This window comes from Acinetobacter ursingii DSM 16037 = CIP 107286 (assembly GCF_000368825.1).
Classification (GTDB): Bacteria; Pseudomonadota; Gammaproteobacteria; order Pseudomonadales; family Moraxellaceae; genus Acinetobacter; species Acinetobacter ursingii.
In genome coordinates this window covers 416,069-473,739 of sequence record NZ_KB849717.1, presented here as the reverse complement: position 1 = coordinate 473,739, position 57,671 = coordinate 416,069, and the positions used below count along the sequence as shown (strand labels likewise).

Sequence of the window (57,671 nt, the reverse complement as noted above, 5' to 3'; positions counted from 1 at the left end):
AGAATTTTGATTATGTAGTTATCGTCAAAAAAGACGAAAACCTAAAAGGTGGTCGCCCAACAACTGAATATATCATTTCAGTTGATATGACTAAGCATTTAGGAATGATGGAGCGGAATGATAAAGGACATGAGATTCGTAAGTATTACATCGAGCAAGAGGAATTAGCTAGACAGCTCAAAGATGGATTGCAGGTTCGCATTGGTGAACTCTCAGCACAGATTGATGTAATCACCCAATCATTATCGGGTGCCGCAAGCTTCTTATCAATTCATGGTAAACAAACCAAGCCTGCAATGCTCAAAGAATTGGACGATCTAATTAAAGAAGCTCAACCATCTTTGGATTTTAAAGACGAAAACGACTAAACAAACCAAAACCCCGCGCCACCGAAAGGTGGTTTTTTTATGCCTAAAAATAGGAGATTGCCATGTCGAGTGGTATCAAGCAACTTGTGCAATACGCACCTGAAACAGTAGTGGGTACTACTCCAAGCCCATTCGCTCGTACAACATTACCTTTCACAACAACCTCACTGGATGCCGCTCCGACCACAACAGAATCCAATACGATCAAAGATAGCCGTATTGCTTCTGGTACGTACGTCACTGGTATTGATTACACAGGGGACATTGAGACTGAGCTGCAATATGGTGCATACGACGCTTTATTTGAAGCAGCGGCATACAATGCTTTTACCGGGAATGTACTCACTTTCGGTGGTACAGCACGAAAAACATTCTCTATTCTGCGTGGTTTCACAGACGTAGCGGATTATCATGTATTCAAAGGTTGTCATGTCAATCAATTGCAGCTATCCATTCCAGAGAGTGGCTTAATTACCGCAACATTCTCCTTGATTGGCATGGGCCGAACTAAATTCACAAGCGTACCAGCAGGAACAATTACCGCAGCCTCAGATAATCCTAAAATGTCAAGCGTATCTATTGGTGACATACTTATCGATGGGTCGTTGGTTAGTGGTGCATGCATTACCCAGCTAGACTTTACTTGGAATAACAATGCACAAACACAGCGCTGCCTAGGTAAAGGTTTAGAAATTGGTGCAATTCTTGAAACTCTTGCTCAGGGCACTGGATCATTTACTGTAGCTTGGTCGCAAAATACATCAGCCATATATGAAAAACAGTTCGCCAATACTCCAATTTCTCTATCTATTCCAATGACAGATAGTGCTGGCAATAAATACACGCTTGATCTTCCTAAAGTGCTGGTATCTGCACCACTTCCAAGCGGCGGCAACAGCGACATTCTAAATACACAGTTCTCTTATACTGTTGCTGATGTTGCCCCAACACTTACTCGAGCACCGGTTGTGGTTGGTGGAGGTTCATAATGCTGATTGAAATCAAAGAGCAACCGAAAGCCGAATATGGTCAGAAGTGGTTTGATTATAAAGAAGGTGTAAAGCTTCTTATTGCAAGCTCTGGTAAGCCATCATTTAACCGTACGCTTGAATTGAACAACTTGCAGGCTGAGCAAGAACTGCGGGGCTATCGTGAAGTGACGGATGAGACAGCGCAGCAATCCGGTCTTGGCTTTAACCGGGCAGTATCACATTTGTTGCTTGGATGGACAGGCATTGAGGTGGAACAGGGTAAGCCGCTTGAATACACTCAAAAGAATGCTGAGCTGATCTGTACAAGCTCTACTGAAAGTAACCCGATAGTGTCATTCATTGTGGCCAAAGCCTTCCAGCTTGAGAAAGAGCGTGCAAGTGAGGTAAAAGATGCAGTGGGAAAGCCCTTGAACACTACGACTACCGAAACCACAAGTGGGACCAAAAAAAAACGAGCCAAATCTACAAACGGCTAGGTCTTTCAACCCCCAAACTTCCTGAAAAAAGCTTCATTGGTCAATACATCAATGAGGCTTTTTCTTTGATCAGTCGGGGGCGTGACTATATCTGCACAGCACATTCGATTATGCCTAAAAGTTTAGGCCTGCATGATATTAACGCTTACTTTGATGTTTACGGCTGTGATTTGGATAAAGGACTTTTTGTTGAGTGCATATTTGCGCTCGACAAAAAATTCATGGAAAGCTCTGCTAATAACACCTAGCTAACAGTGATGTACCAACACCGAATCCCGTCCTTGATCGGAATGTACTTGATCACTCTGTACTGAGGATTCTCGATAAAGTATTCAGACATATCTACGATAGGATCTGAGTATTGAGGGCGGGTGAAGTCTATAGTATGTTCGTTCAAAGCTTGTAATGCCATAAGATGTCCATCGCGCCGCAATTCCTTTGAATTGCATTGATTAAATTAAAGTTTAAATTAAAAGAGAATTGCTATTTAATATGGTTAACTAAATTTATGAAAAATTTTTATGATTTCTTTTTCATTTTTGACTTCATTAGATGTTGATGAATGTGCTGAACTATATATATTGACTTACAAAGAAAAGCCGTGGTTAGAAGAGTGGGATTCTAGCCAACCAATAAAAAACTTTATTCGAGTGCACCTTCAAAATAATTTTTTCAAAGGTTTTATTCTGAAAAATAATGAACAAATAATAGGTGTTTGTATTGGTTTCCAAAAGCCTTGGCCAAGGGGGATGGAATATTATATTGATGAATTTTTTATCCATCCTGATTTTCAAGGGAAAGGTTTTGGCAAGCAATTCATGCTGGAAATCGAAAAATCTTGTCTAAGTGATGGATTAAATGCAATATTACTTAACACACAAAAAGGTTATCAATCAGAGAGTTTTTATAAAAATAATGGCTTTAGTGAACATAATGGGCTGATAATATTATCGAAAGATTTATGAGCTAAAGATGCTTTGGTGCTCTATGATTTATAAGTTCAATACGACATACGTGGCTTAGAGATTTGGATAGCATTTAACCTTTCTTTTAATAAACTTTTAAGCTAACCTCATTAAGTCTACTTAATGGGGTTTTGATGTGAAAAGAATAATATTAGGTTTGTTTGACAATACAGCAGAATAATACAACTACTTCATTGATCAAGTATTTGGACTGAGTATCTTTAAGCTACTCAGTGATTCTTTAGGGTGACTTGTTAACAGAAAAGCCCCGAAGGGCTTTTTTTATTTAGAAAGATACCACTCCATTGTGTGCAATGGCTGTCCGCCTAGCTCATCGTAATTGGTTACTCCCCAGCCCCATGCTTGTCTATTTAGTGCATTGGCTGATGTAGCCATTTCTTGAGCCATACCAACAACTTGAGCAGCAAACTCGCTTCTTAGAAGCTTTAATGCAGGATATAAATCATCCCGAACAAATTTTCCGAACTTTGGAGCATAGTACATAAGCATTTGAACGTCACGATTCCTCCAGTATTCGATGCGTGTTTGTTTATCTGCATTACTATAAAGCGCAATCAGATGATGAACATACTCAACTGCTACTGGTATCTGGTCATAAGGAATTTCTTCTATATGGTTTGTACCAAACCGCTGATTGATGATTTTCCATGCATCACTTGAGTTAAGATGCTTGGTTTTGGCAACAAGTAAAGCATGAGCATCGTGCAATGGAGTGCGTTCAGATTTGTGGGTTTTGGCTAACATTTCTTGACGATGGAAGTAGCAGTCTTCAAGTTGTTCGAAAACATCCCAAGCTTGATCGGTGTCTAGAATTTTAGCGTGACGAGCCGCACCGCGTTCTGTCCAAAGAATAAGGGACCGAGTTTTGTTTGAAATGGTTGGGAAATTTGCGAGTATCTTTAAGCTACTCACAAAATCTTTCAGTTCTTGGCCAACAATTTTGAAAAAATGCTTACCTTCAATGAATCGTGATTTATTTCTGTCGTGACCTTGGCGTATGCGCACTTCCTCAGTGCCATAAAACTGAGCAAGCATAGCTGTGGTAACAACTGGAATAGATTTGAAATTAACGATTGATACTTGTGTATCATTAATTTGTGTTAAAGTGGTCATGTTGATTTCCTTTGTGTGGGATGAGACATAACCCTGTAATCTTGGCGGAGAGCAGGGTTTATTTTTGTCTTAAGAGTTGGCTTCTGATGTTTTTTTTAGCTGCTTAATTGCGTGGTTAATAACGTAGTTAGCGGGGCGTTCAAATTTTTTGCCCTCATTCCTAACCCATTCAAGAAGCTCTGGATCAAGACGTAGGTTGAACTGAACTTTGTTGTGGGAATTGGATTTTGGTTTAGTAAGTGCTTCCAACATGCACCTCCTTTATAGTAGCCATTGGGTATGAATAAAGAATAGTATCCACTGGCTATTATTGTCAATATGTACTGGCTACTATTATTATGTTTTTTATTTGTAGTGCGGCTAATGAGTAGTGGACACTTAAATGCGCAATATAACTTGCGTTGGCCTGAGGGTTTAAAGGAAAAAGTTGCTCAATCTGCTAAAGATCATAACCGCTCAATGAATGCGGATATAGTCGCGCGTCTTGAGCAAAGCTTTGAACCTAAAAAAAACGACAAATCCGATCTAACCACCGAAGAGCTTATTGAGGAGTTAGCGAAAAGGTTTGGTGGGTTGCAGGTAAACATTAGTCCAAATCAAGAATAATAAAATGAGCAAAAATATAGATGGCTAAGCAAAGAAGGCTTCTAAAAACACCTCCTGAAAAATTGAACGAATTGCTACAAATGCAAAAGTTTATCAATGATGAAATTATCATGGAGCTAAGTGCTGATCGTACAACTGCAACTTACAGAACGCGGCTGGTAATGGACGAGTTAATGACAACTATTCCTGGACTAGAGTTGAAACTAATATCCAACAGAAGCCCTAATGGATTTATCTATCACAGCTTTGCCTTAATACTTAATGTTATCAACCATTCAGATGTTTTTGCTCAACTTGAGATAGAACCAAGCGACAAATTAAGTCACCGTAATGAAGATGGGTCGGAAATTTACGGTGCTCACTGGTATATAATCGGAGAAACAACCAAAGTCAAAGATGATGAATCTTTTGATTGGTATAATTGGTTTAAAGAATTTAAAGACAAGACCAATTTAACAATATTTGGTCAATGCCACCAACCATTTGAAGGAGAGCTTATATGAGTAATGTTGCAAGCATTATCCAGTCATTGGGCTCTGAATGCTTTGATAAAGGCAAGGAGTGGTTAGGTGTTACAACACCGCATTTCTTTGCTGACGGTAGACCTTCAACTTATTACATTAGAACTTCAGAAGATCGTGTTTGGATTCGCGATGTTGGGTTAAATGTGAGAATGTTTGCTGACAATCTACCCATGCCAGAAAAAGCAAAAGAGATTATTAGACGCCAGATTAATCAAACTTCTGACAGTATTGTGTTTAACGGAACTGAATTGCAGATTGAGGCTTCGATAAATGAGCTTAAGCCAGCAATCAGTGCAATGCTTGGGCTGCTTTCGAGAATCACTTCATATTGTCCAAGTTCTTCTGAAGAACAGTCTTTTGATGAGGTTGTGACCAAAATTAAAGGCTTTTTGTTTATGCAGTATGGAAGTGATCTTGAGCAAAATATAGATGTGCATGGTGCGTCTGGTGCGAAGCATCATTTTGACTTTAAAGTTGGCTCAAAGTTCATCGATGTTTGTGAGCCAACTTCAGACAATACAGGCAGGCTGTTGAGAAAGGGTTTGGACTTGTCAAATTTTGTGGATAATCTTTCGTTGCAAGTTTTTATGGACGATAGGGATAAAGATAAAGCCTATAAAAGAGAAGCTGAGATATTGTCAAACCTTTATGCAGTAACGCCGATCAGTAGAGTTTTAAACCTAACCTCCTAACAAACCGAAACCTATGCAAAATTACCCCTATATTTAGGGGTATTTTCATGAAAAATAATTTAACAATTAAAATAAAATTATCTTTCATTATAAGTGTAAAATATTGATTATTATATTTTATTTTTTAGATTATGGCTAAATATTCTAGAGAAAAGGTTATTGAACAATTTAAAAATGTGCATGGCGATACTTATGATTACTCTTTGATGGAGTATTTAGGAGATACCACCAAAGTAAAAATAATCTGTAGAAAACATGGTTTATTTGAACAATGGGTTCAAACACATAAAAAAGGAAGTGGCTGTAAACAGTGTGCTCTTAGTTCTTTGAAACCAAAATATACAACAGAGCAAATTATTGAACAGTTTAAAAAAAAGCATGGAGATAGATTCGACTATTCCAAAGTTAATTACAGGCATGCTTTGGACAAGGTAATAATTATATGTCGTATTCATGGGGAGTTTGAACAGTTAGCTGCAATGCATAGAAAAGGGCAGGGATGTGCTAAATGCATGTATGATAATAAAAGACATTTGGCGCAAAAGGTAATTAGCAAATTTAAGGAAAAACACGGCAATAGATATGACTACTCATTGGTTGAATACGTTAATACAGATTCAAAGGTAAAAATTATATGCCCAGATCACGGGGAATTTGAGCAAGCACCTGAGAAGCACATCATTGGCAATGGATGCCCTAAATGTATAGGCAGACACAAGACTCCTCAAGAAGTCTTGAGTGATTTTGGCAATGCTCATGGGGATAAATATGATTATTCAAAAGTTATATTCTCTTTGCTTGGTAAAAAAGTTGAAATAGTTTGCCCAGAACATGGATCATTCTTTCAAGCCCCTCAAAAACATATCGCAGGGCAAGCCTGCCCTAAATGTGGAGGTTCAAAAAAACTCACCCTTTTAGAATATATAGCCGAATGCACAAGAATTCATGAAAATAAATATGACTATAGTCAAGTAATTTATAAAAATGGAAAAAGTAAGATAAAAATTATTTGCCCGATTCATGGAGAGTTTACACAAAACGCGTTTAGTCATAAATCGGGGTGTGGGTGTCCTTATTGTGCAGGAAATTATACTTTAGAAACAGAAGAAGTGATTTATCAGTTCGGTAAAGTGCATGGTGAAAGATATGATTATTCAAAGGTTAACTACACTGGTGCTTTCAATGAAGTTGTAATCATATGTAAGGAGCATGGTGAATTTACCCAAACTCCAAAATCTCATAAGAAAGGGAGTGGTTGCCCTGAGTGCGCAGTTACCATTGGGCATACTAAAGAAAGCTATCTTGAATATTGCGGCAAGTATGAGGGAAAAACACATTTGTATTTGATTAAATGTACTAATGAGAATGAAGAGTTTTATAAAGTAGGTATAAGTCGATTAGGGGCGAAAATTAGGTTTGATTCAAAAATCAAGCTACCCTATTATTTTGAAGTAATAGCTGAAGTTTTTGGTGATGCAAGTCTTATATGGGATTTAGAAAAATCCATTCACACATTAATGCATAAGCAGAAATATAAGCCTAAATTGGAATTTCACGGGAAAACTGAATGTTTTTCAAAAATACCAAAAGAGATATTTGAGATTTTCAACAACTTAAAAAACAGTCCAGAGATAGGTTTTACTTTATAACTTCCTATAAATCCATTATTTTTACTAAAGTTAAGAGACTAAAATCAATAGGTGGAAGAGTGGCTATAAAACCTTGCAAAGAATGTGGAAATCCCGTAAGCGATAAAGCTGATGCATGTCCTAAATGTGGAGCTAAAAATAATAAGCATTTGCCTAAGTGGGTGGTGTGGTTAGTTTTTATTGTTTTGTTTGTTGTTTTATTTAAAGCTTGTCAGGTTGGTTCCAGTGATCCAGATCCAAAACTAAATCAAAACTCACAACTTGAAAGCAACTTTGAAATACCAGCTCCTCAGGAGAATTGGCAAAATCAAGAATCCTCAGATGAAATGAGGGGAACAAAATCAAAAACAACAGTAAATATTAGTACAAACGAAGTAGATTTTGGATTTCCTTATAATGGCGGCTCAAAACTGGGGTTAATGGTTAGGAATAACTCTAAAGAAAAAGACATAATGATTAAGATTGATAAGGGGCAATTTATTTGCGGCATTGTGGATGGATGTGAAGTTAACTTTAAGTTTGATAATGGAAGTGTTCAGTCTATTTCAATGATCGGTTCAGATAGTCATGATTCAGACTTGCTATTTGTGGCGCACGCTAAAACAGTTAATTCACTAATCCAAAAGTTAAAAACAGCCAAAAAATTAACGATTGAGCCTAAATTTTATCAAGAAGGTGCAAGGCAGTTTAATTTTAATGTTCAGGGTTTTATTGAACCTTAAAACCAATATTGATAACCAAGACCCGCTAAATGCGGGTTTTTTATTGCAGGTGATAAAATGGCAGAAGCAAAAAGCAGTCTCTTGATTACTATTAGCACTGAGCAGGCTAAAAAGAATTCTGAAGAACTAAGAAAAGCATTAAATGAGGTAACTCTTAGTGGTGATAAAGCATCAAATTCTACTGAAAAAGTAGGAAGGACATCTAGCAAGTCGGCTCAAGAAATCGCAATTATGTCTCGTGCTTTATTGGGATTGGCTGCTGCTGGAGCATCTGTATTACTCCCTCTACTCTCTATTGATAAGATTATTTCAACGCAAAGAACATTTGATAAGTTAAATGCTGGACTAATCACAGCAACAAAATCAGCAGAAAATGCAAAGTTAGCTTTTAATGCGTTACAGAAATTCGCAACTGAAACACCTTACGGATTGGAGCAGGCTGTTGATGGGTTTACTAAACTAGTAAATTTAGGTTTAACCCCGTCTGAGCGAGCTATGAAGTCTTATGGAAATACAGCTAGTGCAATGGGTAAAGACTTAAGCCAAATGATTGAGGCTGTTGCTGATGCAACAACGAGTGAGTTTGAACGCCTTAAAGAGTTTGGTATTAAAGCAAAACAACAAGGAGATAAAGTCACATTAACTTTCCAAGGTATGTCAAAAACAATAGGCAATAATGCCAAGGAGATTGAGGAATACCTCATAAAGCTTGGAGAGAATCAGTTTGCTGGAGCAATGGCGGAGCGAATGAATACGCTTGACGGGTCAATAGCAAACTTAAATGATTCTTGGGAGGCTTTATACTTGGCAATATCTCAAGCGGGTGTTGGTGATCTTGTAAGAAGTGGTGTGGATTTAGCTAGCGAGTCAGTTCAAAGTTTAACAACCATTGTATCTTCGGGTGCTATTGAAACAGCATTGGCGGGAATGACTAACGCTTTCAGCATATTTGGCTCTAGTGCAGAAGATGACCTAAGCTCTCTTAGGGGGGCATTTGACATCACTGGAGATTTCATGGTTGAGAAATGGAGGGCTACGATTAATGAGTTAAATACCATTGGAAACGCGTGGGTAACTATTCAAGCTCTAACAAAAAAGGCTGGAGTTTCAATTGCTGCTGGTGTTGATATCGTATCAGATCCTTTTAATAGGAGAACTTCCAATGCCTCTAAAAATGAAATCTATAAACAATCTATGCAGGGTATTGATGATTGGGCCTTATCAAAATGGGATTCAATTAGCAAGGCCACAAATAGTGCAGAAAAAAAACTGGAAGTGTATAAGGTTAAGCTTAATGAATCTTCAAAATCTACTAAAGATGTTTTGGAGCAATTTAAGGTAAAAGGTGATGGTTCAAAAGCACCTTCAAGCGATTCAGAAAAGAAAAAAGCTTTAACAGAAGCGCGCAAGCATGCAAACGAATTAGCTCGGATTGATCAGGAAAGGTTTAGAATTCAGTATGCATATTCAAGTGAATCGGCGCAGATAGACATGGATTTGCAAAAAGAAATTGCTCGTCTGCAAAAATATGGAATGACACAGTATATTGCGGAAGCCCAAAAACGAGCAGAGCAGACCAAGTCAATTAATGAAGCTCAACTTGCCTATGATCTTTATTCTTTTAAAATGACAGAAGAGGAAAAGCTTACAGCACAAACTCGAATCAATGAAAAAAGAATATTGGCTAATAAAGAACTAACTAATGAAGAAAAGAAGTCGAGTATCAAGGCCTTAAAGGAGCGCTATGATTATGAGATTGAGCAGTTCAGATATACCCAGCAAGTTAAGGCTGCTGAGATGCGAGCTTCGATTAATGGTGTATATGATCAATCCAGCAATTACTTAATGGAGCGCCAAAATCCCGAGGCTTACGCTAAAACACAGCTTGATATAGGGGTTTCATCTGAACAAAACTCATTGGCAAAAAACTATAGCACTGAGCGTGATGCTATTTTTGGTCAGGGTTTAAGTGCTGAAGATCAAAATGCTGCGCTTTTAGAAGCTCAGGATCGTTATTTGCAAGCCAGACAAGCACTAAATGAAATGTACGCCAAGAAGGAGAGTGACTTAAACACCCAACTCTATTCAAGCAATTTGTCAGCTATGGGTTCTGCATTTGGAGCAATGGGCGATTTGGTGAAAGGGTACGCTGGGGAAAATTCATCAGCATACAAAACCATGATTGCAGCTCAAAAAGCAGCAAACTTAGCCAGTGTAATTATGAGTGGTTATACAACCATTGCAGCAGCATGGTCATCTGCTCCATTCCCTGCAAATATTCCAGCCGTAGCAATGGCAACAGCTAAAACAGGGGTGCTACAGGCTGCACTACAGGCATTTACACCGAAAGGCTTCTCAACTGGTGGCCACGTTCGAGGATCTGGAACAGAAACTAGCGACTCAATTCCTGCAATGCTTTCCGACAACGAGTATGTCATTAAAGCCAAGTCTGTTCGTAGTCTTGGAGTTGATACCTTGGACTACATAAACAGAATGGGTGAACTTCCGGTTAAGCGCGCTTCTGGTGGGCATATGGGTGATACGACAAGTTATATTGTGGACCGTTATTCCAATATGCCAGCATTATCACAAGGTGACATCATTATCAATAACAACACATCTAGCAGTGTTAGTGCTACTCGTGGCGCTGACGGCAAGACTTACGTGACGATTGATGAGGTTGAAAAAATGGTCACTGGCCAATTGGCAAGCCCTAACAGTCGAATTTCTAAAGCAATGCAACAAAATCTCAATGTGGCACGGAGAAGATAATGAACCGTCTTAAATACTGCGTGACGCAATCCGGTTACTCTGCAAAGCTTGGAAATGGCGTAATTTCTCAAAAGCTCGACGGTGGCGCAAGTCGCTACCGCCGGTCACTCAAAAACCCGTCACACTCAGTCAGCGTGCAGTGGGTAGTCGGCGAGGCAGGCTATCAATACTTGATGGCCTTCTATCGTGTATGGCGAAGAAAGCCTAATCAGGCATTTTTAGCCAAGCTTGTTGTCGATGACGCGCCAGCACAAGACTACCAGTGTTATTTCGCTGATAGTCCAGCACTTTCAAGCAAACAAGGCTTAATCTTCACAGTATCAGCTCAGCTTGAAGTAAAACCACTAACAGAAAGCACAGACATGGACGACTTGATTGTTCAATACGGCAATGAATCTGATGACGACTTGAGCAGTTTGGCTAATCCACTTGAAAAACTGGTCAATGTAGATTTGCCTGATGCTTTGGAGAATCTCGATGCCTGATTACACGTCATTCTTTCTGGACTCAAGTGAAGTTTTACCGCTTGAGTGTGTCGAAATATCTCACCCAGATTTTGATCAGCCTTTTCGCTATGTCAAAAACGATGCTAACGGTGTGACAGTAAAGCATGCAGCTGGTGGACAAGATGTTGAATATGTTTATCAACCTATGTCGATTCAACGTTCAACTGTCACAAACGATCTTGATCAAAAGCTAGCACTCACAATTGGTGATGTTGATGATGAGCTGATTGAAGCTGTAATCGGTGCTCGCCTGGGTAATAACTGGGACCAGCGGCCACAAGTAAAATGGCGCTTATATCGGGATGATGATTTGTCATCACCCATGGTGGAGCTGCAAACACTCGAAGTTGCTTCTTTATCAAAGGACGGAACTGGAAACTGTACATTTGATGCTAAAGCGCCTGAATTGAACTCAGTTAAAACAGGTGAAACCTATAGTCTAGAGCGGTTTCCGTTACTTCGGGGTATGATATGAGTATTGATCAATTACTCGATCGAATTTGGTCGCCAGAGTACACATGCAATGAGTTTCTGTGCGAAGCGTGGCAGCAAATCACAGGTGAAAACCTGACTAAGCGATTGAGTCAATTTTTAAATGGATCTGGCGATTTTCAGCGCATTAATGAACCGATTTCACCCTGTATTGTATTTTTTAGTAATGGATCTCGAAGCTCAACACACGTTGGGCTTTTTTATTGCGACAAACTTTTACATTTGTCTGGCCGCGGTGTGCAATTTCTACCGCTTGAATTAATTTCTGTAAATTTTCGGGAAACGAGGTTTTATCTATGAGCTTGAAAAAAGTCATTATCGTACCCGATATTTATGATCGTTCTACTTGGGCCGAGGCAGATGTTGAAGATGTGCTGCAATATTTACATGAGCAGTTCGCACCGAGCTTCCCAAAAAATGCCCGTATTTATCATAATGATATTGCTCAATCAAAGGATGTGACGCCAAAAAATCTTGGCGATATTGAAAATTTAAAACAGCTTGATGGGCAGTTTTATGTTGTGGTTTATCCAGCATATGATCCATTTACGATTGTGTATTTGATTGTCGTTGCAATCATGGCAGCGTATAGCGTTTATACGATCATGACAATGCCAAAGCCCGCAGCCGCGGCAGCAGGCTCATCAAACAATGAATTGGCTAACCGTACAAACCAAGCACGGCTAAATGGACGTATTCCGGACATCTTTGGTCGCGTGCGTGCTTATCCTGATCTGATCGCTCAAGCTTATTCGATCTATGTCGACGGCATTGAAATTGAAGAATGTTTGATGTGTATAGGGCGTGGTTATTATCAAATTCTAGACATGCGCGACGGTGAAACAGATGTTGCAAATATTCCCGGTACGTCTGTCTCTGTTTACAATCCAAATGTTCAAATTGTTGGTGCTAATCAAGCGTTTTATCAAGTGGGTGAAACATTCACTGAGTTGCCAATAGAGGTAAAAAAATCAGTTGCGATCAACGGTCAAACGTTAAAGCGACCAAATGACACGCAAATAGAATCAAATCAGATATGGTTTGAAAGTCCAAATTACATCAAAAGTAACTCTATAGATTTCTCACAGTATTTTAGTTCAGGAGAAAATGTTGCTGTTTATAATGCTGAATACGGTGTCTTAAATGTTGCTTTTTCAGGATCTATTTTAGTTACAGAAGACTTTCATGTAATCATTGAATCAACGATTAACGTTGATAATCCCAATGCATTTAAAGCTTTACAGCTAACAGGAGCACAGGTTGATATCGTAACAAACACTGGAACACCGCCAGTCTTAGAAACTACATCACGAGATTTGTCAGGCCAATACATCGTATCTGGTATCACCAAAACTACGATATCAACAGGCTTTCATTATGACATTGTGTTATCAAATCCAAGTTCAATAAACCCGAACTGGTCGCTTTTGAATGACGACTACACAATAAGTGCAGGCGCTGTTTTAAATCAAAATGAAAACGGAATCAATTTAGGTGGTACTTACACAATTTCAAGCATGACAGCGAACAGCATTGCACTTATCAACCCAAGTGCGATCAACCCTGAATGGGATAAACTCGCAACATTGCCAAACCAGAGTACACAAGGGCAGAATATCACACCACGTCTCGATTCAGTCAACAATAAATGGGTGGGCTGGTTCAATCTTGATATGCAAAATGCTGAGGGTATGTACGTCAATTTGGTTTGGCCGCAAGGTTTGTTTTGGCAGTCAAGATCTGGAAGACAAGATCCCACTGAAACACGAGTCAGAATTCAATATCAAATGTTGGATGAAGATGGCGATCAATTTGGAGATATTCTTGAAAGTGTTCTATTTTTTAGAGAATATCATACGTCACAATTTGGGAGAACCATGACGATTAATTTTGGTCAATCTGGATCATTTAGGTTTCGTGCTTGCATGGATTGGCCGACAGATTCCAACTATCGTGGTGAAGTGAAGATTAAAGATGTTTATGCTTTTGCACAATCGGATAAAGATAGTTACGGTAATGTGACTGTATTGCGTTCTCGAACAGTTGCTACCGATGGCGCCCTAAGCATCAAAGAACGCAAGCTGAACTGTTTAGTGAATCGCAAACTTCCGGTTGATGGCACAGGGCCTTTACAGGTCACACGTTCAGCAGGTCAGGCACTGATTTACAATGCACTTGATGACCATGTTGGACGTCGATCTGAGAGTGAAATCGACATTGCACAGATCAATGCTGAAATTGACAAAGTAAATACATACTTTGATTCAAGCATCATGAGTGAATTTAACTACACGATTGATGATAACAATCTTAGCTTTGAAGAAATTGCTGGAATGATTGCAAGCTCTGCTTTTTGTGAGCCGTATCGATTTGGAAGTTTGTTGCGCTTGAAGTTTGAGCAGCCACAAGAAAACTCAGTACTTTTATTCAATCATCGGAACAAGGTGCCAACCACTGAAAAACGGACTTATACATTCGGTGTGCAGAAAGACTATGACGGGGTAGAGCTTGAATACACTTCTGATGTAGACGATGCACGTGTTAAGTACATCATTCCTGAAGACATCACACCTAAGAATCCGTTGAAGATCACCACTACAGGAATCCGCAATGAAGCTCAAGCGAAAGTTAGAGCGTGGCGGGAATGGAATAAGCTGAAATACAAGTATGTATCGTGTGAGTTCGAAGCGCTCGACGAGTCTGAGTTACTGATTAGAAATGATCGTATTCTTGTCGCAGACAACACACTGGTAAGCACACAGGACGGGGAAGTTGATGCAGTCGATGGTTTGGTTGTGTATACATCTCAGCCTTGTATCTTCGAAGCAGGCTTTGTGTATTACGCATACTTCCAATTGCCAGATGCCAGTGTCGATATGATCCAGTGCAGTACGGGGCCAGATGACTATTCTATGGCGCTTGCTCGCGCACCACTGCTGCCGCTAGTTGTTGATCCTGATCGCTATGTCAAAACCATGTATTCATTGCTCAAAGCGGATGAGCGTGAGAAACAAGCATTTATGCTTGAAGAGTTAACACCGCAAACTCAAATGACGAACACATTGAAAGCATCAAACTATGACGCACGTTTTTATGAACGTGATCATGACTTTATTTAACTGAATTTTAGAAATCCAAAGCACTCAAAAGGGTGCTTTTTTTATGTCTGGAGAAAGCCGATGGCTAACAAACCGATTTCATATGAAAAGCTTGTTAATGCTGATAAAAATGCTGACACGTTAGAAGATTTCATTGAATCTGATGAAAATACAACTGTCATTAGTCGTTTGGGTCGTACATTTCCGTCGCTAGCAAAAGCAATTAAGCTGATGATTGAAGCCGGTGATGTTGTACCATTTCCCACAACTGAACTTTTGCAAGCGTGGACACCAGATACCGCTCCTCGTGCAGCCAAAGCGCTTGACACCAACAAGATTTACTTTTGGGGTAAGTTGACTGAATCGGAAACAGTTGATACTTGGCATGATGTGGGTTGGGGTGATTTTGAGCGAGCAAAACGTTTCACTTTTATAACAAACAGTCAAATTAATAACATCTATCTATCATTACTAAAGTTTTTCATTCAATACGAAACAGATTTTTCAATTCTTTCTTCACAAAGAAGTCAGTTTAATCAGCATTCATTTAATCAAAAAGTGATTGATTTTTTTATGAATATTGACAGTATTCATAAAAACTCAAGAAGTGGCAATCAAGACATTACAGCATTCTATGCGCTGTTTTCTGAATTAAATAAGCTCGATGGAATAGATTTATCTAATTTAAATAGCAATGCAGTTGCAACGAGTTTTGCATCAGATATGCACGTTCCGACTGATAAATTTGGAGTAAACAAAGGTGAGCTAAAAGGTCTTGTTCTGAAGCCATCGACTACGCAATCAGACTTTGACTCTTTAGAAATTGAAAGCCCATACATTATTTACGATGATAATCTTAAAAAATATGTGATGGTTTATACAGCTTATGGTCAGGGTCATAGCTCAGGGATTGGCTGGGCAACATCTGATGATTTATTAGTGTGGACAAAACAAGGCAAGTTATTTAGTCCGAGCGGAATTGAATTGAATGGAGACAGATATGGTACAACAGGGCCTTGCATATACTATTATAAAGGTCTGTATTACTTATATTATTTAGGTCTAAATGGGCAGGGATATGAGGGTGAGCCGATTAGTATGTGCTTGGCTACAACTCCAAGTCTTACAAATCCAGATTGGACCTATCACGGTATAAAAATTCCAATTCAATCGCAAATTAATTGGGCTAATGAAGCTATCTATCACCCTAATTTATTTACGTTTAACAACAAATGGTATATGTTCTTTAATGCGCGGGGAAATATCGATGGAGTTGTTGCAGAGCGATTTGGCTATGCAACTTCTGATGCAATTGATGGCAAATGGGCTGTATCAGAGCAACGCGTATCAGAACCACTTGAAATAAATCAGACATTTATTCGCGCTGGAGATCCTGCTATTTTTGAGCATGGCGGATTGATTTATGTCTTCTACTTTTCAGTTTTGGACAGTGGAAAAGCGATTGATCACTGGGGGTGGACAACGCCTGCTGAATTTCCAAACAACTGGCGTTTTGGTGGTGATCTGCTAGATAACATACCATCTTACCAATCAACGTATGCTCACAAGCCTTTTGTCGTCAAAAAAGACAATATTCTTTATCACTATTACACAGCAGTAGGCGATCAGGGTCGCTGTATCGCTTTAAAAACTTACGATTTATCTTAAGAGGAGATACATTATGTCAACGATCAATATGCGACTTCAGACTCGTCAACTTGTAGAAACGATGAGTAACAATGCACAAGTAATCATTCAAACACCAGCTGGCAATGATACGTTTATGAATAAAATACCAAAGTTCACCCTCGCACAGTATTTACAAACAGTAATTGGAGGGGGTGGTAATGGTGAAGCCCATTACGCATTTATTGCTAGAGATAACAGTGTAAAAGATAATCTACTTATTACAACTTATGCAGTAAGAGATAGCGATGTGGGTGAGTATGTCTCAAAACCATTGCAATGGGCAAATGGAACATACCTCACTCCATTGAATGCTGATTGTATAAAAAAAGGCGGCCATTGGCATGTGCTTTCAATTCATGAGTATGCTGCACTCAAATACCATCATTACAAGCTAACAGGTAAAGCTTATTCGGGTTCTAATTTTGAATACGCGATTTTATCTGGCAAAAATGTTTTAGAAGCACCAACTGGTTATTCAGATGTTGAGCTAAATATCGGAAACGTATATAACGGCATCCATTTGCATGAATTTCCGCAATTACCTGTCGCAGGTATTCGAGTTGTAAACGGTATCTTTCAAGTAAAAGAAGCTGGGGCTTCAGATAAGATACCTGAGCTATGGAATACAGCAGAGACTGAGTGGTTATGGTTCAATTGTGTTGACGGTATTTTTGTGAAAGTTTCGGATGGGATTGCCCAAAGTAAAGCATTATTTTTATCTGATGCAACAACGTCTCCCAAAACCTATCAGATGTCATCAGCTTTAAAGAGCGTCGGTACTGCCACGATCCCCCAATCTGCAATTGATCAACTAAAAATTCTTCAACTATACCCAAACAAGCTAAATCCTTATTTAATTAAAGTTGGCACGCGTTCAGATGTAGGCACTTACTATCCAATTTTCAAATATGACTGCAAAGAAGTCATGTTTTGGGGTGCTGAAGACTGGTCGGGCGATGAAAATACAGGCGCACTGCTGTGTAATTTTGAATGAAAAATATTAAGCATAGCACCCAAACGGGTGCTTTTTTATTGCCTTGAAAAAGGAAAAACCTATGGATAAAAACATTATGCATGATCCAATTTCTTTAAAAAGCTTGCCTTGGCTTTTCAAAATCATGGCGGCAGTTATAGGGGCTGTATTTGCCTTAACCTTGTCTGGTGATATTGATTCGGAAGGACGTATCAAAATTACACCTGGTGTAATTATGAAATTTGTCTTTAGTGTTGCCATTAGTCTTTATGGTGGGTCTGCATTTATTGAATATTACAAGCTTGGGGTTTATTCACATATGGCTCAAGGTTTCGTCATGTTGATCTTTGCAATTTTTGGCATGTTATGCATTGGTATTGCATACCAATCAATTCAATTGCTCAAGGGTAAAACACTTTCAGAAATCGTACTCGAAATACGAGAAACATTTAGAGCCATATTTAAATAATCTGTTTTTGATTTCCATGCCCACTTATGTGGGTTTTTTAATGTCTGGAGTAAAGTGAAAATGAATATTGATCAATATTTAAAAGAACTCATCGACCGTGAAGGCGGCTATGTAAATAATCCGGCGGATCGCGGCGGTCCAACAAAATATGGCATTACTGAATCTGTTGCCAGAGCAAACGGATTCAAGGGAAATATGAAAGATTTACCATTGGATCTGGCCAAAGCTATTTATAAAAAACAATACTGGACTGCGCCATGCTTTGACCAGGTCAATTCTATTTCATCCACTATTGCTGAAGAACTTTTAGATACGGGTGTAAATTGCGGAACAGGATTTGCAAAACCACTTTTACAACGCGCTTTGAATCTGCTGAATAATCAAGGGAAGGGTGGTTGGTCTGATCTCACAGTAGATGGTATTTATGGACCAGTCACATTAAATGCTCTTAAAGTTTATTTAGTAAAACGTGGCAAAGAAGGCGAGAAAGTCCTTGTTAGAATTCTTAACATCTTGCAGGGTCAGCGCTACATTGAAATAGCTGAGCGTAACCCCACTCAAGAGCAATTTTTTTACGGCTGGATCAGCAATCGAGTGGTGGTGTAATGACTTATCTCTATCTAGCAGCAAAATACTGGCGAGAATGCATCATTGTAGTTCTCGCTTTTTTATTACTCATTTGCATGTTTGTTCAGAATCATCAAGCAGGCCAAATCAAAACCCTTGAACAACAACGTGCAGACTACATCATTCAACAAAAACTAGCTGCTGAAAAATCCAAAACTCAAGCAGCTCAACAAGAACAAAAGTGGGCAGAACAAATCACTCAAGCGGAGCAAAACTACAATGCAAAAATTAAGCAAATTAACGCTGATGCTATTGCTGCTCAGTCTAGTGCTAACAGCTTGTCAAAGCAACTTGCCAGCGCAAAGCAACGTCTGTCCACAGCTTCCCGCGAAACCGTCATTGAATACGCAGATTCCTCAAGTGACATACTCGAAAGTTGCATCACAGAATATCGAAACGTGGCACAAAAAGCTGATGAACACGCAGCTGATGCAGAGCGATTGAGCAATGCTTGGCCGTAAAAGCACTCTAATGAGTGCTATTTTTCCATCAATTATTTTCAAAACTTTTCTTGGACAATCTGAATATCTTTCAATACATGTCTAAAGCGATAAACATAGTCTGATGCTTCATTGTGAGTGTAAAACTTCTTTGCGTACTCAGTGTCTAAAGTCCAGTTGAAGCCTGTTGTGTAACTTTCATTCACGATATTGTATTCATCATCGTAATGCTCGTTTGTGATGTTTTCGAGGGTGAGATATCTATTATTCTTTTTGATGTAGTAGGGCATTATTGACTCCAGCTATCGACTATATCAGCCCAATCTTGCAGCATCTTTCTACGCTCATCTAAATACTGTGAGTGATTGTAAGTGCCGCGGATAGTATTTTTATCGACATGTGCAAGCTGTAGTTCAATATGATCACTGTCATACTTTTTACTGTGTAGAATGGTAGATGCTGTGGCGCGGAAGTCGTGGCATGTCAATTCTTTAAGCCCCATTGAATCTAGCGCTGAATTAATTGTTGATTTGTTCATTAGCTTTGACTTATCAAAGACGCTTGAAAATACCAAGTCACCATTTTTTGTTTGCTCGTACTGGCTCTTTAATACGTCACAAACTTGTTGAGATAGGGGAACCATGTGAGTTCGGTTCATCTTAATGTTGCGCTGACCTTTTTTTAATTGCTCAACAGATGCGGGTGGAATGGTTATCAGCATCTTATCAAAATCAATCCAATCCCAGCGTAGTCGCACAACTTCAATCGAACGCATCATCGTATAGATCGCTATCTTGATTGCATTCTTAGTTGTAGCAGCACCTTTATAATTATTGAGAGATTCATGAAACATGGACATCTCTTCATTTGTCATTGGGCGCGCACCATCTTTGGGTGGCTTCTCAATAGTCCCTTTTAAAGATGAAATAGGATTGCTATCACGTCTAAGCGTTGCTACCGCGTAGTCAAAAACTTGGCCAACGATCTGCCTATTTCGGATTGCTGTAGACTCACCAGTGCCATGGTTTTTTTGCTTCTTTACTCGTTTAAGCGTCGAGTCCTGCATTGTCAGAACATCCGCTGCGTTTACTTTCTTAATGTCTTTGTTTCCGAAAGCCGGGAAGATATCTAAGCGAAACGATTTCTCTACATCCAAGCGATAACCTTCCGATCTGCTGTCTTTACGTTTATCAAACCATTCGTTTGCAATTTCTTTGAAAGAGATCGGCTTTTGAGCTTTGGCTCGTTCGACAGCTTCTTTTTTGTATTCTGATGGATCAATATTCTGATCAAGCAAGGCTTTCTGTTCAAGTGCTTTTTGGCGTGCGGTTGCCAAAGTGACAATAGGGTACTCACCCAATGTGACCATTTTTGCAGAGCCAAGAAAGCGATATCTGAACCGCCAGAATTTCAAGCCGCTTACTCGAACTTCAATGCAAAGCCCACCCTGATCAGCTACACGATATGGTTTATCTTTTGGCTTAAGTTGTTTGATCTTAGTGTCGTTAAGCATTGTGTGAGTAACCAGAAAATCATCAAAAAAGTGTTACGCACAATGTTACTCACAAATTTGCTTAATGTCATTTAATGAAGATGAATGTTATTTAATAATGGAAATTATATTTCTAATTTAATTTGTTGTTTTCTTAATGTCGTTGAATGCCAATTAAGATATGATCTTCTTTTCGATCATGAGCAACATTGTAATTGCAACCTATTGAAAATTAATTAGATATTAAATTATTGGCTTAAGGTTGACCGTTTGGTAACCCATTTGAGTAACTCTATCCAAAATTAAGCCGCTAAATTAAGCGGTTACTTTATCAGAATTTGTATTATTTGTGATGATCTTATTCATGTATCAATCAAGCTTGTATGGTGTTTGACTGGATTTAAGCGTCAATCATTTCATCAAAACTAACTCTTAGACTTGCTAAAGAATGGAGAATATTTAGCCATAGAAAAGCACCCTCCAAGTTAGACTGAATGTGTCCAACTTTCGGGGTGCAATTCAAACCTCAGGCGGTTTTCTTAGAAAAAATAAAAAATTATTTTTCTACGCCTGCTGGTTGGCCTGCAAGTTTTGCATTTGCATAATCCCAGTTTACAAGGCTTTCAAGGAAAGTAGAGATGTATTTTGGACGTGCATTGCGGTAGTCGATATAGTAAGCATGTTCCCAAACGTCAATCGTCAACACAGCAACTTGACCATGTGCAAGTGGAGTATCAGCATTTGAAGTTTTAGTAATCGAAAGTTTACCATTCACTTCATCAGCCACTAACCATGCCCAACCAGAACCGAATTGAGTCGTTGCTGCATTAGCAAATTCTTCAGCAAATTTTTCGTAAGAACCAAATGCTTCATCAATTTTAGCTGCGATTGCGCCAGTTGGTTTACCGCCGCCATTTGGCGCAATTGAGTTCCAGTAAAAAGTATGGTTCCAAACTTGAGCAGCGTTATTAAAGATACCTGCTTTAGATGCATCACCCGCAGCAGCTTGGATGATTTCTTCTAAAGTTTTACCTTCAAGATCAGTACCTTTGATCAAGTTATTTAAATTAGTCACATAAGTTTGATGATGCTTATCATGGTGAAATTCTAAAGTTTCTTTAGAAATATGTGGCTCAAGTGCATCGTAAGCATAAGGTAATGCAGGTAAAGTAATGGTTGTCATGTTCCAATTCCTTGCGTTAGCTGGGTAATAGAATTAAGTGGCTTCATTGTAAATGATTATTTATGCAAAAGGTGATTGTTTTAAATAACAATACACAATAAAGCCTTAATTAATACGTATATATAAATACCTGTAATAAATACGTCTTAAATCGGATTATTCAACTCAATATAATGGTGTTCGAGTAAAAATTGGTCGGATAACGCTTTTGCCAAACGTTGTACCCCATACCGCTCAGTTGCATGGTGCCCACAAGCAAAATAATGCACATTCAGTTCTTGAGCTTCATAAAAAGTCCTTTCGCTGACTTCTCCAGAGATATAGGCATCACAGTCCTGTAGCGCCGCCTTATTAATAAAGTCTTGTGCACCACCTGTACAAAAACCAACTTTTTGAATATTGGATTTTCGTGCAGCTAAATGAACGATATTGAAATCAAAGATCTGTTGTAATTTATTTTTAAATTCTTCAGGGGTGAGGACTTTTGTTAAGTAACCAATATTTCCAATAGGATGCCGTTCGTTACTGTCTAATGCTTCTATTTCATGTAATCCTAAAAGCTCAGCAATTGCAGCGTTATTACCCAAAGCAGGATGAGCATCTAAAGGAAGGTGATAAGCCACTAAAGAAATATCATTTTGAATCAGTTTTTTAATTCGATTGCCACGCATTCCTGTAATCGGGTAGGGTTCGCCTTTCCAGAAATAGCCATGATGAACTAAGAGTAAATCTGCACCAAGCTCAATAGCCGCATCAATTGCGGTTTCTGAAGCAGTCACCGCAGAAACAATCCGTTTGACCTCTTGTTTTCCCTCGATTTGCAAGCCGTTGGGTGCATAATCTTTAAACTCCGCACTTTGTAGGGTTTGGTCGCACCACTTTATAATGTCATCTAAATTTGCCATGAATCACTTGACTCTGAATCTATTTAACCAAGTTCATCAAAACATATTTTTAATAGTAACTAAAGCTAGACAAATCTTTTTTATGTTTTTCAGTTATCCATAAACTTATGCTTTACAATGAGTAAACTCTTTTTTCTTCAATAAATTAAATCAAACTTAGAGGGTGTAAACGTGCGTCGTGCTTTTACATGGTTACCGTGGGTACTTCTCATCATTGTCATTATTAGTTTTCTTTCATGGCAAAAGCTTAATCAGCCGAAAGCGCCTATTGCTGCTGATGGGGTCAAAATGCCTGCTGAAAATGTCAAACCTTTAATTGATACTTCACGTGCAGGTGGCGTCGTTTCTTATAGTGCGGCTGTGAAAGTCGCTGCCCCAGCAGTGGTCAATATTTTTACGACCCAAAAAATAAAGCAAGCGGCAAATCCTTTATTGAATGATCCAGTTTTTCGTGAGTTTTTTGGCAATCAATTGCCACAGCAACCGAATCAGGAAAATGAAAATAGTTTAGGGTCTGGTGTGATTGTCCGCCCTGATGGTTATATTTTAACGAATAATCATGTGATTGCGCAGGCGGATCAAATTGTCGTTGGATTGAATGATGGTCGTCGTGCAGTTGCCAAAGTGATTGGAACTGATCCAGATACAGATTTAGCCGTAATCAAAATTGATCTGGATAAACTTCCTGTTTTACCGTTTAAACTCAGTGGTAATGAAGTCGGTGATGTGGTTCTCGCCATTGGTAATCCATTTGGAGTCGGACAAACAGTGACTCAAGGTATTATTTCTGCGACAGGTCGTTCAGATTTGGGCATTAATACTTATGAAGATTTTATTCAAACTGATGCAGCGATCAATCCAGGTAACTCTGGCGGGGCATTGATTGATGTCGCAGGCAATTTGATTGGGGTCAATACCGCAATTTTTTCTCAATCTGGTGGCTCTCTCGGAATTGGATTTGCGATTCCTGCACAGGTATGTCAGCAAGTACTCAACTCGATTTTAAAAGATGGTCGTGTGATTCGGGGTTGGTTGGGTATTAGTCTGGTTGCACCCAATCAGGATCAGGATGATGTTTTAGCCCAACGTCAAACAGGTGTGGTGGTTGCTGATGTATTGCGCGGTGGGCCTTCGGATCAGGCAGGCGTGAAAGTAGGTGATAAAATTTTAAAAGTGAATGACGAAGTGATTAATTCGGCATCGCATTTAATTAATTATGTGGCTTTACAAGCGCCAAATACGACCGTGAAACTTGAAGTAGAACGTAACGGTCAAACTGCAACTCTTGATGTTACAGTGGGCGAGCGTAAAAACCAAAATCAAAGTTCACAGTATATTCCACTACCAAAACGATAAATTTTTCAGCAGATAAAAAAACAAGCCTCATGATGAGGCTTGTTTTTTTATAAATCATTTTATTTTTTTCGACGTCTAAATACAGGATGTAAAACAGCAGCTTCTTCTATCGTAGCTTCATTTTCTAGATCCTCATTTTTTGCTTTTTTCTTCTTTTTTTTCTTTTTCTTGGGTTCGTCCTCGACCTCGTCACCATCTTCAATAGCTTGCCAGTATTCGAGTTGTTCCATGACTGCCGCGTAAATAGAGCCTTTGCTATAGTGACCTTTTTTATCCAATACGCCTACAGGTCGTGCCATCAATATTTCTAAAGCCTGATCAATGGTTTCAATGGCATGAACATGGAACTGGCCAGCTTCAACAGCTTCAATCACATCCTGACGTAACATCAAATGCTGCATGTTTTGACGTGGGATGATGACACCTTGTTTGCCAGTCAAACCTTGTAATTTACAGGCATCATAGAAGCCTTCAATTTTGGCATTGACGCCACCAATCGGTTGAACCTGACCCAATTGATTCATCGAACCTGTAATCGCCCATGATTGATCAATTGGAATCTGGCTAATGGCAGAAATTAAGGCCGAAAGTTCTGCAACTGTTGCACTGTCACCATCGACTTGTCCATAGCTTTGTTCAAACGCCAGTGCCGCAGAAAAATGTAAAATTTGCGAACGACCAAAATGCGCTTTTAGAAAACTCGACATTAGCAGGACACCTTTGGCATGCAATGATCCACCTAATTCGACACTACGTTCAATATCTAAAATATCACCGCCGCCTTGATAAACTGAGGCAGTTAATCTTGAAGGTAGGCCAAACTCGACATCTGCATAATGAATGACAGACAGCGCATTAATCTGACCCAGACGATGACCTTGTGTTTCAATCAATTGGGTGCCACGCGATAAATCTTGCCAGTATAGTTCACGTAAATAACCTAGACGGTATTGACGATGATGCAAGGCTTGATTGACATGTTTGTCCGAAACAGTCTTGTCACCAGCGGTATAGGCATGATGATGAGCTTCACGAATCAAATCGCCTAATGTCGACGCATGTAAAGACAATGAGCTTTGGTCTTCAGCCTGACGACTTGAATCGGTTAAGAGTGCAGATAATGCTGATCGATCAAAAGGTAATAGCTTATCCACTTGTACATAATCGGCAATGAGTTGCATATAAGCCTGCTCATTACTGTCATTACGTTGTAATGTATCAGTGAAGTCAGCTCGAATTTTGAATACACTTCCGAGTTCAGGTTCAACTTCTAAAATTTCATAATAAATTTCAGGTTCTGCCAACAATACCACCTTTATTTCTAAAGGAATTGCCGCAGGTTCAATGGAAATGCTTCCCGTTAAGGTTAGCATGTGTTCAAGTGAAGAAAGCTTGAGCTGTCCAGACTTCAGTGCTCGTTTCAGCCCTTGCCATGCATAGGGTTGTTCAAGTAACTGTTCAGCTTCCAGCATCAAAAAACCACCAATGGCTTTGTGCAGTGAGCCAGGGCGGATCAAGGTGAAATCTGTGGTAATCGTGCCGTTTTGAGTGAGTTGTTCGACATGTCCAAGCAAGTTATAGTGTGTTGGAAAATCCTCAAAAATCACAGGTGCGCCAGCGTTTGGCTTATTGCTAACAATCGCATTTGCCTGATAGCGCGCAGGAACTCGATTAAATAGTGCAGGGGAAAAGTCATCTTCTTCCTGCGCCAAAATCGTTTCAACATTTTGAATAATATCTTCGGCATAACGCTGTAAAAAATCATCTAGACCTGCAACGCTCTGATTTTTTTTGATCAATAAATCAATTCGAGGTAGAACCACTTGTTTGGCAATATCACGATTGAGCTCAGATACCTGATCTCGTGCATCGTCTTCCAGATCGCCCAAATGCAATCCTAGACGTTCCAGCTTTTTATCCATATAACGCATATTGGATGCAATTTCAGCGCGCTGCTTGGTCGTGAGGGCATTGATTTCATTCTGAGTCATTTCCTGAACTTGATCATCCTTGACATGTACAGGTACAAAGCAATGTTCTTCATTGCGTGAAATCAGTTTTAGATCCAGCGTTTCGCCTTCTTTGGTCAATTCAACCAACGCTTCTTGCTGTTCATCACCTGTTTCCTGACGAATCTGTTCAATACGATTGTGATAGGTTTCAGCGGTGAAACGTCGTTCAAGTTGTTTTAAAATGGTTTGCCAAGCTTGATGCAAGGCATTTTGAAATTTTGGCCCTTGACCTGCTGGAAATCTTAAAGCAAGTGGTTGACGTGGGTTTTTAAAGTTATTCACATACACCCAGTCATCTGGTGTTGGCATATTTTTGGCGTGTTGTTGCAGCAAACGCTTGATCATGGTGCGTTTACCTAAACCTGCGGTTCCAACGGCAAAAATATTATAGCCTGAGTATGGTAGCGAGATACCTGCCTCTACAGAGGCACGGGCACGATCTTGGCCCAGAAAATTATTCAGCGGTTTAATCCGTCGTGTAGACGATGGAATCTTGTCCAGATTGGTAATATGAGTCAGTTGTTCAGCTTTTAATGTAGTCTTTTCTAATGTCGTTTGAATCTCTGCTCGTTCAAATGCCGATGGTAGATTATTGCTTTTTAGAGTTGTCGCTGTGGTTGAAGTTGAAGATAATGTTGAAGCCATTTGATCGTGTCTTTGGGTCACAGGTGAAATCCAAAAAATAAACTAGAGGTAAGATTTAAAGGTATACAGGTTTAGGGCAAAATATCAAGCTTCACAGCATTTTTTCTCAATTTAAATGACAAGCTTTTCACAAACAATATTGAAAGCTTGGACATAACACGATTGAATAGGCTGTTTTATAAAATCTTTGGAAAATAATAACCGAATGACCACACAAACTACTGGATGGAAAGCTGCTTTTACAGCCTTTCTTGATCGCCGTGCTCTGATTATGTTGTTTTTGGGATTTTCTGCGGGTATTCCAATTCTGCTGATTTTCTCAAGCTTATCCTTATGGTTAGGGGAGGCAGGAATTGATAAAAGTGCCGTGACTTTTTTTAGTTGGGCTGCACTAGGTTACTCTTTTAAGTTTGTGTGGGCCCCCTTGATTGATGAACTGCCAGTCCCATTTTTAACTAAAATATTAGGTCGCCGTCGTGCATGGTTGCTGATTGCACAGCTACTCATTATCGTGGCGATTTGTATCATGGCTTTTTCTGATCCATCGCTCGGTCAAAGTTATTTGATTCAGATGGCGGTAGGAGCGGTGTTGCTTGGTTTTTCCGCAGCGACACAGGATATCGTGATTGATGCATATCGGATTGAGCTTGCTGAAACGCAAATGCAGACAGTTTTAGCATCGACCTATAACGCAGGTTATCGCATTGGCATGATCGTGGCAGGTGCAGGGGCTTTGTTTTTAGCTGCTTATCTTGGAACATCCAAAGGTAACTATATCTATGAAGCCTGGAAATATACCTATTTAACCATGGCAGCCGTGATGCTGGTGGGTATCATTACCACGCTTGTGGTGCGCGAACCACAGGTCAATCGCGTATATAAAACCTATAAACGTAGTGATTATTATCGTTTGGTGTTTGTATTTTTTGTGGCAGTGGCAACTTTTGTTGTGACTTATATTTATTCAGGCAAAGTTACCGATCTACTCGCAAGTGCTGCCAATGTTACGGATACCGCTGCTTTATTTGGTTTGGAAGCTTTACGCTTTTTAACGGCTGCTGCCTGTGCTTTATTGATTGGTTATTTACTGGTGCATGCTGGTGTGGTGAACAAGCAAATGGCCTTGGAAACATGGGTCGCGCCCGTACTGGATTTCTTTAAACGTTATGGGGTCAAACTGGCATTAGTGCTGTTACTTTTAATTGGTTTTTATCGAATTTCGGACATTATTGCGGGTGTCATTTCCAATGTTTTTTATCAGGACTTGAATTTTAGTAAAGAACAAATTGCGGAAGCCGTGAAAGTTTATGGCGTTATTTTTAGTCTGATTGGTGGTTTTCTAGGCGGTTTACTTGCCCAGCGCATGAATATTATGAAGCTGATGTTCGTCGGTGCGGTACTCGCTAGTTCGACCAATCTGATTTTTATTGGTTTGGTGAAATCGGGTCAGCCTTTGGCAGATGTCCAGATTCAGGTTGGATCGCATCAGTACACGGCACATCCTGATGAAGTCGGTTACTTTAAGCTTTCGATTCCAAATCAAGCTTTATTAGAGAGTCAGCATATCGCTGTTCAAAGTCAGTTTGCACAGGGTCAGTCAGATTCAGCGTCTGTCGATTTACCTTATTTAACGGCTAAGGTGGGTCAGCCACAAATTCAGATTTTACCGATCACCAGTGATAATCAATTATCAGCAGAAGAACTTAAACAAAGTGTGGTGGTCAAAGGTCAAGTTTCTGGACTCAATGCCAGTCAGTTAAGTACAGATCAACCGATTGTGTTCAAGCTAGATGGAAAAAGCTTTAAGGCAAAACTTGATTCCACAGGTACTTTTAGTGGGATTATCGATCAGCAAGCCTTAAAAAACTCAGCAACTAAACTGATTTCTGTAGAAGCAATTTCACCTCAAGGTCAGGCTTTGATTCATAGTCAACGTCATTATTCTTTACTTGATTCAAGTCAGTCACGCACTTTGGATATTGATCTCGATCCAATCGCGCCAGTTCAGTTGGATTCAAAAGCAAGTACAGAACTAAAAGGCAAGGTCATTAAGCCATATAGCTCGCAGTGGCTTTATTTTGCGATTATTGTGGATAATATGGCTTCAGGACTTGCAGGTGCAGCATTCATTGCATTTTTATCTAGTTTGACCAGTGTTTCGTTTACTGCTGTTCAATATGCAATTTTTAGCTCGTTGATGACTTTAACCCCTAAATTATTAGGAGGTTATTCGGGGACGATTGTGACCCATATCGGTTATCCAAAATTTTTCCTCATGACCACGTTGATTGGAATTCCGATTTTAATTTTAGTGGTATGGGTAGCCAAGCTGTTGAGAGAGCACCAAACGCTTGAATCAGAAAAGATAAGCCCATAAGGCTCAGGGTTTTTATGTGAGTTAATTTAAATCTAAAGGAATAGATGTCTTTCATCATTGTTTAACCCTCTTTATTTTTCTCCCATAGGCAGAAATAAAAGGAACTGATGGAAGAAGTCTGATGGATTAACTTAAAGTTTAAAGTGTCCAATTAGATTGAAAATGCATATAATTACCCATTGTATATCTTTGATTTAAAAGTTAAGTTTTTAAATAAATACTGAACATTTCATTTGAAAACTGGTTTTATCAAGTTAGCTCGGTAACATGAATATTTACTTACTGGTAAATTTCATTTATCGGGCTTTGTTATAAATGACTTAGGGATGTCATGCGATGTTGAAATTACTGGCGTTTGATCGTTTTACCATTTTATTGATTCTGATGGTGATTCTGGCAAGTATTATTCCTGTATCGGGACATGCCGCCAGTATTTTTGAAATGGTGACCAATGTTGCGATTGCCATTTTATTTTTTTTACATGGCGCGAAACTGTCAAGAGAAGCCATAGTCGAAGGGGTCATGCACTGGCGACTGCATTTACTGGTTTTTGCTTTTACCTTTGTGCTATTTCCAATTCTGGGCTTGATGGCTAAACCGTTTTTACTGCCGATATTGGGACAAGAGCTTTACTGGGGCTTTTTGTTTATGTGTTTTTTACCATCGACGGTTCAGTCTTCGATTGCATTTACTTCAGTCGCTAAAGGCAATGTTGCAGCCGCAGTATGCAGTGCTTCATTTTCAAATTTGATCGGTATGTTCATCACTCCTGTATTGGTCAGTTTTTTTATTTTTGGTCAGTCGAAACATAACTACGATCCAACTACATCGATCATACAGATCACGTTGTTATTATTGGTTCCCTTTATTTTGGGGCAAGTGCTTCGCTCGTGGATCTTTCCATACATGAAAAAAGTGCCGGGCCTTGTAAAGGCGTTTGATCAGGGCACCATTTTGATGGTGGTGTATGGCGCTTTTAGTAGTGCTGTGGTCGCGGGTTTATGGCATCAGGTGAACTTACTTACCTTGTTCTATTTGGTATTGGCGTGTTCAATTTTACTCACCATTATTATGCTTTTAGGATTATTTGTACCTGTTTGGCTGGGTTTTAATCGAGCAGATCAAATTACGATTTTCTTCTGTGGATCGAAAAAAACATTGGCCAGTGGCGTACCGATGGCACAAATTCTTTTTAGCGGACAGCCTTTGGGTATGATTGTTTTACCTATTATGATCTTTCATCAGATTCAGTTAATGGTGTGTGGGGTGATTGCAAATTACTGGTCGAAAAAACATGAGCCAGTCGTATCAAAAGACAAAACGGCACTGGAATAATTCGCTATCTGATATTTTTTAGCGTATAATCATGCCCACTTGTTGTGCTTAGCTCTGACGGATTCGTCTCGGTGGGCCAAGAGAAATGGTCTGTTGTGGTGTTGATCTGCTGCGTTGTCTATTTTTAGTTGACCAGCCTTTCCTTGATTTATAATTCATTTGAATTGAAAGTTGAGAGTGATCAATTGCGATAACAGCTTAAGCCTTTCTTCAATTAGGAGTCATCGACCATGCGCGCCGATATTCACCCAAAATACGAAACATTAGTTGCAACTTGCTCTTGCGGTAACGTGATTGAAACTCGTTCTGCTTTAGGTAAAGAAACTCTTTATCTTGACGTATGTTCAGCTTGCCACCCATTCTATACTGGTAAACAGAAGAATGTAGACACTGGTGGTCGTATCGACAAATTCAAACAACGTTTTGCTGGTATGTCACGTTCTATCAAACGTTAATACGAGAAAATCTAAAACCAAGTATTTATCTGGTTTTAGTTCTCACAAAAAGAACCGCAATTTGCGGTTCTTTTTTTATGTCATTTTTAGCTCATAACCATAGATTTCTTTCATCCGTCTTTTCTATTTCTGCTTAAGAGAGAAAAATAAAAAGGTTTTAAATCATGATGAAAGAAATCTTATCATATTTGATTATTCGTCTGGATAGGCCACTTTTTTCAATGCCTTGATATCTGCTTCAGGTGAGCACAGCGAAATAAACTCATACCCGTAGCCACGCAGCAAATGACCTTTACGTACAGCAATCCATGTGGTGTTTAATCCAAAAATATCTGTTTTAATTTGTTTCAAACGATAATCCCGCTCGCGGTCATAGGCGACATCATTGACAATACCAACGCCCATGCCAAGCTCAACATAGGTTTTGATGACATCTGCATCCAGTGCTGACATGACTAGATCAACATCAATTCCTGCATCTTCAAAAGCTTTGTCGATTTTGGAGCGACCTGTAAATCCACCATGATAGGTAATAATTGGAAAGTTAGCTAAAGCTTCCAGTGAAATTTTTGTTTCATGAGCAAGTGGATGATTTTGGGGAACAATAATACTGTGTTCCCATTGGTAATAAGGCACACTGGCTAGATTTTCCTCGGTAGTCAAAGATTCCGTTGCAATGCCAATATCAGCTTCGCCTTGCAGCAGCATTTCAGAAATTTCTGTCGGACTCGCTTGTTGTAAAACTAAATGTACTTTTGGAAAAAGTTTTTTAAATTGATTTACAATGGGCGGAAGCACATAACGTGCCTGAGTATGCGTGGTGGCAATCGTCAACGTACCTTCATCGACTTTATTAAAATCATCGGCCAGACGTTTAATATTTTCAGCATCGACCAGCATTCTTTCTACTATACCCAATAGTGACTGACCGGGTTCGGTTAAACCCAGTAAACGCTTACCTTTGCGAATGAAAAGCTGAACACCCAGTTCATCCTCTAAATCCTTAATATGCTTACTCACCCCTGATTGCGAGGTGTAAAGCGCTGCCGAAGCTTCGGTCAAATTAAAGTTTTGACGAACCGTTTCTCGTATGATTCTTAATTGTTGAAAATTCATAATCTTTTATCTCTCTTTTGAGGATGCATCGCATCCCCAAATTGAATCTAGGCGACTTGATCGGCAAATAAATGAAGCTGTGACGCACTCACCCAAACACTTTGATTGGGTCTAAATTGATGCTGTCTTGCTTCTTCTGGGCTTAATGCAATTTCAATCAGACGACCTTGACGATCCTGTAATTCAGCAATCACTTTTCCTGCAATCCAAATTTCACGTACAAAAATAGCTTCAATACTATTTTCATGTGGTTGGGCATGAATATGTAACTCATCTGGACGGGCAAAAGCAATGACTTTACCTTGAGGCGCATGAGCAGTTACAGGCAGAATGATTTTATTTTCACCAATATGCACAGTGCCATTGTGATGTTCAGCATCGAAACGATTCGCTTGACCCAAAAAGTCAAATACAAATGGTGTCGAAGGTTTTTCATAAACTTCGCGAGGTGAGCCAATTTGTTCAACATTGCCCTTATTCATGACAATAATTTGATCAGCCACCTCAAGTGCTTCTTCCTGATCATGGGTCACGAAAATGGAGGTGATATGCAGTTCATCATGTAATGTTCTTAACCAGCGGCGTAACTCTTTGCGTACTTTGGCATCGAGTGCACCGAAAGGTTCATCCAAAAGTAAGACACGCGGTTCAACAGCAAGAGCACGGGCAAGGGCAATACGCTGACGCTGACCACCAGAAAGTTGTGCAGGATAACGATCTGCCAGAAAACCAAGCTGAACTAGATCCAGTAGACGAGTGACACGTTTTTTGATTTCAGCTTCATTTGGACGAGTAGTGCGTGGGCGAACCCGTAAACCAAAAGCAATATTGTCAAATACAGTCATATGGCGAAACAGAGCATAATGCTGAAATACAAAGCCGACTTGACGTTCGCGCACGTGTACGTTGGTGGCATCATTGCCTTCCAGTAAAACTTGTCCTGAATCTGCGGATTCTAAACCTGCAATAATGCGTAACAACGTTGTTTTTCCACAACCAGATGGTCCAAGTAATGCAACCAGTTGTCCTTCTGGAAAATCCAGAGAAATATCTTTGAGTGCGTGGAATGCACCAAAGTGTTTTTCAATATTTTTAACTTGAATACTCATTGATCATTCCTCAAGAAACTGCTGAATCATTTCGGTTGTTTTGTTTTTCCTGACGTATTTCCACCCATGTTTTTAAAATCAGGGTAATAATCGCCAAAAATGCCAGTAGAGATGCCACAGCAAATGCGGCACTGTAGGTATATTCGTTGTATAGAATTTCTACATGTAAGGGTAAGGTATTGGTTTCTCCACGAATATGTCCTGAAACCACGGATACTGCACCAAACTCACCCATAGCACGGGCATTACACAAAATCACACCGTAAAGCAGTCCCCATTTAATATTGGGTAAAGTCACTTTTCTGAATGTTTGCCAACCTGAAGCACCCAGTACAATGGCTGCTTCTTCTTCTTCTGTGCCTTGTGCTTCCATGAGTGGAATTAGCTCACGCGCGACAAAAGGGACAGTAATAAACACAGTCGCAAGGACAATCGCAGGTACGGCATACAGAATTTTAATATCATGATCCATTAACCACGGGCCAAACCAACCTTGCATACCGAAGATCAGTACCAACATCAAACCTGCAATGACAGGTGAAACTGAAAATGGTAAATCGATCAGGGTGGTTAAAATGGATTTACCACGGAATTGAAATTTAGCAACAGCCCAAGCCGCTGCAACTCCAAACACGACATTTAAAGGCACAGCAATTGCGGCAGTGAGTAAAGTTAATTTTACAGCCGATAACGTATCCGGATTAATCAGGGCATTAAAATAGACATTGATCCCTTGTCGGAAAGCTTCTACAAAGACCAAAATTAATGGCAGGATCAGACAGCTTAAAAAAAAGATCAAGGCGATAGTTAAAAGGGTATAACGCACCCAAGTCGGTTCACGGGTCGAATCGCGTGATTGCAATTTTATTGCCAGTGCATTGCTGCTGGTCACTAAGCTCATTTTACAGTTCTCCCGGTACGACGACTTGCCCACGCCTGAATCAGATTAATCAGCAATAAGATAACAAATGAAATGACTAACATGACGACTGCAATTGTGGTCGCAGCGGGGTAGTCATATTCTTCAAGTCGAGAAATAATCATTAAGGGAGCAATTTCAGTTTTAAACGGTTGATTACCTGCAATGAAAATCACTGAGCCGTATTCACCTACACCGCGAGCAAAGGCTAAGGCAAAACCAGTAAGCAATGCTGGCAGTAAGATCGGAAAAATAATTCTACTGACAATTTGCCAACGGTTGGCACCCAATGCAGAAGCGGCTTCTTCCAATTCAGTTTCAATGTCAGCAAGCACAGGTTGCACGGTACGTACTACAAACGGAATGCCAATAAAAATCAGGGCGATAGTAATCCCGATGGAGGTATAAGCCACTTGAATACCAAGCGGTGTAAGATACTGACCAATCCAGCCATTAGGGGCATATAAAGAAGTCAGGGCAATACCTGCCACGGCAGTAGGCAATGCAAATGGTAAATCGACCAGAGCATCGATGAAACGTTTCCCTGGGAAGGTATAACGCACCAGACACCACGCCAGTAAAGAACCAAAGACGACATTGATTAATGCTGCAATAAGAGCAGTACCAAAACTCAGCTGCAAAGACTTAAGGATTCGCTCTGAACTCAATATTTCTAGTAAACCATCCCAGCCAACACCAAAGGATTTAAAAAAGACGGCTGAAAGCGGAATAAGAACAATGAGTGATAAATACGCTAGGGTAAAACCTAGTGAAAGACCAAATCCTGGCAGCACTCGGGATCGCTGCGACATGAGAACTCCTAAAAGAGTACACCTGCCAAATAGCAGGCAAATTTAAAAAAAGATAAAACTAAAGCTAGATGGCAAATTTGAACGATGAATATCGATCACGATATGGCATGATTCGCTGTGGCTGTTTTTCCTGAAGGATATAATCAAAAATTTCTGGGAAAGGCCCAAAACCTGAAGCCACATTGATGTGACCCACTTGCCCAAGATTGACAGGTTTAACTTGCCAAGCCTGAGCCAGACGCATGGCATCATCAAAGTGTAGCCATGGGTCGTTTTCACTGATGATGAGTTGGGTTGGTACATCAATCTTTAACTGATGAAAATAATTGGCATAATCATACGCACTGTTGCGGGCAAATCCTGCTTCTCCAAAACGTGCAGGATTGGCAGGTGCAACTAAGGTTAAATGTTTAACTTTTTTTCGCAGATCAGCATGTTCAGCCAAGGCTGCAACGCTGGTCAAACAACCAAAACTATGCGCCACGATTTGAATCGGTTGATCAATAAACTGAACAGTTGCAAGGAGTTGCTCCACCCATTCAGTTAACACTGGGTGATTCCAGTCTTTTTGTTGGACGCGAGAGCAGTTGATCAATTCACGTTGTAACCATGATTGCCAGTGTTGAAATTCACTTCCTCCAACACCCGGTACAATGACTGTATGTAACATGTTGCTGCTCCCGATCACAGGTTGATTATTTGGCGTTATTTTCTTTGACGAGTTGGTCAAATACGCCGCCATTATCAAAATGTTGTTTTTGTACTTTGGTCCAGCCACCAAACTCTTTGTCAATTGTTACCAGTTTCAATGGCTTAAAGGTGCTGCTATAGCGTTTGAGTATGTCTGCATTGCGTGGGCGATAGAAATTTTTCGCCGCAATATCCTGTCCTTTTGGTGAATACAGGAAATTCAGATAGGCTTTGGCCAGATTTTCATTGCCATCTTTTTTCACATTTTTTTCTACAATCGCAACGGGTGGTTCAGCCAAAATCGAAAGAGATGGGGTGATGATGTCAAATTTGCCCGGTTGTTCACGCTGTGCTAAGTAGGCTTCGTTTTCCCAAGCCAGTAATACATCGCCAATACCACGTTCAGCAAAAGTTGTGGTTGCACCACGTGCGCCAGAGTCTAACACTTTAGTTTGTTTATAAATCTGACGTACAAATTCACGTGCTTTAGCATCGGAACCATATTGATGCTTTGCCCACGCCCATGCTGCTAAATAGTTCCAGCGCGCGCCACCTGAGGTTTTTGGATTTGGCGTGATAATTTCAACACCCGGTTTGACAATATCGCCCCAATCTTTAATGCCTTTTGGATTGCCTTTGCGGACAAGAAAAACGATAGTCGAGGTATAAGGGGTGGAGTTTTGTGGAAATTTCTTTTGCCAGTCCGCAGGTAATAATTTTGCTTTTTCAGCAATTTCATCAATATCTGCGGCCAAAGCTAAAGTCACGACATCTGCTTGTAGACCATCGATCACCGCACGAGCTTGTTTACCCGAACCGCCATGTGATTGTTTAAAATTGACATCCTGACCAGTACGCTGTTTCCAGTACGCGCCAAATTCTTTGTTAAAATTTTCATAAAGTTCACGTGTTGGATCATATGAAACGTTTAAAAAATCTGTTGCTGCAAAAGACGAAACTGAAACCAATGCAGCCAGAATCCCCACCTTTAATTGTGCTAAACGCATGTTTTTTTCCTCAAATATATCGAAATGTTTTGAACATGCGTGCAGCATACTGCGAGTTGTTATCCATAAAAAATAATAAAAAATGAATTTTATATGAATAAAAAAGAAATAGAAAAAGCTTATGTGTTTTTAAACTAAGCTGAGAAATCAACGGGATGTTTGGCGATGTGGTGTTTTAAGAATGCAGAACAAGTGGAAGCATTGGATTTACAAGATCGGGCATTTCATTATGGAGATGGATGCTTTACTACAGCGCGTATTTATCAAGGAAAGTTTGAGCTCAAAGCACGGCATCTATTGCGTTTAAAAAATAGCTGTGAATATTTATATCTCAAGGCTGATCTATCACTGATCGAAAAAAGTTTAGCGAAATTGCAAAGTCAATTGGATGTTTTAAATGGCACGCTTAAAATCATCATTAGTCGTGGTGTAGGGCAGCGCGGTTATAGTCTGCCAGAACAACATGCTGATGTGTACGTCTGGTTTTATCCGCAAACGCACACCGAATTTGCTCCTCAATTCATACAAACAGGGGTGTTAAATCAGGTGATAGGGATGAGCATGCCGCATTTGGTCGGGATAAAAACATTGAATCGGCTAGAACAGGTGTTACTGAAACAGGAAGCAGATCAACAACAATGGATAGAAGCTTTGGTAACAGATGTACAAGGGATGATTGTTGAAGGCGTGAGCAGTAATTGCTTTATTTATTTAAAAGATACATGGATTACACCCGAACTTCGTTATAATGGCGTGCACGGTGTGATGCGCGCTGAGATTTTATCCCGAATGGAAAAACTCAATGTGCCTGTCGCTCATGGTTTTATCGATATGGATGAGATTGCAAATATTCAGGCACTGTTTTTTTGTAATGCACTAAGTCCGATGAAAGCCGTGACCCATTTAGATGGAAAACCTTTAGATGCTCAAATTTGTGTAGATCTTTTTCATACACTTCAACTGAACCAGATTCACTGATATGTCAAAACCTTCAAATAAGCCTAAAGCAAAAAACAAGAAAAAACCGCCAAACAAAATCGGTTTTTTTGCGAGAAATAGAAAATGGCTGGTAGCATTTTGCATTGTAGCCATTGTGATATTTGGTTTGCTATGGATGAATCTATTTAAGGCTTATCCTGTAAAAGGTAAAAAAGAATTACTGGTGGTAGCTAACGGTGATACTTATTCACATTTTATTGAGCGTCTGGCAAAAGAAAATCAAGTTTCGGTTCCTTTGATTCCCAAGATTTATCAGAAATTTTTTATACATGACACCATGAAAGCAGGGGTGTATGAAGTCCCTCAAGGCATGAGTATTCGCCAAGTTTTAGTGATGCTATCCAATGCTGAAAATGCTCAAATGATTCGGGTTCAAGTGATTGAAGGAACGACCTTTAAGCAATTGATTGCAAATCTAAAAAAAGATCCGTATGTGACCAAGACAGTTGTTAATTTACCTGAACAACAAATTGCAACAGAATTGGATTTGCCTTACTCGCATCCTGAAGGTTTATTTGCACCGAATACTTATTTCTTTTCAAAAGGTGAAAGCGATAAAAAAATTCTGACCGATTTATATCATTATCAAATGAAAGCCTTAGATCAGGCATGGCAAAATCGTGCGGCAGATTTACCTTATCAAAATAAATATGAAGCCTTGATTATGGCGTCCATTATTGAAAAAGAAACCAGTCTGGACAGTGAGCTTGAGCAAGTGTCTGGAGTATTTGTACGCCGTTTAAAACTCGGTATGCGCTTGCAGACTGACCCCACTGTGATTTATGGCATGGGCGATAAATATCAGGGCAAAATTAGCCGACAGGATTTGCGTACCCCAACCGCTTATAATACTTATACGATGTCTGGTTTACCGCCCACCCCGATTGCTATGCCGAGTAAAAAAGCGATTGAAGCGGCGATGCATCCTGACCAATCCAAAAATATTTACTTTGTTGCGACAGGTAATGGTGGACACAAGTTCAGTGAAACTTTGCAGCAACATAATCAGGCAGTTCAGGATTATTTGTCCGTGCTAAGATCAAAAACGGATACCCAGAATTAGAACCCAAACATTTGTAACCCAAGCTCGTATCCAAAAACGACGGAGAAATTATGTTCATTAGCTTTGAAGGCACGGAAGGTGTGGGAAAAACCACGCTCATTCGAAAGATTCATGAGCATTTTGAAAGACAAGGTGAGCAAATTGTACTGACCCGTGAACCAGGTGGTACGCCTTTGGCTGAAAGAGTGCGTGATTTGCTGCTCGCGGTGAATCATGAAGAAAAAATGGCACATGATACAGAGCTTTTATTGATTTATGCAGCGCGCGCACAGCATTTAGAACAAGTGATTGTTCCCGCATTAAATGCAGGTAAAACAGTGCTCAGTGATCGTTTTACCGATGCCAGTTATGCATACCAATGTGCGGGACGTGGTTTAAGCAAAGAAAAACTGAAGATTTTAAATCAAACTTTTGTCTCGCAAATGCCAGATATTACGTTTTGGTTAGATGCGCCTATTGAACTTGGCATGTCACGTGCGCGTGAACGTGGTGCTTTAGATCGTTTTGAACAGGAAAAAGTCGAATTTTTTCAGCGTGTGCGTGAAGGCTATCAACAGTTACATCAGTTATATCCAGAACGGGTAAAACGTCTCGATGCAACTCAATCGCCTGAATTGGTTTTTGAGCAAGCATTAAGTCATCTACAATAAATCATTTCGATATAAAAAAACGCGCGAAAAGCATAAAGCTTTCGTGCGTTTTTTATTGAGATTCTGAACTTAAACTACATTCACTAAAGGTTGTTCCACTTCAAAACTTGGCGGAGTTAGTACCGTTTTGCGTAGCTCTGTTCCGAGTTCAGGATAATCTAGAGTGTAGTGCAAACCGCGAGATTCTTTACGTTGCATAGCGCATCGTACAATCATTTCTGAAACAAGCACTAAATTTCGCAGTTCAATCAGATTTTTACTGACCCGATAATCCTGATAATATTCAGTGATTTCTCGCTTTAACATTTCGATGCGGTGTAGGGCACGTTCAAGACGTTTAGTGGTGCGCACGATCCCCACATAGTTCCACATGGTCGAACGCAATTCATCCCAGTTTTGTAAAATCACAACGTCTTCATCTGCATCTGTAACCTGAGATTCATCCCAAGTAGGAACATCAGGCCATTTAAAATTGGAATCAAATTTGTTTTGAATATCCTGCGCAGCACTCATGCCATAGACAAAACATTCAAGTAATGAGTTACTGGCCATACGGTTAGCGCCGTGCAAACCTGTATAAGAGGTTTCACCGATGGCATATAAGCCTTCAATATCTGTCTGGCTATGTTCATCTACCACCACACCACCGCAGGTATAATGTGCTGCTGGAACCACTGGAATCATATCTTTGGTGATATCAATGCCCAGTTCAAGTAAGCGGGTATAAAGTGTTGGAAAATGCTCCTGAATAAACTCCGCAGGTTTATGGGTGATATCCAGCCAGACATGGCGAATCCCCAAGCGTTTAATTTCATGGTCAATCGTTCGGGCTACAATATCTCGCGGTGCGAGTTCAGCGCGCTCATCAAAACGTAGCATAAAACGTTCACCATCTGGTAAGCGTAAATATGCACCTTCACCCCGCATGGCTTCTGTAATTAAAAAAGATCGCGCCTGCGGATGATATAAACAGGTCGGATGGAATTGATTAAATTCCATGTTCGCCACGCGACAACCAGCACGATAAGCCATGGCAATCCCATCACCTGTGGCAATATCAGGATTTGAGGTATAAAGATAAGCTTTCATTGCACCACCACAGGCGAGTGCGGTAAATGGAGCTAAAAAGGTATGCACTTTTTCGGTTTTTTCGTCGAGCACATACAGTCCAATAGCACGATTACTTTGATCTTTTCGTCCTAGTTTATGTAATGTAATGACATCAATCGCGATGTAATTTTCAAAAATAGTCAGATTTTTTTGTTCTTTGGCACGTTGTACCAATGTGGTAGAAATTGCTTTGCCTGTTGCATCTGCTGCATGAATAATTCGGCGCTGTGAATGTCCGCCTTCACGTGTGAGATGAAGCTGATCTTCTTCATCAAGGGTAAATTCAACACCATGATTTAACAGAAAATCAACCGATGATCGACCACCTTCAACTGTTTGTTTAACTGCATCAAGTTCACATAAATGTGCACCTGCAATCATCGTGTCATCAATATGCTGTTGAATAGAATCAGTTTCATCTAGTACCGCTGCAACACCGCCTTGTGCATAAAAAGTACTGGCTTCAGTCAGGGAGGATTTCGCTAAAACCGCAATGTTGTAATGACTTGGTAATGACAAAGCAAGGCTTAACCCAGCGCCGCCACTCCCCACAATGATCACATCAAAATGATGAGTTGTGTTTGAATCAGACATGTCCATCAGCTAATTTACAAAAAGTTTGCTAATAACACGCTTTTTTTTAAGAAAAGGCAAGACTCTATATGCTTAAATCTAAGTCGAATTTTCAATAAACTTTCAGTTTTTAAAAATTTGAATGATCAAAATAGAGAAAATTTAATGGAATAATCGCAATTTTTTTATTCTGGAAATAATAAACATATTATTACGGAAATATAGAAAAAGTTGTGCTAAAACAATTGGGTCTAACCTAAAACTAGTGTGTGAGTTCGTGTTACATGAATAGTCGCTCTTTACAAAATGGAATGTATGCTATGGTTTTTACCATGGCGGCTGTACAAGCGGATGCTGCAACCCCTGTTGATTTTTCAAGTCTGGTCGAGCAAGCCAGCCCAGCAGTGGTCAGTGTCAATGTTGTAAAAAAAATGACTCAGGAAGAGTTGTTACAGCAACAAGTGCCCGAGATTTTACGTCGTTTTTTTGGTAATCAAGTCGTCATTCCACAACAACAGGCTCCACAAGAAAAAGTAGGATACGGGAGTGCCTTTTTTATTAGTAAGGATGGATATCTACTTACCAATCATCACGTCGTTGAAGATGCTTCACGTATTACCGTGACCTTGCAGGATCGACGTGAAATTGATGCAAAAGTGATTGGAAGTGATGAGCGTACTGACGTGGCATTACTTAAAGTCGATGGAACTAATTATCCTTCCTTGAAAATAGGCAATGTTGATCAATTGAAAGTGGGTGAGCCTGTGCTTGCCATTGGTTCACCATTTGGTTTTGATTATTCTGCTTCAGCAGGTATTGTCAGTGCCAAATCACGAAATATGCAGGGTGAAACCTCAGTTCCATTCATTCAAACCGATGTGGCTTTAAATCCGGGTAACTCAGGCGGCCCATTATTTAACCAACGCGGTGAAGTCGTCGGTGTGAATTCTCGTATTTTTAGTGGTACGGGAGGATATATGGGCTTATCATTTTCCATTCCGATTGATGTGGCGATGGATGTGGTACAACAGCTTAAAACTACAGGAAAAGTCACACGTTCGTATTTAGGCGTAATGTTACAGGATATCGATCGTAATCTAGCTGATGCCTATAACTTACCGCGACCAGAAGGTTCGCTCATCAATCAGGTTGCCCCAGATTCACCAGCTGCCAAAGCGGGATTAAAAGCGGGTGATATCATTATGAAATATAATGGTTCCCCAATTTCACGCACCTCAGATTTATTAAACTATTTGAATCGCACCATGCCAAAACAGACGATTCAGTTAGAAATACTGCGTGATGGCAAACCTCGTAATATTTCTGCGACTTTAACCACTGCGCCAGATGATACGCCAGCAACCTCAGAGCGTGCGACGCAACAAAATGGTCCAGTATTAGGAATGGCAATTCGAAACCTGACAGCAGCTGAACAATCACGTCTGGATGTTCGTGGCGGTATTTTGGTTGAAGATGTGACACGTGGCGGCTTGGCTGCGCAGTCCAATATTATTTCAGGTGATGTGATTACTCAAATTAATAATACCAGTATTTTAAATACAGGTGATTTTAGTAAAGCTGTTGCTGCGTTACCTAAAAATACAGTGGTACGAGTCTCTATTATTCGTCAGGGACAACGTGCGATGTTGGGCTTGAGAATTAAATAATCATTAGGCTGCTTTGATAAGTGTTTTTTATTTCTCTATGTGGGAGAAATAAAAAAGTATCTAAACAATAAAGCATCTAAATAATGATGAAATATTTTATTTTCATCTTAAAAAAAATCCCTTTACAATATAAACCTGTAAAGGGTTTTTTTTAAATTGAAAGTAATTAAATATCCCAATTTTTTTCAGATAAAGTCATCTTATTATAAATACACTGATGCTCCGCTAATTTTAATGTATGCCACAGTTCACAAAAATCTTTGCCTAATGTTTTTTGAATAAATGACTGATGTTTAAATTGATTAAGTGCATCTAGCTGATTATGTGGTAGAAAAATATGATCATCTGGATATTTTAATAAGTGGGATGGTTTTTTTATTTCTAAGCTATGGTTAAGACCGTAAAGGAGTCCTGTAAGAATGATTGCAACAGTTAAATAAGGATTGCAATCTGCACCTGCGACCCGATATTCAAAACGCTGATTTTGTTGATCAGAACAGGGCAAACGTATGGCGACATTACGGTTATTAACATTCCAGTTTGCTTCAAGCGGCACGTGTTGTCCGATTTGAAAGCGACGGTAGGAATTAATATTTGGTGCAAGAATCGCCATAGATGCTGGCATAAGTTCAATCAACCCCGTTATCACTTTTAACAACGTTGGAGAGGGTTGATGAAGGTCATGTGAACTAAAATAATTATTTAAAAGTGAATTGCATAAACTCACATGAAAGTGCATGCCGCTCCCTGCTTGGTTCAGGTCTGGTTTGGCTAGAAAACTGGCGTGGAGATGATGGCGTTTGGCGACTTGCTTAACGATACGTTTCAGCGACATTACTTGATCACAGATCTTTAAAACATCGGCACTGTGTGGAATATTTATTTCATATTGACCTGCGGCTGACTCTGAAACAATCGAAACAATTTGAATGCCTTGCAAATTGGCAATATGTTCTATTTCATCGAGTAGAGCTTGATAATCATCGGGTGCGTTCATATCAAAGCATTGACTGGCAAAAGTATATCCATCAGCTTTTGCATCTGATGGGTATAAATAAAACTCAAGTTCCGCTGAAATGACGGGAAAGTAATCTTGTTCATTACATTCTGTCAAAAGTTTGCTTAAGATATTACGAGGTTCATAACCACATGCAGTCCCGTCTTGTTCTCGCATCGTCAAATAAACCTGAGCATTTGATTCAGGCTGAATGGGACAAGGCTTTAAACTTCCCAAGATGGGAAGACATAAATAATCAGGTTCACCGATATATTTACCTAGTCCAGTTTCTTCAACGACTTTTCCATCTAAATCCATCGCATAAATTGAAAGTGGGAAGTAACAACCCTTGTGAAGCTGTTTTAGCATCTGAATATCAATTCTTTTTCCGCGAATATGTCCATTTAAATCATGTAAAATAATATCAACATGTTGAGTGTTTGGATTTTTTTCTAAATATAGTTGGACTTCATCTTCAAAGTTAAGTTTGTCTGTAGGATTTATTGCTTTAGAAATAAAATTGGATTTAGGTTTAAATGGATTGTTTTTATAAAACATATCATCCGCATGTTGTTTTGAAATATTCAGGCTACTCATCATAAAAACCTAGGCTGGGATCGTGTATAAAATCCTAGATGAATCAGATTGGGAAGTAACGTAAAATGTGCGTAACTTTTTATATAAATAGCTTTTGGCAAATGAGTGCAATTTTTGATTTAAAATTAACGGTAAATCCTGAGCATATTGATCAATTGGGGCATGTGAACAATGTCAGATATGTCCAGTGGATGCAGGATGTCGCAACAGCACATATCGAGCGATTAGGCTTGGGTCTCAAACAATATTTGGAAATGAATCATGCTATGGTGGCTGTAGAACACCACGTACAGTATCGAAAAGCTGCTTTTGAAGGAGAGGAAATCATACTACGTACATGGCTAGATGCGATTGATAGTTTGTATTTATCCCGACAGTACGTGTTTTATCGTCCTAAAGATCAAAGTGTCTTATTTGTTGGAAAAACTAAATGGGCTTGTGTTGAAATTAGTACAGGTCGGCCAAAACGGATGTCACCCACCTTTACCCAAACCTACCAACCTTTAGCTCAGGAAGTCAATCCGATCGATTTTACCGTGAATTATGACTAAGCAAATGGATTCATTTGCCTTTGCTTCAGTCTTTTCAAAGGGTTTCATCAATACTCAGAGCGCATTTTGTGAGGATTACATGAATAGTTTTAAAAGCAGAATGATCGCACTATATTTTTAATCTGGGGTTGCTTATACTGTGCAGCAATTTAGGACAGTCCTTTTACATCTTGCATACTGTATGAAGTATTGCATTTAGAGATGTACTTTTTTTCAGAGTAATCTATGGCGTCGGCTAAAAAATCCGTTGATATCAAAAATATTCGTAACTTTTCGATCATTGCTCACATCGATCACGGCAAGTCAACTTTGGCTGACCGTTTTATTCAGATGTGTGGTGGTTTACAAGACCGTGAAATGCAGGCTCAGGTCTTGGATTCAATGGAGCTTGAACGCGAACGTGGGATTACCATTAAAGCGGCATCGGTCACACTGTATTATACGCATCCAAATGGTCAGGAATATCAACTGAACTTCATTGATACACCAGGGCACGTTGACTTTTCTTATGAAGTTTCTCGCTCACTTGCTGCTTGTGAAGGTGCATTATTGGTCGTCGATGCTGCGCAGGGTGTAGAAGCACAGTCAGTTGCAAACTGTTATACCGCGATTGAGCAGGGATTAGAAGTTCTTCCCATTTTAAACAAAATTGATTTACCACAGGCTGAACCTGAACGCGTCATTCATGAAATTGAAGAAATCATCGGGATTGAAGCGACGGATGCACCCACCTGCTCTGCAAAAACAGGTTTGGGCGTAGAAGGGGTACTTGAACGTTTAGTCGATGTGATCCCGCCTCCAGAAGGTGATCGTGAAGCACCTTTACAAGCCTTGATTATCGACTCATGGTTCGATAACTATCTGGGCGTTGTGTCTTTGGTACGGATCAAGCAAGGACGTATTCGTAAAGGCGACAAAATGTTGGTCAAATCCACAGGTCAGGTCCATCCTGTAACTTCTGTGGGGGTGTTTAATCCGAAACATACCGAAACAGATATCCTTGAAGCGGGTGAAGTTGGTTTCGTGATTGCGGGGATTAAAGATATTTTTGGTGCGCCAGTGGGTGACACCATCACTTTATCTTCAACACCTGAAGTTGCGACTTTACCAGGTTTTAAAAAGGTTAAACCACAGGTGTACGCAGGCTTATTTCCGATTGATTCCAGTGATTTTGAACCATTCCGAGAAGCATTACAAAAACTACAAATTAATGATTCTGCTTTGTTCTTTGAACCTGAAAGTTCAGATGCGCTTGGTTTTGGCTTCCGTTGCGGCTTCTTGGGTATGCTGCACATGGAAATCGTACAAGAACGTTTAGAGCGTGAGTATGATCTAGATCTGATTAGCTCTGCACCTACGGTGGTATATGAAGCTGTAACTAAAAAAGGCGATACCATCTATATCGACAGCCCATCTAAAATGCCAGATGGGAGTTTGGTTGAAGATTTGCGTGAACCGATTGCAGAATGTCATATTCTTGTTCCTCAGGAATATCTGGGCAATGTCATGACCTTGTGTATCGAACGTCGTGGTGTGCAAAAGGATATGAAATTTTTAGGCAATCAGGTTTCAGTGACTTTTGAAATTCCGATGGCAGAAGTGGTGATGGATTTCTTTGATAAATTGAAATCGTGTTCGCGTGGTTTTGCATCGTTGGATTATAACTTTGTGCGTTTTGAAAGTTCATCTCTGGTTAAGGTTGATGTATTAATTAATGGTGAAAAGGTCGATGCTTTGGCCATGATCTGTCACCGTCAGGATGCGCGTCATCGTGGTATTGCACTGGTTGAAAAGATGAAAGATCTGATTCCACGTCAAATGTTTGATGTGGCGATTCAGGCGGCGATCGGTGCGCAGGTGATTGCTCGCTCTACTGTTAAAGCGATGCGTAAAAACGTCTTGGCGAAATGTTATGGTGGTGACGTATCGCGTAAGAAGAAATTACTTGCGAAACAAAAAGAAGGTAAGAAACGCATGAAACAGGTGGGTAGTGTTGAAATCCCACAAGAAGCGTTCTTAGCTGTATTAAAAGTCGATAGATAAGATGAGGTAAAGCATTGCTTTATCTTGCCGAAAAACGAGCAGCTGAGCTGCGAGTGAGGTTTTGTGGATTTTGATTTTAATTTGATTCTCGTTCCAGTCACGCTGTTATTTTTTATCGTATGGTTACTCGATAAATTGGTGCTTAAACAGCGCGCAACGAAAGGACGTGAAAATGAAAATTTTCTGATCACATGGGCATATGACTTTTGGCCTGTGCTGGCGGTGGTACTCATTTTGCGCTCTTTTTTGTACGAGCCATTTAATATCCCTTCGGATTCGATGGTACCAACACTAGAAACAGGTGATTTCATCTTAGTTAACAAATTTGACTATGGTGTGCGTTTGCCGATCATCAATAAGAAAATTATTGATGTCGGAGAGCCTGAACGTGGTGATGTCATTGTATTCCGTTATCCACCACAACCAACGATTAGTTATATTAAACGTGTGGTCGGTTTACCAGGCGATCATATTGTCTATGATCACGGTGAGTTGACGATTAACGGTCAAAAAGTACCAAAAGTTGCGACCGAATTTCATCGTGAAAAAGATATTTTGGATACACCAACCTCGATTTATCACAAAGAAACCTTGGGAACTCACACCCATCTAATGCGTGAACTTGAAGGGGTGAATATTGCTCGTCAAGCGCCGTTCATCAATTATATAGAAAATGGTAAATATTCGAATCAAGATGGTTTATATTGGGAAGTGACTGTTCCAAAAGGGCATTATTTTGCGATGGGCGATAATCGAGACCAAAGTGCAGATAGCCGTTTTTGGGGATTCGTTCCTGAGGAAAACTTAACAGGTCGAGCTTTTTATATCTGGATGCATAAAGAGCCAGGCTTTAAGATTCCATCGTTCAGTCGAAATGGGAAAATTGACTAAAAACACGATTAGGAATATTACAAATGCGTAAGTCTCAACAAGGCGCTTCGTATTTAGCCATTTTATTTGGGGTAATTTTATTTGCACTGGCAGTCAAGGCTGCCGTTGCAATCTGGCCAGCTTATTGGGATGACCGAGTGATTGATAGTCAAATTGAGGAGCTCATCCAAAATAGCGCTTCAGATATCACACCTGCCAAATTCGATATGCAAATGGACCAGCGTTTGGACATGAACAATATCCGTGATTTACACTTCAAGGATATTGCCAAAGTGACCACAAACAATGGTTTAAACGTCAGCAAGAAGTACGAAATAAGAAAACCTTTCTTATTAAATATTGATTTAGTTCTAACATTCGAGAAAAATTTTGATCAAAGGTCAGTCCAAGCTAAGTGATCCTCGATTACCGAGCAGGATTGGTTACCAGTTTCAGCAAGCTGATTTACTTCAGCTTGCTTTAACACACCGATCTGTCAGTCACAAACATAATTATGAGCGTCTGGAGTTTTTAGGCGATTCATTACTTGGCATGATCATTGCCAATTATTTATATCAGACCTATCCGCATGAAAATGAGGGTCGGCTTACCCGTATGCGTGCTACACTGGTACGACAGGAAGCTTTAGGCAAAATTGCAAACGATTTGAAACTTAGCCGGTGTTTAATATTAAGCACAGGTGAATTAAAATCGGGTGGTCATCACCGTGAATCCATATTAGCCGATACTGTAGAGGCGATTATTGGAGCAATTTATGTCGACAGTGGTGATTTAGAGTTATTAAAAAGTATCGTTTTAAAATGGTATACGCCTTATCTGGATCATATCGAGCCAAGTGATCAGCTCAAAGATCCTAAATCGCGTTTACAAGAGTATCTACAAGCACGTAAAAAACCTCTCCCTGTTTACGAGGTTGTAGATATTCAAGGTGATGCACCTCATCAGCATTTTAAAGTGCAATGTTCGGTAGCGGGGCTACCCAATATTGTAGGTGAGGGATCAAGCCGACGTTTTGCCGAACAGGCAGCGGCGGCAGAAATATTAAAGTTATTGGAGCAATAGCCTGCATGTCCATGCATTCTGATCAAGTCAATCCAGATTCAAATGAAAATCCTGAAATTCGTGACAATGAAAATCAGGCTAATCAACTGATTGATCAATTCTTTAGTGACGAAGGTGTCACCATTCCTGCTGACTTTAGAAGCGGTTTTGTTGCGATTGTTGGGCGACCAAATGTAGGTAAATCTACATTGATGAACCATTTATTGGGTCAAAAGCTATCGATTACTTCACGTAAACCACAAACCACACGTCATAAAATTGTGGGAATTGATTCACGTGAAAAGTCACAGGCGGTCTTTGTCGATACGCCGGGTATGCATAAAAAAGAAGTCCGTGCGATTAATAAAATGATGAATCGTGCAGCGCATTCAGCATTACGTGATGTCAATCTGGTTTTATTTGTAGTCGATGCGCAAAAGTGGACTCAAAACGATGAACTGGTTTTGGAAAAGCTGAAAAATGCAGAAATGCCTGTGATCTTGGTCATCAATAAATTAGATACCTTTGAAAATAAGAATGAAGCTTTACCATTGATTCGTGAACGTGCAAAACTCATGAACTTTGCTGAAATTGTACCTGTTTCTGCATTACGTGGTGCAAATTTGGATCATTTACGTGACACGATTGAAAAATATTTGCCATTTCAACCGCCGTTATATTCGATGGATCAAATTACCGATCGTTCTGAGCGTTTTCTGGCCAGTGAGATTATCCGTGAAAAAATCATGCGTCAGTTGGGTGAAGAATTGCCTTATGATTTAACGGTACAAATTGAATCCTTTAAAACTGAAGAAGAAACGATCAGTGAAAAAACAGGTCGATTAAAACCTGCTTGTACCTATATTGATGCCACGATTTTTGTGGAACGCGCGGGACAAAAAGCCATTGTGATTGGTGACAAAGGCGCTAAACTCAAACGCATTGGTATGGAAGCGCGTACAGACATGGAAAAAATGTTTGAACAGAAAATCATGCTGACACTATGGGTGAAAGTCAAAGGTGGCTGGTCTGATGATGAACGTGCGCTCAAAAGTTTAGGCTATAGCGATATTTAAAAAAAGAGAATAAGCAATGACAGTCATGATACGTTGTTTGGGTGCTTTAGCTTGTGTACTGATGCTACAAGGGTGTATTACTAAAGTCGTGACTGTTCCAGTCAAAGTTGCTTATGGCACCACTAAAGCTGTTGTAAAAGGGACAGCAGCTGTTGTGGGTGCTGCCATTCCAGATGGCGACGATGAAAAAGATGAGAAAAAAAAGGATGATTAACTTCGTTTATGCGTAATGAAGTCATTCATGGCTATTTAGTTCATCATCGTAAATATCGTGAAAAAAGCCATATCGTGCATTTGTTTACTGAAGAATATGGTCGTATGGACGGTATTCTCAGACAAACGCCACCTCCACAATATCAACCCATTACCTTACAAGCGACAGGTAAAGGCGATTTAAAAAATTTCACTAAACTTGAAATTTTAAATCATCCTGTTTTCTTTCATGGTGATGCTTTTTTTGCAGGGTTTTATTTGAATGAAATCCTGTTGCGTTTGTGTCCTTTAGAAGAGGCCATGCCGCAAACTTTTCTTCAATATCAAAAAACGCTGGCGCAATTACAGCTTTTATCGACACATCCTCAACCTGCTTTATTTTTAAGACAAATTTTACGTCAGTTTGAACATGCGTTATTGCAAGAATTAGGCTATGCAGTCGATTTTTATGTAGATTGTAATCAGCAAGCAATTAGTAAGGTGATGTCTTATCAATTTCAGGCAACTGAGGGTTTTTTGCCTGTTGCGAGTCGCAGTGCTGCAAATCTTTCGGGTGAGTTGGTTTGCTGTATGCAGAATTATGTAGAAGGTGCAGAATTTTCTGCCGAACAGTTACAATTATTGGGTAAACTATACCGTCAAATGATTAGTTCTTTGTTAGGTGATCGACCTTTAAAAAGTCGTCAGCTTTGGATACAAAGTACACAATCACATTCTTAAATTTTCTTTCAGGACTTATCTATGGCTGCTTTGCTTGGTGTGAATATTGATCATGTTGCGACCTTAAGACAGGCACGAGGCACGACTTATCCAGATCCAGTTCAGGCAGCGTTGGTCTGTGAACAGGCGGGTGCAGAGGGCATTACCTTGCATTTACGTGAAGATCGACGTCATATCCAAGATGATGATGTGCGTCGTATGCGCCCATTATTAAAAACGCATATGAATTTGGAAATGGCTGTGACCGATGAAATGGTGGAGTTTGCCAAAGAAATTCAACCTCATCATGTGTGTTTTGTGCCTGAACGTCGACAGGAAGTCACAACAGAAGGCGGGTTAGATGTCGTGGGGCAATTTGAAAAAGTCAAAGCTGCGACTCAAGCCTTAGCTGAAATTGGCTGTGAAGTTTCTTTATTTATCGATGCTGATTTGGCCCAAATTGATGCCGCGATTGCCTGTGGCACGCCGACCATCGAACTACATACGGGAGCTTATGCTGATGCTGCCAATGATGAAGAGCAACAAGCTGAACTTGCCCGAATCATTCAGGGCGCAGAGTATGCTGCAAATAAGGGTTTAATTGTTAATGCTGGACATGGCTTGAATCTTGAAAATGTTGCGCCGATTGCAGCGATTCCACAGATTCATGAGTTAAATATTGGTCATTCCATTATCGCAGAGAGTATTTTTGTTGGTTTGACGCAAGCGGTACAGCAAATGAAAGCCGCAATACAGTCTGCACGCTAAGAGTTTTGAACATGTCAAATCCCAACTATGATGAACTCATGCAGCCAGTCATTGCATTTTTAGGCTGCAAAACACCTCAAGCATGGTTAGATGAAGCCATCAATCATCTTGATTTGTTGATGCAAGATCATGCCAATTGTGAAAAAAAAGCCGCAGGCACGGCCATGAATCTGATGTTCCGGTACAGTTTTTTTACCGATTTACAAGTCAAATTGGCACAACTGGTTCGCGAGGAAATGCTGCACTATGAGCAAGTGCTTGAGTTTATGAAAAAACGTGGGCAGGAATGGAAAGCCGTGAGTGCAGGTCGTTATGCGGGTGGTTTACGTAAAGAAATCCGAACTTATGAGCCTGAAGCATTGATTGACGTCATGATCGTCGGGGCATTTGTAGAAGCGCGCTCTTGTGAGCGTTTCCATGCACTGGCACCTTTGGTGGATGATGAGCTTGGGCGCTACTATCGTTATTTGTTGAAATCTGAATCTCGTCACTTTGAAGATTATTTGGCCTTGGCAATGGAAGTCGCGACCACGGCTAAAATGAAAAATCCCGAAGAAGATATTCAGCAGCGTATTCAACATATTCGTGAAGTGGAGAAAAATCTAATCTTGACGCCTGATGATGTCTTTAGGTTTCATAGTGGAGTGCCCGCTAAAGTGGCTACACCAGCCTCCTAATCTTTAAAATGTTAAAAACACAAAAGCCAGTTTGAAAACTGGCTTTTACACTTTCTTTAACAATCATTAACTCACTATTTTCTTTTGAATATCATGATGAACTAAACTTCCCCATACCAGACCTGCAATAAAGCAAATACTAAAATAAACCGCAAAGGCAGTAATCGGTAAGTTTGGTTGATTCAAAAAGAAATAGCGATAAAGCAACATTAAAATAGTAAAACCACAGCCCCAGAATATTCCACCGTAGAGCAAAATAAATCTGAATTTGTCATTCATCATAATGGTCTTAAGCTATGCCTGTGATAAATGCCCTATATGATATATTAAAATATTCTCAAATAGTGAAATTTATTACAATTTTGTGAATAAAAGAATGTTGCTTAAAAACACAGCATTTTTGAAACAAAAATTCGGTTACACTAGGTTTTCTGATCGAAGTGAGCCTGTTATGCCGAACATACCATCTAAACTTAAGCAGGAAAAAATATTAACTCCTGAATTAAAAAAATGGTTGTATGCATCAGGCTCTTTGACCCAACAATTAACAGATTTAGCGTCTGGTCAGTTTCGGGTTGACCCCACCAAAGAACATTTTCAGCGTTTAAGTTTTATTGATAGTCAATGGATGAACATGCCACATGCACATACTGCATGGGTACGTGAAAGTTTACTTTATGGTTGTGAAGCAGAGCCATGGGTGAAAGCGAAAAGTATTTTCCCAATTTTAAGCTTACAAAAAAAAGCCAGAATTTTTCAGCATATCGGTACAAAGCCGATAGGAAAGTTTTTATTCCAGCGTACAAATCCAGCTTGTGAACGCCGAGTGATATATTTAGAAGATGGCTGGACTCGACAAAGTTGTTATGTCTGGCATGGCTGTAAATTTATTGTCCAAGAAACATTTCTCACCACATTTGAAAATTTTATAAAGAAACAAAACGAGCAGGGGTAAGTCATGGCAGCAGTACAATCCATCACTTGGCGACAACGGTTAGAAGCCTATTATTATTTATGTCGTTTTGATAAGCCGATTGGAACTGAATTGGTTTTCTGGCCAATGATGTGGGCACTTTGGATTGCTGCTGAAGGAATTCCACCATTACATATTTTATTACCATTTATGTTCGGCACCATTTTTATGCGTGCTGCTGGATGTGCCATTAATGACTTCGCAGACCGTGAAGTGGATGGTCATGTAGAACGAACCAAGACCAGACCACTTGCGACAGGAATTATCCAACCTAAAGAAGCCATTGCTGTGTTTTTAGTTTTAGTCGCAGCCAGTGCTTGTATGTTGTTTTTCTTACCTATTGAGACATTTTACTGCGCTTTCGGGGCATTAGGACTCGCTTTTATTTATCCATTTATGAAGCGTTATACCCATTTACCGCAAGTGGTTTTAGGTATGGCATTTTCATGGGGTATCCCGATGGCATTTACTGCGATGGGTAAGCCGCTAGATTGGACATGCTGGTTACTATATTTTGGCAATTTATGTTGGACAGTGGCTTTTGATACTCAATATGCCATTACCGATCGTGAATATGATTTAAAAATCGGCGTAAAGTCCACAGCAATTTTGTTTGGTCGCTATGATATTGAAATTATTTCCTTATTACAGTTTTTAAGTATTGTATTGATTGGTGCTTCTTTTTACCTTGCAGATATTCTATTTCCGTGGGGACTTGTCGCTTTGTTTTTGGTTGCCGCAGACTATTTCTATCAATGGTCAAAAACCAGAACTCGCGATCCTCAAATGTGTTTTTGGGCGTTTCGGCATAACCGTTGGGTGGGGGTTATCCTATTTTTAGGAATTTTTATGGCTTATTCATTTTAAAAAATTGACCATCTAGTAAAAGAGTGTTCTATGCAGAGCACTTTTTTTGTGCATAAATAAAGATGCATGTAAGACCATGCAGATTAAATACTTAAAAACATAAAAAGGATATTTTATGAAACGGTCAAAAATTGCTTTAGCACTTGCATTTTCAACAACAACTTTATTGCTAAGCGCATGTAATGACAGTAATGATGATTATGTTGGGGTTAATCCTGATCAAAGTTATATTTCAGAATCTACGTATAGTAAAGACCAAGTGACAGGTGCCAAATCGATTAAAGTAATGACCTATAATATGGTCAATGTCCAAGGTAACAGCCAAAGCGACTGCAATGGTGATGTTTCCAAAAGTCTCTCAACCCGCAGATGGTTATCGTGTTGTGGTTTGGGAGCACGGAACAGTGGGTGTTGGAGATAGTTGTGCGCCAAGTAATAATAAAATCAATCTACGCTTTAGAATATTGGCTGAAAGCCTATTAGCAGCAGGTTATGTGGTGATTGCTCCAGACTATGAAGGTTTGGGTACATCAGGTATTCATCCGTATCTAAATTTGGGCAGTGAGGCGAAATCGGCACTTGCCGCAGTAAAAGCTGCGAAAGATCACTATGGAGTTCAGCTTAATGGTGCTTGGATGTCAGTGGGGCAATCGCAAGGTGGGCAGGCATCGCTAGGGACTGCTGAATATGCAAATGCTGATGCAACCTATCAAGGTGCTGTTGCGGGTGCACCAGCATCAAGTTTGGGTAAAATTATTTTAGAGGTTGCACCTACGGCATTGGCAGATATTGAGAAAAAAGAAATAACTGCGAACGTGCCATTAGGCAATCGTGTGTCAGTGGATTCTTATGCGACTTTACTGGCTTATGCTGCGCTTACAGGCGTTGGAATCAAAGCATATGAAACACAATTTAATTATCGGGATATCTTTCAGGAAAGAGCGAAACCACTGGCTGAATTTGCAGAAGGCACCACTGGAGAAAATGGACTTTGTTTAGATAGTGATGATTCGAGTTTAAGTCTGATTGATAAATTTAAAACCGACATTATCAAATTTATGACCGATAACCCAGATAAGAAAGTCATGGATTATCCTGGTCTGGATACCAATAACTTTAAAACCAATCAAACGGTTCAAAACTTTTTAGCTGCGAATCAACCAGGGACTAAACGTATAGATAAACCAGTTTATATTGTTCAAGGTACAGCCGATACCAACGTTCCTTACCCTGTGACAGAAGCCTTGGTTGCGAATTTAAAAGGTTTGGGTTCAACGAGTGTTCTACTTGATCCAGTCCTGAATGCGTCACATACACAGGCTATCGTTTGTCGAAATCTACAAGTCTATAATTTTATCCAATTGAAAATGCCAGCCAAAACCAATATCACGGTTGATCCGTCCACTATAGATGCCAGCAAAAATCCGCAATGTACTGGAATAGGCTTATAAGGACTCATATTTAAGTTCTAAATCAAAATTGTGTAAAAAAAGAGTAACTGATGATCTCAGTTACTCTTTTGGTTTTACGGGATGATAAAGGCTTAGACTTGTTTCAGCGATAACATGTAATTCTCTGCTTTTTCAGCATCATATTGTTTTTGCCATTTACTGATGACCAATGCAGCCAAAGCATTCCCCACAACATTCAGTGCGGTTCGTGCCATATCCAAAATACGGTCGACACCTGCAATAAATGCCAGACCTTCAAGTGGAATACCAACCACACCTAAGGTCGCTAGCAATACGACAAACGAAGCACCTGGTACGCCAGCAACACCTTTGGACGTGACCATGAGCGTTAACACCAAAATAAGCTGTTGAGTAATGGTTAAATCGATTCCATAGAGTTGGGCGATAAAGATTGCAGCAATACTTTGATAAAGTGTCGAACCATCCAGATTAAATGAATAACCTGTTGGAATCACAAAACTTGCAATCGCACGAGGAGCGCCGTAGGCTTCGGTTTTTTGAATAATACGAGGTAATACTGTTTCAGAGCTTGCCGTTGAAAATGCCAAGATCAGTTCGTCTTTAAGCAGTTTAATGATATTAAAAATATTTAAACCACAAAATTTTGCAACCGAGCCAAGAACAACAAAGGCAAAGAACAAAATAGCGGTATAAACCAGTACCACCAATTTAAACAAAGGCACAAGCGATGAAAAACCGAATGTCGCAACAGTGGCCGCGATCAAGGCAAACACACCAATTGGAGCATATAGCATCACCATATGTGTAACTTTGAACATGGTTTCTGCAATCGCATTAAATACATTGAGCAAAGGTTGTTTGGTTTCGTGGGGCAAACTTGCTAGGCCAACACCAAAAATCACCGAAAAGAAAATAATCGGTAACATCTGGGCTTTAGCCATCGAGTCTATAATATTGGTCGGAATAAGACCTAAAATTGTTTGTAGGAAACCATGCGCATGCGATTGATATTCATGAGTGGTTGCTTCAAATTTGGTGATATCGACTTTGTGCAGCATAGACATGTCCACACCTGCGCCTGGCTGAAAAATATTGGCAGCAAGAAGTCCAACTATAATTGCAACCGTGGTAATGACTTCAAAATAAATAATAGTTTTTAAACCAATACTGCCAAGCTTTTTGGTATCACCAATACCTGCAATGCCTAAAATTAACGTTGAAATAACAATAGGCACGACAATCATTTTGATTAGGCTAATAAAAATTTGGCCTGCGGGTTTTAGAATATTCGTAACGATATAGTCTTGATATTCAGGCTGATTGTGCAGAATGCTACCAACAATAATACCTAAAATAAGTGCAATCAGAATTTGCCATGCAATGCTAATCCGTTTTTGTTTCATATCAATCTCAATATTTTACAAAGACTCCGATCGTGATGACATTGAAAACATAAGAAATTGTTAAAGATGGCATGACTCGTTTTAACTGGTGCTGGGAGGAATCACGCTACAATAAAACGTTCAGTTATCATGCTGACTTTCAATTTCTTTACTTTTCATCTGATCATTTCGATGAATCTAAAATTTGCCCTTAACTCACCAAGGAAAATAATGGATCTCGTCCTTACAGGACTGGAAAGTAAATTCCGATCTCAAAAAATTATCTTTGGATCATTATTAAATGTGACTAAGGAAGATGCAGTATTTAAATACTAAAATCTAAAATTAAGTATCACTAAATAATTTTGTTGCAATGAATATGTCAAATTAATTAAATTGGAACTAAAAAATTAATAAGTCTGAATTATATTTAAATAAGGTTGTTTTTTGAAATAAATAAATAAGTTTGGTGGGTTTCTCATAAAATAAATCCTTTTATATGAAAACTGGTCGTCATTTTATGGTGCATTTTAATAAAAATTGCACTAATAAAAAGCATATTACTCAAGAAAACTAAAATATCAATGCTTTTATAATTGTAAATTTACTTTTATATCAACTATTTGTTGAAAATTAATCTAAATCTGAAGTTTGATAACATTGTAAACCGAAATTATTTTATTTTGATATTTAAGTGTTATATTTGGATGTGGTTTTCCTATTATTAATCATAATAATTAAATATATTGAATATGTAAATTCGTATTTTTATAATATTGTGATATTAAAAACGT

55 protein-coding genes and 1 pseudogene (1 of these 56 cut by a window edge) are annotated in these 57,671 nt (G+C 39.6%); 40 read left to right on the top strand and 16 right to left on the bottom strand.

The window, feature by feature from the left end; all coding sequences use genetic code 11:
* The 4 genes from F944_RS09780 to F944_RS09765 form a co-directional block, all read left to right on the top strand.
* Positions 1 to 368, top strand: the 3' portion of a protein-coding gene (locus tag F944_RS09780; protein WP_004989971.1) for a phage antirepressor Ant. It extends 163 nt beyond the left edge of the window; the window shows 368 of its 531 coding nt (coding positions 164–531); the start codon falls outside the window, past its left edge; it ends in the stop codon at positions 366 to 368.
* Positions 369 to 430: 62 nt separating this feature from the next.
* Entirely contained in the window at positions 431 to 1,357 is a 927-nt protein-coding gene (locus F944_RS09775) for a phage tail tube protein (protein ID WP_004989968.1), read from the top strand.
* Positions 1,357 to 1,836 (top strand): hypothetical protein, encoded by a 480-nt coding sequence (locus F944_RS09770; protein ID WP_004989966.1) that lies wholly within the window; start codon positions 1,357 to 1,359, stop codon positions 1,834 to 1,836. Before F944_RS09775 ends, F944_RS09770 begins: the two co-directional genes overlap by 1 nt.
* Positions 1,837 to 2,357: 521 nt before the next feature.
* Entirely contained in the window at positions 2,358 to 2,801 is a 444-nt protein-coding gene (locus tag F944_RS09765; protein WP_004989964.1) for a GNAT family N-acetyltransferase, read from the top strand.
* A 282-nt stretch (positions 2,802 to 3,083) separates the two neighbouring features.
* On the opposite strand, the gene F944_RS09760 is transcribed toward F944_RS09765, so the two are convergent.
* Positions 3,084 to 3,935, bottom strand: a complete 852-nt coding sequence (locus F944_RS09760) for an ORF6N domain-containing protein (protein WP_004989962.1) — start codon at positions 3,933 to 3,935, stop codon at positions 3,084 to 3,086.
* A 69-nt stretch (positions 3,936 to 4,004) separates the two neighbouring features.
* Positions 4,005 to 4,187 carry a hypothetical protein gene (locus F944_RS09755; protein WP_004989960.1) on the bottom strand — a complete coding sequence of 61 codons (183 nt, stop codon included), beginning with the start codon at positions 4,185 to 4,187 and terminating at the stop codon, positions 4,005 to 4,007.
* A gap of 111 nt (positions 4,188 to 4,298) precedes the next feature.
* On the opposite strand from F944_RS09755, the gene F944_RS09750 reads away from it, so the two are divergent.
* The 15 genes from F944_RS09750 to F944_RS09680 all read left to right on the top strand — a co-directional run bounded on the left by F944_RS09750 (position 4,299) and on the right by F944_RS09680 (position 19,215).
* A complete protein-coding gene (locus F944_RS09750) occupies positions 4,299 to 4,541 on the top strand; it encodes an Arc family DNA-binding protein (RefSeq protein ID WP_004989959.1) in 243 nt (80 codons plus the stop codon).
* A gap of 20 nt (positions 4,542 to 4,561) precedes the next feature.
* Complete coding sequence (locus tag F944_RS09745) at positions 4,562 to 5,044, top strand: hypothetical protein (protein ID WP_004989957.1); 483 nt, start codon at positions 4,562 to 4,564, stop codon at positions 5,042 to 5,044.
* Positions 5,041 to 5,757: a hypothetical protein gene (locus tag F944_RS09740; protein WP_004989953.1), complete on the top strand. Its 717-nt coding sequence runs from the start codon at positions 5,041 to 5,043 to the stop codon at positions 5,755 to 5,757. Before F944_RS09745 ends, F944_RS09740 begins: the two co-directional genes overlap by 4 nt.
* 131 nt (positions 5,758 to 5,888) lie before the next feature.
* Positions 5,889 to 7,406: a DUF723 domain-containing protein gene (locus F944_RS09735; protein ID WP_004989949.1), complete on the top strand. Its 1,518-nt coding sequence runs from the start codon at positions 5,889 to 5,891 to the stop codon at positions 7,404 to 7,406.
* Positions 7,407 to 7,465: 59 nt separating this feature from the next.
* The gene (locus tag F944_RS09730) at positions 7,466 to 8,128 is read left to right on the top strand and encodes a zinc ribbon domain-containing protein (protein WP_004989940.1); all 663 of its coding nucleotides are present in this window, start codon (positions 7,466 to 7,468) and stop codon (positions 8,126 to 8,128) included.
* 57 nt (positions 8,129 to 8,185) lie between these two features.
* A complete protein-coding gene (locus F944_RS09725; RefSeq protein ID WP_004989934.1) occupies positions 8,186 to 10,900 on the top strand; it encodes a tape measure protein in 2,715 nt (904 codons plus the stop codon).
* Positions 10,900 to 11,385, top strand: coding sequence for a hypothetical protein (locus F944_RS09720; protein WP_004989932.1), 486 nt, complete (start codon positions 10,900 to 10,902; stop codon positions 11,383 to 11,385). Before F944_RS09725 ends, F944_RS09720 begins: the two co-directional genes overlap by 1 nt.
* On the top strand, positions 11,378 to 11,881 hold the full coding sequence (locus F944_RS09715) for a DUF1833 family protein (RefSeq protein ID WP_004989928.1): 504 nt from the start codon (positions 11,378 to 11,380) through the stop codon (positions 11,879 to 11,881). The genes F944_RS09720 and F944_RS09715 overlap by 8 nt, the downstream gene beginning before the upstream one ends.
* Positions 11,878 to 12,198: a hypothetical protein gene (locus F944_RS09710; RefSeq protein ID WP_004989925.1), complete on the top strand. Its 321-nt coding sequence runs from the start codon at positions 11,878 to 11,880 to the stop codon at positions 12,196 to 12,198. The genes F944_RS09715 and F944_RS09710 overlap by 4 nt, the downstream gene beginning before the upstream one ends.
* Positions 12,195 to 15,017 (top strand): host specificity factor TipJ family phage tail protein, encoded by a 2,823-nt coding sequence (locus F944_RS09705; RefSeq protein ID WP_004989922.1) that lies wholly within the window; start codon positions 12,195 to 12,197, stop codon positions 15,015 to 15,017. The genes F944_RS09710 and F944_RS09705 overlap by 4 nt, the downstream gene beginning before the upstream one ends.
* Before the next feature lie 60 nt (positions 15,018 to 15,077).
* Positions 15,078 to 16,664 carry a glycoside hydrolase family protein gene (locus F944_RS09700; RefSeq protein ID WP_004989919.1) on the top strand — a complete coding sequence of 529 codons (1,587 nt, stop codon included), beginning with the start codon at positions 15,078 to 15,080 and terminating at the stop codon, positions 16,662 to 16,664.
* A gap of 13 nt (positions 16,665 to 16,677) precedes the next feature.
* A complete protein-coding gene (locus F944_RS09695; protein ID WP_004989917.1) occupies positions 16,678 to 17,679 on the top strand; it encodes a hypothetical protein in 1,002 nt (333 codons plus the stop codon).
* 76 nt (positions 17,680 to 17,755) lie between these two features.
* Positions 17,756 to 18,127, top strand: a complete 372-nt coding sequence (locus tag F944_RS09690) for a hypothetical protein (protein WP_026039929.1) — start codon at positions 17,756 to 17,758, stop codon at positions 18,125 to 18,127.
* Between the two features lie 60 nt (positions 18,128 to 18,187).
* The gene (locus F944_RS09685) at positions 18,188 to 18,733 is read left to right on the top strand and encodes a glycoside hydrolase family 108 protein (RefSeq protein WP_004989912.1); all 546 of its coding nucleotides are present in this window, start codon (positions 18,188 to 18,190) and stop codon (positions 18,731 to 18,733) included.
* Positions 18,733 to 19,215 carry a hypothetical protein gene (locus F944_RS09680; protein ID WP_004989909.1) on the top strand — a complete coding sequence of 161 codons (483 nt, stop codon included), beginning with the start codon at positions 18,733 to 18,735 and terminating at the stop codon, positions 19,213 to 19,215. Before F944_RS09685 ends, F944_RS09680 begins: the two co-directional genes overlap by 1 nt.
* 268 nt (positions 19,216 to 19,483) lie before the next feature.
* Here F944_RS09680 and F944_RS09670 read toward each other — a convergent pair whose 3' ends face one another.
* The 3 genes from F944_RS09670 to F944_RS09660 all read right to left on the bottom strand — a co-directional run bounded on the left by F944_RS09670 (position 19,484) and on the right by F944_RS09660 (position 22,774).
* Positions 19,484 to 20,707: a tyrosine-type recombinase/integrase gene (locus tag F944_RS09670; protein WP_004989903.1), complete on the bottom strand. Its 1,224-nt coding sequence runs from the start codon at positions 20,705 to 20,707 to the stop codon at positions 19,484 to 19,486.
* A gap of 535 nt (positions 20,708 to 21,242) precedes the next feature.
* Positions 21,243 to 21,869, bottom strand: coding sequence for a superoxide dismutase (locus tag F944_RS09665; protein WP_004989896.1), 627 nt, complete (start codon positions 21,867 to 21,869; stop codon positions 21,243 to 21,245).
* A gap of 146 nt (positions 21,870 to 22,015) precedes the next feature.
* Positions 22,016 to 22,774: a Nif3-like dinuclear metal center hexameric protein gene (locus tag F944_RS09660; RefSeq protein ID WP_004989895.1), complete on the bottom strand. Its 759-nt coding sequence runs from the start codon at positions 22,772 to 22,774 to the stop codon at positions 22,016 to 22,018.
* Positions 22,775 to 22,945: 171 nt separating this feature from the next.
* On the opposite strand from F944_RS09660, the gene F944_RS09655 reads away from it, so the two are divergent.
* Complete coding sequence (locus F944_RS09655) at positions 22,946 to 24,130, top strand: trypsin-like peptidase domain-containing protein (RefSeq protein ID WP_004989894.1); 1,185 nt, start codon at positions 22,946 to 22,948, stop codon at positions 24,128 to 24,130.
* 59 nt (positions 24,131 to 24,189) lie between these two features.
* On the opposite strand, the gene F944_RS09650 is transcribed toward F944_RS09655, so the two are convergent.
* Positions 24,190 to 26,787 carry a Lon protease family protein gene (locus F944_RS09650; RefSeq protein WP_371863906.1) on the bottom strand — a complete coding sequence of 866 codons (2,598 nt, stop codon included), beginning with the start codon at positions 26,785 to 26,787 and terminating at the stop codon, positions 24,190 to 24,192.
* Positions 26,788 to 26,974: 187 nt separating this feature from the next.
* Here F944_RS09650 and F944_RS09645 point away from each other — a divergent pair, with 187 nt between their 5' ends.
* The 3 genes from F944_RS09645 (at position 26,975) to rpmE (ending at position 30,954) form a co-directional block, all read left to right on the top strand.
* On the top strand, positions 26,975 to 29,164 hold the full coding sequence (locus F944_RS09645) for an AmpG family muropeptide MFS transporter (RefSeq protein ID WP_010588761.1): 2,190 nt from the start codon (positions 26,975 to 26,977) through the stop codon (positions 29,162 to 29,164).
* Positions 29,165 to 29,500: 336 nt separating this feature from the next.
* Entirely contained in the window at positions 29,501 to 30,499 is a 999-nt protein-coding gene (locus tag F944_RS09640; RefSeq protein ID WP_004989886.1) for a bile acid:sodium symporter family protein, read from the top strand.
* A gap of 230 nt (positions 30,500 to 30,729) precedes the next feature.
* Positions 30,730 to 30,954 (top strand): 50S ribosomal protein L31, encoded by a 225-nt coding sequence (rpmE, locus tag F944_RS09635; RefSeq protein ID WP_004989885.1) that lies wholly within the window; start codon positions 30,730 to 30,732, stop codon positions 30,952 to 30,954.
* Between the two features lie 192 nt (positions 30,955 to 31,146).
* On the opposite strand, the gene F944_RS09630 is transcribed toward rpmE, so the two are convergent.
* The 6 genes from F944_RS09630 to F944_RS09605 form a co-directional block, all read right to left on the bottom strand.
* Positions 31,147 to 32,070: a CysB family HTH-type transcriptional regulator gene (locus F944_RS09630; RefSeq protein ID WP_004989883.1), complete on the bottom strand. Its 924-nt coding sequence runs from the start codon at positions 32,068 to 32,070 to the stop codon at positions 31,147 to 31,149.
* A gap of 47 nt (positions 32,071 to 32,117) precedes the next feature.
* On the bottom strand, positions 32,118 to 33,179 hold the full coding sequence (locus F944_RS09625) for a sulfate/molybdate ABC transporter ATP-binding protein (protein WP_004989881.1): 1,062 nt from the start codon (positions 33,177 to 33,179) through the stop codon (positions 32,118 to 32,120).
* Positions 33,180 to 33,189: 10 nt separating this feature from the next.
* Entirely contained in the window at positions 33,190 to 34,080 is an 891-nt protein-coding gene (gene cysW, locus F944_RS09620; protein WP_004989878.1) for a sulfate ABC transporter permease subunit CysW, read from the bottom strand.
* On the bottom strand, positions 34,077 to 34,910 hold the full coding sequence (gene cysT / locus F944_RS09615; RefSeq protein WP_004989876.1) for a sulfate ABC transporter permease subunit CysT: 834 nt from the start codon (positions 34,908 to 34,910) through the stop codon (positions 34,077 to 34,079). The genes cysW and cysT overlap by 4 nt, the downstream gene beginning before the upstream one ends.
* A gap of 64 nt (positions 34,911 to 34,974) precedes the next feature.
* Positions 34,975 to 35,580: an alpha/beta hydrolase gene (locus F944_RS09610; protein ID WP_004989873.1), complete on the bottom strand. Its 606-nt coding sequence runs from the start codon at positions 35,578 to 35,580 to the stop codon at positions 34,975 to 34,977.
* Between the two features lie 25 nt (positions 35,581 to 35,605).
* The gene (locus tag F944_RS09605; RefSeq protein WP_004989870.1) at positions 35,606 to 36,607 is read right to left on the bottom strand and encodes a sulfate ABC transporter substrate-binding protein; all 1,002 of its coding nucleotides are present in this window, start codon (positions 36,605 to 36,607) and stop codon (positions 35,606 to 35,608) included.
* Between the two features lie 165 nt (positions 36,608 to 36,772).
* Here F944_RS09605 and pabC point away from each other — a divergent pair, with 165 nt between their 5' ends.
* Genes pabC through tmk form a run of 3 tightly spaced genes read left to right on the top strand, consistent with a single transcriptional unit; the run spans position 36,773 to position 39,319 of the window.
* Positions 36,773 to 37,585 (top strand): aminodeoxychorismate lyase, encoded by an 813-nt coding sequence (gene pabC, locus F944_RS09600; protein WP_004989862.1) that lies wholly within the window; start codon positions 36,773 to 36,775, stop codon positions 37,583 to 37,585.
* Between the two features lies 1 nt (position 37,586).
* Positions 37,587 to 38,669, top strand: coding sequence for an endolytic transglycosylase MltG (gene mltG / locus F944_RS09595; RefSeq protein WP_004989861.1), 1,083 nt, complete (start codon positions 37,587 to 37,589; stop codon positions 38,667 to 38,669).
* A gap of 50 nt (positions 38,670 to 38,719) precedes the next feature.
* Positions 38,720 to 39,319 carry a dTMP kinase gene (gene tmk, locus F944_RS09590; RefSeq protein WP_004989857.1) on the top strand — a complete coding sequence of 200 codons (600 nt, stop codon included), beginning with the start codon at positions 38,720 to 38,722 and terminating at the stop codon, positions 39,317 to 39,319.
* A 69-nt stretch (positions 39,320 to 39,388) separates the two neighbouring features.
* Here the strand turns inward: tmk and nadB are convergent, their stop codons facing one another.
* A complete protein-coding gene (nadB, locus tag F944_RS09585) occupies positions 39,389 to 41,023 on the bottom strand; it encodes an L-aspartate oxidase (RefSeq protein ID WP_005003677.1) in 1,635 nt (544 codons plus the stop codon).
* A 263-nt stretch (positions 41,024 to 41,286) separates the two neighbouring features.
* On the opposite strand from nadB, the gene F944_RS09580 reads away from it, so the two are divergent.
* The gene (locus F944_RS09580) at positions 41,287 to 42,669 is read left to right on the top strand and encodes a DegQ family serine endoprotease (RefSeq protein ID WP_004989852.1); all 1,383 of its coding nucleotides are present in this window, start codon (positions 41,287 to 41,289) and stop codon (positions 42,667 to 42,669) included.
* A 166-nt stretch (positions 42,670 to 42,835) separates the two neighbouring features.
* On the opposite strand, the gene F944_RS09575 is transcribed toward F944_RS09580, so the two are convergent.
* Positions 42,836 to 44,263 (bottom strand): glutamine synthetase family protein, encoded by a 1,428-nt coding sequence (locus F944_RS09575; protein ID WP_010588760.1) that lies wholly within the window; start codon positions 44,261 to 44,263, stop codon positions 42,836 to 42,838.
* Between the two features lie 101 nt (positions 44,264 to 44,364).
* Between F944_RS09575 and F944_RS09570 the strand changes: the two genes are divergently transcribed.
* From F944_RS09570 to miaE, 10 genes are all read left to right on the top strand, one after another.
* Positions 44,365 to 44,814: an acyl-CoA thioesterase gene (locus tag F944_RS09570; RefSeq protein ID WP_010588759.1), complete on the top strand. Its 450-nt coding sequence runs from the start codon at positions 44,365 to 44,367 to the stop codon at positions 44,812 to 44,814.
* A 225-nt stretch (positions 44,815 to 45,039) separates the two neighbouring features.
* The gene (lepA, locus tag F944_RS09565; protein ID WP_004989846.1) at positions 45,040 to 46,857 is read left to right on the top strand and encodes a translation elongation factor 4; all 1,818 of its coding nucleotides are present in this window, start codon (positions 45,040 to 45,042) and stop codon (positions 46,855 to 46,857) included.
* A 63-nt stretch (positions 46,858 to 46,920) separates the two neighbouring features.
* A complete protein-coding gene (lepB, locus tag F944_RS09560; protein WP_004989844.1) occupies positions 46,921 to 47,748 on the top strand; it encodes a signal peptidase I in 828 nt (275 codons plus the stop codon).
* A gap of 23 nt (positions 47,749 to 47,771) precedes the next feature.
* Positions 47,772 to 48,146 (top strand): DUF4845 domain-containing protein, encoded by a 375-nt coding sequence (locus tag F944_RS09555; RefSeq protein ID WP_004989843.1) that lies wholly within the window; start codon positions 47,772 to 47,774, stop codon positions 48,144 to 48,146.
* Positions 48,118 to 48,810, top strand: a complete 693-nt coding sequence (gene rnc, locus F944_RS09550) for a ribonuclease III (protein ID WP_004989842.1) — start codon at positions 48,118 to 48,120, stop codon at positions 48,808 to 48,810. The genes F944_RS09555 and rnc overlap by 29 nt, the downstream gene beginning before the upstream one ends.
* 11 nt (positions 48,811 to 48,821) lie before the next feature.
* Positions 48,822 to 49,865 (top strand): GTPase Era, encoded by a 1,044-nt coding sequence (gene era / locus F944_RS09545; protein WP_104794619.1) that lies wholly within the window; start codon positions 48,822 to 48,824, stop codon positions 49,863 to 49,865.
* Positions 49,866 to 49,881: 16 nt separating this feature from the next.
* Entirely contained in the window at positions 49,882 to 50,079 is a 198-nt protein-coding gene (locus tag F944_RS09540; RefSeq protein WP_004989834.1) for an NF038104 family lipoprotein, read from the top strand.
* 8 nt (positions 50,080 to 50,087) lie between these two features.
* Positions 50,088 to 50,798 carry a DNA repair protein RecO gene (recO, locus tag F944_RS09535; protein WP_004989833.1) on the top strand — a complete coding sequence of 237 codons (711 nt, stop codon included), beginning with the start codon at positions 50,088 to 50,090 and terminating at the stop codon, positions 50,796 to 50,798.
* Between the two features lie 21 nt (positions 50,799 to 50,819).
* Complete coding sequence (gene pdxJ, locus F944_RS09530; RefSeq protein WP_004989832.1) at positions 50,820 to 51,545, top strand: pyridoxine 5'-phosphate synthase; 726 nt, start codon at positions 50,820 to 50,822, stop codon at positions 51,543 to 51,545.
* Positions 51,546 to 51,556: 11 nt separating this feature from the next.
* Positions 51,557 to 52,222, top strand: a complete 666-nt coding sequence (gene miaE / locus F944_RS09525; RefSeq protein WP_004989830.1) for a MiaE family protein — start codon at positions 51,557 to 51,559, stop codon at positions 52,220 to 52,222.
* A gap of 66 nt (positions 52,223 to 52,288) precedes the next feature.
* On the opposite strand, the gene F944_RS09520 is transcribed toward miaE, so the two are convergent.
* On the bottom strand, positions 52,289 to 52,501 hold the full coding sequence (locus tag F944_RS09520) for a hypothetical protein (RefSeq protein WP_227546588.1): 213 nt from the start codon (positions 52,499 to 52,501) through the stop codon (positions 52,289 to 52,291).
* A gap of 172 nt (positions 52,502 to 52,673) precedes the next feature.
* Here F944_RS09520 and F944_RS09515 point away from each other — a divergent pair, with 172 nt between their 5' ends.
* The 3 genes and pseudogenes from F944_RS09515 (at position 52,674) to F944_RS09505 (ending at position 55,513) form a co-directional block, all read left to right on the top strand.
* Entirely contained in the window at positions 52,674 to 53,177 is a 504-nt protein-coding gene (locus F944_RS09515) for a chorismate--pyruvate lyase family protein (protein WP_004989826.1), read from the top strand.
* Between the two features lie 3 nt (positions 53,178 to 53,180).
* Positions 53,181 to 54,062, top strand: a complete 882-nt coding sequence (ubiA, locus tag F944_RS09510; RefSeq protein ID WP_004989822.1) for a 4-hydroxybenzoate octaprenyltransferase — start codon at positions 53,181 to 53,183, stop codon at positions 54,060 to 54,062.
* Between the two features lie 115 nt (positions 54,063 to 54,177).
* Positions 54,178 to 55,513, top strand: a pseudogene (locus tag F944_RS09505) (alpha/beta hydrolase).
* Between the two features lie 92 nt (positions 55,514 to 55,605).
* Here F944_RS09505 and gltP read toward each other — a convergent pair.
* Positions 55,606 to 56,898, bottom strand: a complete 1,293-nt coding sequence (gltP, locus tag F944_RS09500) for a glutamate/aspartate:proton symporter GltP (protein WP_004989816.1) — start codon at positions 56,896 to 56,898, stop codon at positions 55,606 to 55,608.
* Positions 56,899 to 57,671 lie beyond the last annotated feature (773 nt).

Coding starts and splice junctions, on each gene's coding strand:
- F944_RS09775 (WP_004989968.1), top strand. CDS start 431: ATGTCGAGTGGTATCAAGCAACTTGTGCAATACGCACCTGAAACAGTA.
- F944_RS09770 (WP_004989966.1), top strand. CDS start 1,357: ATGCTGATTGAAATCAAAGAGCAACCGAAAGCCGAATATGGTCAGAAG.
- F944_RS09765 (WP_004989964.1), top strand. CDS start 2,358: ATGATTTCTTTTTCATTTTTGACTTCATTAGATGTTGATGAATGTGCT.
- F944_RS09760 (WP_004989962.1), bottom strand. CDS start 3,935: ATGACCACTTTAACACAAATTAATGATACACAAGTATCAATCGTTAAT.
- F944_RS09755 (WP_004989960.1), bottom strand. CDS start 4,187: ATGTTGGAAGCACTTACTAAACCAAAATCCAATTCCCACAACAAAGTT.
- F944_RS09750 (WP_004989959.1), top strand. CDS start 4,299: ATGAGTAGTGGACACTTAAATGCGCAATATAACTTGCGTTGGCCTGAG.
- F944_RS09745 (WP_004989957.1), top strand. CDS start 4,562: ATGGCTAAGCAAAGAAGGCTTCTAAAAACACCTCCTGAAAAATTGAAC.
- F944_RS09740 (WP_004989953.1), top strand. CDS start 5,041: ATGAGTAATGTTGCAAGCATTATCCAGTCATTGGGCTCTGAATGCTTT.
- F944_RS09735 (WP_004989949.1), top strand. CDS start 5,889: ATGGCTAAATATTCTAGAGAAAAGGTTATTGAACAATTTAAAAATGTG.
- F944_RS09725 (WP_004989934.1), top strand. CDS start 8,186: ATGGCAGAAGCAAAAAGCAGTCTCTTGATTACTATTAGCACTGAGCAG.
- F944_RS09720 (WP_004989932.1), top strand. CDS start 10,900: ATGAACCGTCTTAAATACTGCGTGACGCAATCCGGTTACTCTGCAAAG.
- F944_RS09715 (WP_004989928.1), top strand. CDS start 11,378: ATGCCTGATTACACGTCATTCTTTCTGGACTCAAGTGAAGTTTTACCG.
- F944_RS09710 (WP_004989925.1), top strand. CDS start 11,878: ATGAGTATTGATCAATTACTCGATCGAATTTGGTCGCCAGAGTACACA.
- F944_RS09705 (WP_004989922.1), top strand. CDS start 12,195: ATGAGCTTGAAAAAAGTCATTATCGTACCCGATATTTATGATCGTTCT.
- F944_RS09700 (WP_004989919.1), top strand. CDS start 15,078: ATGGCTAACAAACCGATTTCATATGAAAAGCTTGTTAATGCTGATAAA.
- F944_RS09695 (WP_004989917.1), top strand. CDS start 16,678: ATGTCAACGATCAATATGCGACTTCAGACTCGTCAACTTGTAGAAACG.
- F944_RS09690 (WP_026039929.1), top strand. CDS start 17,756: ATGCATGATCCAATTTCTTTAAAAAGCTTGCCTTGGCTTTTCAAAATC.
- F944_RS09685 (WP_004989912.1), top strand. CDS start 18,188: ATGAATATTGATCAATATTTAAAAGAACTCATCGACCGTGAAGGCGGC.
- F944_RS09680 (WP_004989909.1), top strand. CDS start 18,733: ATGACTTATCTCTATCTAGCAGCAAAATACTGGCGAGAATGCATCATT.
- F944_RS09670 (WP_004989903.1), bottom strand. CDS start 20,707: ATGCTTAACGACACTAAGATCAAACAACTTAAGCCAAAAGATAAACCA.
- F944_RS09665 (WP_004989896.1), bottom strand. CDS start 21,869: ATGACAACCATTACTTTACCTGCATTACCTTATGCTTACGATGCACTT.
- F944_RS09660 (WP_004989895.1), bottom strand. CDS start 22,774: ATGGCAAATTTAGATGACATTATAAAGTGGTGCGACCAAACCCTACAA.
- F944_RS09650 (WP_371863906.1), bottom strand. CDS start 26,787: ATGGCTTCAACATTATCTTCAACTTCAACCACAGCGACAACTCTAAAA.
- F944_RS09640 (WP_004989886.1), top strand. CDS start 29,501: ATGTTGAAATTACTGGCGTTTGATCGTTTTACCATTTTATTGATTCTG.
- rpmE (WP_004989885.1), top strand. CDS start 30,730: ATGCGCGCCGATATTCACCCAAAATACGAAACATTAGTTGCAACTTGC.
- F944_RS09630 (WP_004989883.1), bottom strand. CDS start 32,070: ATGAATTTTCAACAATTAAGAATCATACGAGAAACGGTTCGTCAAAAC.
- F944_RS09625 (WP_004989881.1), bottom strand. CDS start 33,179: ATGAGTATTCAAGTTAAAAATATTGAAAAACACTTTGGTGCATTCCAC.
- cysW (WP_004989878.1), bottom strand. CDS start 34,080: ATGAGCTTAGTGACCAGCAGCAATGCACTGGCAATAAAATTGCAATCA.
- cysT (WP_004989876.1), bottom strand. CDS start 34,910: ATGTCGCAGCGATCCCGAGTGCTGCCAGGATTTGGTCTTTCACTAGGT.
- F944_RS09610 (WP_004989873.1), bottom strand. CDS start 35,580: ATGTTACATACAGTCATTGTACCGGGTGTTGGAGGAAGTGAATTTCAA.
- F944_RS09605 (WP_004989870.1), bottom strand. CDS start 36,607: ATGCGTTTAGCACAATTAAAGGTGGGGATTCTGGCTGCATTGGTTTCA.
- pabC (WP_004989862.1), top strand. CDS start 36,773: ATGTGGTGTTTTAAGAATGCAGAACAAGTGGAAGCATTGGATTTACAA.
- mltG (WP_004989861.1), top strand. CDS start 37,587: ATGTCAAAACCTTCAAATAAGCCTAAAGCAAAAAACAAGAAAAAACCG.
- tmk (WP_004989857.1), top strand. CDS start 38,720: ATGTTCATTAGCTTTGAAGGCACGGAAGGTGTGGGAAAAACCACGCTC.
- nadB (WP_005003677.1), bottom strand. CDS start 41,023: ATGTCTGATTCAAACACAACTCATCATTTTGATGTGATCATTGTGGGG.
- F944_RS09580 (WP_004989852.1), top strand. CDS start 41,287: ATGAATAGTCGCTCTTTACAAAATGGAATGTATGCTATGGTTTTTACC.
- F944_RS09575 (WP_010588760.1), bottom strand. CDS start 44,263: ATGAGTAGCCTGAATATTTCAAAACAACATGCGGATGATATGTTTTAT.
- F944_RS09570 (WP_010588759.1), top strand. CDS start 44,365: ATGAGTGCAATTTTTGATTTAAAATTAACGGTAAATCCTGAGCATATT.
- lepA (WP_004989846.1), top strand. CDS start 45,040: ATGGCGTCGGCTAAAAAATCCGTTGATATCAAAAATATTCGTAACTTT.
- F944_RS09555 (WP_004989843.1), top strand. CDS start 47,772: ATGCGTAAGTCTCAACAAGGCGCTTCGTATTTAGCCATTTTATTTGGG.
- era (WP_104794619.1), top strand. CDS start 48,822: ATGCATTCTGATCAAGTCAATCCAGATTCAAATGAAAATCCTGAAATT.
- F944_RS09540 (WP_004989834.1), top strand. CDS start 49,882: ATGACAGTCATGATACGTTGTTTGGGTGCTTTAGCTTGTGTACTGATG.
- recO (WP_004989833.1), top strand. CDS start 50,088: ATGCGTAATGAAGTCATTCATGGCTATTTAGTTCATCATCGTAAATAT.
- pdxJ (WP_004989832.1), top strand. CDS start 50,820: ATGGCTGCTTTGCTTGGTGTGAATATTGATCATGTTGCGACCTTAAGA.
- miaE (WP_004989830.1), top strand. CDS start 51,557: ATGTCAAATCCCAACTATGATGAACTCATGCAGCCAGTCATTGCATTT.
- F944_RS09520 (WP_227546588.1), bottom strand. CDS start 52,501: ATGAATGACAAATTCAGATTTATTTTGCTCTACGGTGGAATATTCTGG.
- F944_RS09515 (WP_004989826.1), top strand. CDS start 52,674: ATGCCGAACATACCATCTAAACTTAAGCAGGAAAAAATATTAACTCCT.
- ubiA (WP_004989822.1), top strand. CDS start 53,181: ATGGCAGCAGTACAATCCATCACTTGGCGACAACGGTTAGAAGCCTAT.
- gltP (WP_004989816.1), bottom strand. CDS start 56,898: ATGAAACAAAAACGGATTAGCATTGCATGGCAAATTCTGATTGCACTT.